This is a genomic window from Lacihabitans lacunae (assembly GCF_042649125.1).
In the GTDB taxonomy this organism is placed as follows: Bacteria; Bacteroidota; Bacteroidia; order Cytophagales; family Spirosomataceae; genus Leadbetterella; species Leadbetterella lacunae.
The window spans coordinates 4,210,017-4,267,687 of sequence record NZ_JBHRYQ010000001.1; the positions used below are offsets into that span (position 1 = coordinate 4,210,017).

At 38.1% G+C, this 57,671-nt stretch carries 58 protein-coding genes and 1 riboswitch (2 of these 59 cut by a window edge); of the genes, 21 read left to right on the plus strand and 37 right to left on the minus strand.

The features are described 5' to 3' along the window. Both ACFOOI_RS18055 and ACFOOI_RS18060 read right to left on the minus strand, forming a co-directional pair. Positions 1-121, minus strand: partial view of a DUF2442 domain-containing protein gene (locus tag ACFOOI_RS18055; RefSeq protein WP_379839452.1) — the start only. The gene continues 128 nt to the left of window position 1, outside the view; 121 of the gene's 249 nt are visible here — the first part of the coding sequence; it begins with the start codon at positions 119-121; the stop codon falls past the left edge of the window. Continuing rightward, on the minus strand, positions 111-344 hold the full coding sequence (locus tag ACFOOI_RS18060) for a DUF4160 domain-containing protein (protein WP_379839453.1): 234 nt from the start codon (positions 342-344) through the stop codon (positions 111-113). Before ACFOOI_RS18060 ends, ACFOOI_RS18055 begins: the two co-directional genes overlap by 11 nt. A gap of 531 nt (positions 345-875) precedes the next feature. Continuing rightward, positions 876-974: riboswitch (TPP riboswitch) on the plus strand. An 80-nt stretch (positions 975-1,054) separates the two neighbouring features. Between ACFOOI_RS18060 and ACFOOI_RS18065 the strand changes: the two genes are divergently transcribed. From ACFOOI_RS18065 to ACFOOI_RS18080, 4 genes are read left to right on the plus strand one after another with little or no spacing between them, the layout of a single operon-like run. Beyond that, positions 1,055-1,777 carry a class I SAM-dependent methyltransferase gene (locus ACFOOI_RS18065; protein WP_379839454.1) on the plus strand — a complete coding sequence of 241 codons (723 nt, stop codon included), beginning with the start codon at positions 1,055-1,057 and terminating at the stop codon, positions 1,775-1,777. Next, positions 1,778-2,833 carry an AIR synthase family protein gene (locus tag ACFOOI_RS18070; protein WP_379839455.1) on the plus strand — a complete coding sequence of 352 codons (1,056 nt, stop codon included), beginning with the start codon at positions 1,778-1,780 and terminating at the stop codon, positions 2,831-2,833. Continuing rightward, entirely contained in the window at positions 2,830-3,468 is a 639-nt protein-coding gene (locus ACFOOI_RS18075) for a thiamine phosphate synthase (protein ID WP_379839456.1), read from the plus strand. Before ACFOOI_RS18070 ends, ACFOOI_RS18075 begins: the two co-directional genes overlap by 4 nt. Beyond that, entirely contained in the window at positions 3,468-3,740 is a 273-nt protein-coding gene (locus ACFOOI_RS18080; RefSeq protein WP_379839457.1) for a Trm112 family protein, read from the plus strand. Before ACFOOI_RS18075 ends, ACFOOI_RS18080 begins: the two co-directional genes overlap by 1 nt. A gap of 278 nt (positions 3,741-4,018) precedes the next feature. Here ACFOOI_RS18080 and ACFOOI_RS18085 read toward each other — a convergent pair whose 3' ends face one another. Beyond that, a complete protein-coding gene (locus tag ACFOOI_RS18085; RefSeq protein ID WP_379839458.1) occupies positions 4,019-5,188 on the minus strand; it encodes a dipeptidase in 1,170 nt (389 codons plus the stop codon). Positions 5,189-5,376: 188 nt separating this feature from the next. Here ACFOOI_RS18085 and ACFOOI_RS18090 point away from each other — a divergent pair, with 188 nt between their 5' ends. The 5 genes from ACFOOI_RS18090 (at position 5,377) to ACFOOI_RS18110 (ending at position 8,612) form a co-directional block, all read left to right on the plus strand. Next, a complete protein-coding gene (locus ACFOOI_RS18090) occupies positions 5,377-5,751 on the plus strand; it encodes a TfoX/Sxy family protein (RefSeq protein WP_379839459.1) in 375 nt (124 codons plus the stop codon). Between the two features lie 2 nt (positions 5,752-5,753). Next, a complete protein-coding gene (locus ACFOOI_RS18095) occupies positions 5,754-6,257 on the plus strand; it encodes a hypothetical protein (RefSeq protein WP_379839460.1) in 504 nt (167 codons plus the stop codon). A gap of 108 nt (positions 6,258-6,365) precedes the next feature. After that, positions 6,366-7,202, plus strand: a complete 837-nt coding sequence (locus ACFOOI_RS18100) for a VOC family protein (RefSeq protein ID WP_379839461.1) — start codon at positions 6,366-6,368, stop codon at positions 7,200-7,202. Between the two features lie 21 nt (positions 7,203-7,223). Beyond that, complete coding sequence (locus ACFOOI_RS18105) at positions 7,224-7,829, plus strand: hypothetical protein (RefSeq protein WP_379839462.1); 606 nt, start codon at positions 7,224-7,226, stop codon at positions 7,827-7,829. Between the two features lie 21 nt (positions 7,830-7,850). Continuing rightward, positions 7,851-8,612: a DUF1835 domain-containing protein gene (locus ACFOOI_RS18110; protein ID WP_379839463.1), complete on the plus strand. Its 762-nt coding sequence runs from the start codon at positions 7,851-7,853 to the stop codon at positions 8,610-8,612. Here ACFOOI_RS18110 and ACFOOI_RS18115 read toward each other — a convergent pair. Continuing rightward, positions 8,609-9,538: an AEC family transporter gene (locus tag ACFOOI_RS18115; RefSeq protein WP_379839464.1), complete on the minus strand. Its 930-nt coding sequence runs from the start codon at positions 9,536-9,538 to the stop codon at positions 8,609-8,611. The two genes, ACFOOI_RS18110 and ACFOOI_RS18115, sit on opposite strands and share 4 nt — an antisense overlap. 143 nt (positions 9,539-9,681) lie before the next feature. On the opposite strand from ACFOOI_RS18115, the gene ACFOOI_RS18120 reads away from it, so the two are divergent. The 4 genes from ACFOOI_RS18120 (at position 9,682) to murI (ending at position 14,137) form a co-directional block, all read left to right on the plus strand. Continuing rightward, complete coding sequence (locus ACFOOI_RS18120) at positions 9,682-10,068, plus strand: VOC family protein (protein WP_379839466.1); 387 nt, start codon at positions 9,682-9,684, stop codon at positions 10,066-10,068. Between the two features lie 173 nt (positions 10,069-10,241). Beyond that, on the plus strand, positions 10,242-10,685 hold the full coding sequence (locus ACFOOI_RS18125) for a single-stranded DNA-binding protein (RefSeq protein ID WP_379839467.1): 444 nt from the start codon (positions 10,242-10,244) through the stop codon (positions 10,683-10,685). 760 nt (positions 10,686-11,445) lie between these two features. Beyond that, a complete protein-coding gene (locus ACFOOI_RS18130; protein ID WP_379839468.1) occupies positions 11,446-13,341 on the plus strand; it encodes a YgiQ family radical SAM protein in 1,896 nt (631 codons plus the stop codon). A gap of 34 nt (positions 13,342-13,375) precedes the next feature. Next, complete coding sequence (gene murI / locus ACFOOI_RS18135) at positions 13,376-14,137, plus strand: glutamate racemase (RefSeq protein WP_379839469.1); 762 nt, start codon at positions 13,376-13,378, stop codon at positions 14,135-14,137. On the opposite strand, the gene pnuC is transcribed toward murI, so the two are convergent. The 12 genes from pnuC to ACFOOI_RS18195 all read right to left on the minus strand — a co-directional run bounded on the left by pnuC (position 14,129) and on the right by ACFOOI_RS18195 (position 25,501). Next, a complete protein-coding gene (gene pnuC / locus ACFOOI_RS18140; protein WP_379839470.1) occupies positions 14,129-14,797 on the minus strand; it encodes a nicotinamide riboside transporter PnuC in 669 nt (222 codons plus the stop codon). The genes murI and pnuC overlap by 9 nt on opposite strands. 1 nt (position 14,798) lies before the next feature. After that, the gene (locus ACFOOI_RS18145) at positions 14,799-15,311 is read right to left on the minus strand and encodes a DUF2480 family protein (protein ID WP_379839471.1); all 513 of its coding nucleotides are present in this window, start codon (positions 15,309-15,311) and stop codon (positions 14,799-14,801) included. Positions 15,312-15,320: 9 nt separating this feature from the next. Then, positions 15,321-16,235, minus strand: a complete 915-nt coding sequence (locus ACFOOI_RS18150) for a hypothetical protein (RefSeq protein WP_379839472.1) — start codon at positions 16,233-16,235, stop codon at positions 15,321-15,323. 33 nt (positions 16,236-16,268) lie between these two features. After that, positions 16,269-16,595 carry a nucleotide pyrophosphohydrolase gene (locus ACFOOI_RS18155; RefSeq protein ID WP_379839473.1) on the minus strand — a complete coding sequence of 109 codons (327 nt, stop codon included), beginning with the start codon at positions 16,593-16,595 and terminating at the stop codon, positions 16,269-16,271. A gap of 6 nt (positions 16,596-16,601) precedes the next feature. Continuing rightward, positions 16,602-17,165: a hypothetical protein gene (locus ACFOOI_RS18160; RefSeq protein ID WP_379839474.1), complete on the minus strand. Its 564-nt coding sequence runs from the start codon at positions 17,163-17,165 to the stop codon at positions 16,602-16,604. Positions 17,166-17,169: 4 nt separating this feature from the next. Next, positions 17,170-18,159 carry a polysaccharide deacetylase family protein gene (locus tag ACFOOI_RS18165; protein WP_379839475.1) on the minus strand — a complete coding sequence of 330 codons (990 nt, stop codon included), beginning with the start codon at positions 18,157-18,159 and terminating at the stop codon, positions 17,170-17,172. Between the two features lie 191 nt (positions 18,160-18,350). Then, complete coding sequence (locus ACFOOI_RS18170) at positions 18,351-18,983, minus strand: NAD(P)H-dependent oxidoreductase (RefSeq protein WP_379839476.1); 633 nt, start codon at positions 18,981-18,983, stop codon at positions 18,351-18,353. Positions 18,984-19,041: 58 nt separating this feature from the next. Then, positions 19,042-19,470 carry a hypothetical protein gene (locus ACFOOI_RS18175; protein ID WP_379839477.1) on the minus strand — a complete coding sequence of 143 codons (429 nt, stop codon included), beginning with the start codon at positions 19,468-19,470 and terminating at the stop codon, positions 19,042-19,044. Positions 19,471-19,565: 95 nt separating this feature from the next. Next, the gene (locus ACFOOI_RS18180) at positions 19,566-20,516 is read right to left on the minus strand and encodes a DUF4412 domain-containing protein (RefSeq protein ID WP_379839478.1); all 951 of its coding nucleotides are present in this window, start codon (positions 20,514-20,516) and stop codon (positions 19,566-19,568) included. A 227-nt stretch (positions 20,517-20,743) separates the two neighbouring features. Next, a complete protein-coding gene (locus ACFOOI_RS18185) occupies positions 20,744-21,499 on the minus strand; it encodes a LytR/AlgR family response regulator transcription factor (RefSeq protein WP_379839479.1) in 756 nt (251 codons plus the stop codon). Between the two features lie 4 nt (positions 21,500-21,503). After that, on the minus strand, positions 21,504-24,608 hold the full coding sequence (locus ACFOOI_RS18190) for a ligand-binding sensor domain-containing protein (RefSeq protein WP_379839480.1): 3,105 nt from the start codon (positions 24,606-24,608) through the stop codon (positions 21,504-21,506). Between the two features lie 149 nt (positions 24,609-24,757). Continuing rightward, a complete protein-coding gene (locus tag ACFOOI_RS18195; RefSeq protein ID WP_379839481.1) occupies positions 24,758-25,501 on the minus strand; it encodes an NIPSNAP family protein in 744 nt (247 codons plus the stop codon). Positions 25,502-25,727: 226 nt separating this feature from the next. Here ACFOOI_RS18195 and ACFOOI_RS18200 point away from each other — a divergent pair, with 226 nt between their 5' ends. From ACFOOI_RS18200 to ACFOOI_RS18215, 4 genes are all read left to right on the plus strand, one after another. Continuing rightward, positions 25,728-26,402, plus strand: a complete 675-nt coding sequence (locus ACFOOI_RS18200) for a response regulator transcription factor (RefSeq protein WP_379839482.1) — start codon at positions 25,728-25,730, stop codon at positions 26,400-26,402. A 33-nt stretch (positions 26,403-26,435) separates the two neighbouring features. Next, a complete protein-coding gene (locus ACFOOI_RS18205) occupies positions 26,436-27,812 on the plus strand; it encodes a HAMP domain-containing sensor histidine kinase (RefSeq protein WP_379839483.1) in 1,377 nt (458 codons plus the stop codon). 94 nt (positions 27,813-27,906) lie between these two features. After that, positions 27,907-28,854: a hypothetical protein gene (locus tag ACFOOI_RS18210; RefSeq protein ID WP_379839484.1), complete on the plus strand. Its 948-nt coding sequence runs from the start codon at positions 27,907-27,909 to the stop codon at positions 28,852-28,854. 207 nt (positions 28,855-29,061) lie between these two features. Then, positions 29,062-29,937, plus strand: a complete 876-nt coding sequence (locus tag ACFOOI_RS18215; protein WP_379839485.1) for an aldo/keto reductase — start codon at positions 29,062-29,064, stop codon at positions 29,935-29,937. Positions 29,938-30,196: 259 nt separating this feature from the next. Here ACFOOI_RS18215 and ACFOOI_RS18220 read toward each other — a convergent pair whose 3' ends face one another. Next, a complete protein-coding gene (locus ACFOOI_RS18220) occupies positions 30,197-31,549 on the minus strand; it encodes a glycoside hydrolase family 88/105 protein (RefSeq protein WP_379839486.1) in 1,353 nt (450 codons plus the stop codon). Positions 31,550-31,564: 15 nt separating this feature from the next. After that, positions 31,565-31,879 (minus strand): L-rhamnose mutarotase, encoded by a 315-nt coding sequence (rhaM, locus tag ACFOOI_RS18225; RefSeq protein ID WP_379839487.1) that lies wholly within the window; start codon positions 31,877-31,879, stop codon positions 31,565-31,567. 245 nt (positions 31,880-32,124) lie between these two features. Between rhaM and ACFOOI_RS18230 the strand changes: the two genes are divergently transcribed. Continuing rightward, positions 32,125-33,198: a GntR family transcriptional regulator gene (locus tag ACFOOI_RS18230; protein WP_379839488.1), complete on the plus strand. Its 1,074-nt coding sequence runs from the start codon at positions 32,125-32,127 to the stop codon at positions 33,196-33,198. Between the two features lie 413 nt (positions 33,199-33,611). Here the strand turns inward: ACFOOI_RS18230 and ACFOOI_RS18235 are convergent, their stop codons facing one another. The 7 genes from ACFOOI_RS18235 to ACFOOI_RS18265 all read right to left on the minus strand — a co-directional run bounded on the left by ACFOOI_RS18235 (position 33,612) and on the right by ACFOOI_RS18265 (position 41,036). Beyond that, a complete protein-coding gene (locus ACFOOI_RS18235) occupies positions 33,612-34,661 on the minus strand; it encodes a pectinesterase family protein (protein WP_379839489.1) in 1,050 nt (349 codons plus the stop codon). A gap of 5 nt (positions 34,662-34,666) precedes the next feature. Beyond that, on the minus strand, positions 34,667-35,752 hold the full coding sequence (locus ACFOOI_RS18240; RefSeq protein ID WP_379839490.1) for a glycoside hydrolase family 88/105 protein: 1,086 nt from the start codon (positions 35,750-35,752) through the stop codon (positions 34,667-34,669). A 42-nt stretch (positions 35,753-35,794) separates the two neighbouring features. Next, complete coding sequence (locus tag ACFOOI_RS18245; RefSeq protein WP_379839491.1) at positions 35,795-37,693, minus strand: glycoside hydrolase family 88 protein; 1,899 nt, start codon at positions 37,691-37,693, stop codon at positions 35,795-35,797. Between the two features lie 19 nt (positions 37,694-37,712). Further along, on the minus strand, positions 37,713-38,045 hold the full coding sequence (locus ACFOOI_RS18250; RefSeq protein ID WP_379839492.1) for a cupin domain-containing protein: 333 nt from the start codon (positions 38,043-38,045) through the stop codon (positions 37,713-37,715). Continuing rightward, the gene (locus tag ACFOOI_RS18255) at positions 38,042-39,199 is read right to left on the minus strand and encodes an alpha/beta hydrolase (protein ID WP_379839493.1); all 1,158 of its coding nucleotides are present in this window, start codon (positions 39,197-39,199) and stop codon (positions 38,042-38,044) included. Before ACFOOI_RS18255 ends, ACFOOI_RS18250 begins: the two co-directional genes overlap by 4 nt. Then, on the minus strand, positions 39,196-40,170 hold the full coding sequence (locus ACFOOI_RS18260; RefSeq protein WP_379839494.1) for an alpha/beta hydrolase fold domain-containing protein: 975 nt from the start codon (positions 40,168-40,170) through the stop codon (positions 39,196-39,198). Before ACFOOI_RS18260 ends, ACFOOI_RS18255 begins: the two co-directional genes overlap by 4 nt. A gap of 278 nt (positions 40,171-40,448) precedes the next feature. Beyond that, positions 40,449-41,036, minus strand: coding sequence for a hypothetical protein (locus ACFOOI_RS18265; RefSeq protein WP_379839496.1), 588 nt, complete (start codon positions 41,034-41,036; stop codon positions 40,449-40,451). A 239-nt stretch (positions 41,037-41,275) separates the two neighbouring features. Between ACFOOI_RS18265 and ACFOOI_RS18270 the strand changes: the two genes are divergently transcribed. Then, positions 41,276-43,306, plus strand: coding sequence for a penicillin acylase family protein (locus ACFOOI_RS18270; RefSeq protein ID WP_379839497.1), 2,031 nt, complete (start codon positions 41,276-41,278; stop codon positions 43,304-43,306). Between the two features lie 3 nt (positions 43,307-43,309). On the opposite strand, the gene ACFOOI_RS18275 is transcribed toward ACFOOI_RS18270, so the two are convergent. The 6 genes from ACFOOI_RS18275 to ACFOOI_RS18300 form a co-directional block, all read right to left on the minus strand. Further along, complete coding sequence (locus tag ACFOOI_RS18275; protein WP_379839498.1) at positions 43,310-43,699, minus strand: VOC family protein; 390 nt, start codon at positions 43,697-43,699, stop codon at positions 43,310-43,312. A gap of 1 nt (position 43,700) precedes the next feature. Beyond that, positions 43,701-44,099, minus strand: coding sequence for a lysozyme inhibitor LprI family protein (locus ACFOOI_RS18280; RefSeq protein WP_379839499.1), 399 nt, complete (start codon positions 44,097-44,099; stop codon positions 43,701-43,703). A gap of 165 nt (positions 44,100-44,264) precedes the next feature. Beyond that, positions 44,265-46,580: a hypothetical protein gene (locus tag ACFOOI_RS18285; protein WP_379839500.1), complete on the minus strand. Its 2,316-nt coding sequence runs from the start codon at positions 46,578-46,580 to the stop codon at positions 44,265-44,267. A 103-nt stretch (positions 46,581-46,683) separates the two neighbouring features. After that, a complete protein-coding gene (locus ACFOOI_RS18290; protein WP_379839501.1) occupies positions 46,684-47,511 on the minus strand; it encodes a mechanosensitive ion channel family protein in 828 nt (275 codons plus the stop codon). Positions 47,512-47,561: 50 nt separating this feature from the next. Continuing rightward, positions 47,562-47,771 (minus strand): hypothetical protein, encoded by a 210-nt coding sequence (locus tag ACFOOI_RS18295; RefSeq protein ID WP_379839502.1) that lies wholly within the window; start codon positions 47,769-47,771, stop codon positions 47,562-47,564. Position 47,772: 1 nt separating this feature from the next. Beyond that, entirely contained in the window at positions 47,773-48,093 is a 321-nt protein-coding gene (locus ACFOOI_RS18300; RefSeq protein ID WP_379840230.1) for an RNA polymerase sigma factor, read from the minus strand. 255 nt (positions 48,094-48,348) lie between these two features. Here ACFOOI_RS18300 and ACFOOI_RS18305 point away from each other — a divergent pair, with 255 nt between their 5' ends. Next, entirely contained in the window at positions 48,349-49,713 is a 1,365-nt protein-coding gene (locus ACFOOI_RS18305; RefSeq protein ID WP_379834224.1) for an IS110 family transposase, read from the plus strand. Here the strand turns inward: ACFOOI_RS18305 and ACFOOI_RS18310 are convergent. The 3 genes from ACFOOI_RS18310 to ACFOOI_RS18320 all read right to left on the minus strand — a co-directional run bounded on the left by ACFOOI_RS18310 (position 49,653) and on the right by ACFOOI_RS18320 (position 52,984). Next, a complete protein-coding gene (locus ACFOOI_RS18310) occupies positions 49,653-49,991 on the minus strand; it encodes an RNA polymerase sigma factor (RefSeq protein ID WP_379839504.1) in 339 nt (112 codons plus the stop codon). The two genes, ACFOOI_RS18305 and ACFOOI_RS18310, sit on opposite strands and share 61 nt — an antisense overlap. Before the next feature lie 217 nt (positions 49,992-50,208). Next, positions 50,209-51,108 (minus strand): mechanosensitive ion channel family protein, encoded by a 900-nt coding sequence (locus ACFOOI_RS18315; protein ID WP_379839505.1) that lies wholly within the window; start codon positions 51,106-51,108, stop codon positions 50,209-50,211. 4 nt (positions 51,109-51,112) lie between these two features. Next, a complete protein-coding gene (locus tag ACFOOI_RS18320) occupies positions 51,113-52,984 on the minus strand; it encodes a mechanosensitive ion channel domain-containing protein (protein ID WP_379839506.1) in 1,872 nt (623 codons plus the stop codon). Between the two features lie 167 nt (positions 52,985-53,151). Here ACFOOI_RS18320 and ACFOOI_RS18325 point away from each other — a divergent pair, with 167 nt between their 5' ends. Beyond that, a complete protein-coding gene (locus ACFOOI_RS18325) occupies positions 53,152-54,045 on the plus strand; it encodes a hypothetical protein (protein WP_379839507.1) in 894 nt (297 codons plus the stop codon). Positions 54,046-54,216: 171 nt separating this feature from the next. Here the strand turns inward: ACFOOI_RS18325 and ACFOOI_RS18330 are convergent, their stop codons facing one another. The 3 genes from ACFOOI_RS18330 to ACFOOI_RS18340 all read right to left on the minus strand — a co-directional run. After that, on the minus strand, positions 54,217-55,974 hold the full coding sequence (locus ACFOOI_RS18330) for a hypothetical protein (RefSeq protein WP_379839508.1): 1,758 nt from the start codon (positions 55,972-55,974) through the stop codon (positions 54,217-54,219). Between the two features lie 99 nt (positions 55,975-56,073). Then, entirely contained in the window at positions 56,074-57,219 is a 1,146-nt protein-coding gene (locus ACFOOI_RS18335) for a hypothetical protein (protein ID WP_379839510.1), read from the minus strand. 50 nt (positions 57,220-57,269) lie between these two features. Next, a protein-coding gene (locus ACFOOI_RS18340; RefSeq protein ID WP_379839512.1) for a RagB/SusD family nutrient uptake outer membrane protein crosses the window boundary here: on the minus strand, positions 57,270-57,671 show its 3' end. The gene runs 1,239 nt beyond the window's last position; only the last 402 of its 1,641 coding nucleotides appear in the window; the start codon falls outside the window, past its right edge; its stop codon occupies positions 57,270-57,272.

Here is a 57,671-nt window from a genome sequence, read left to right on the forward strand (position 1 = left end):
TAGCTTTTAAAAGTCTTGGGAACCAATTAATAGGGTGACTTTTGGTCTCATTTTTATCTGTTTTGATATAAATGAAATCATCGTCAAGCCAAACATTCGTTACATTAATTTCATTCTCCATGATATTCTTTCCATTTAGCTATTATAATTTCTTTGTTTTCTTCTATGATGGCAATTGCTAGGCTAATATCTTTATTTTTCAACCCTTTATTAGATACTAATCTCACCATTTCAACCTCAAACTTAGCTTCTCCATCTGCGTTTCTGACATGAACATGAATTGGTAAATGTTCGTTTGAATAAAAGTAAAATCGTAATCCAAATATTATAAATAAAGTTGGCATTTAAAAAAGACTGTTAGGTTTAACATAAAGCAATTATCATTTTTTTTTCATTTTAAACAAATATTTTACTTATTTTCTAAAGCTTCACATGACTTTATGATAATATCACTAACATATAGATTATATGTGCTTTCCCAGAGTCTCCATTAGGGACTCTACGGAATGATAAGTGGAAAATACCTTAATTATTGTGTCGCTTGCAGTTGACACTGAACATTCGAACATATACTTTCCCCAGCGTTAGGGATTGCAGCGGTATCCTTTTTTGCCTGACGTAGGCGGCAGAAAAGATTTAGCGGAAAGCCTGTTAAAACGCCCTAAAAAATTGATTTCAGTTTGTTTAAATTCTTTGATTTGTACTTTAGCAAATTCTCCCTCAGGTATACTTCTGATTACTTATAAGAATACAGAGAAAAGTAAAGCCCGAAGTCCCTTGTAGGAGCTTCAGTACGGACTAGGAATATGTTTCCATCAAAAAACTTTAATGAAAAATGTGCTTTGTAAAAGGAAATAAGTACATATATTTGCCTCAACAAAAGCACGGGGTGCATGGTTAGAAAACCAAGCTGAGATTACACCCGGGAACCTGATTTGGTTAGTACCAACGTAGGGATGCAGGCTTAATGAGATTATCTTATTGGGCCATCTTCTATCGGATTTTTCCGTATAATTCCTCACCCGGAGTTTTTGTTTTTTAAAACTATTAAAAAATGGAAATTCAAAAATCAAACGCCGAACTTATTCCTCAAAAAGCCCAAAACTGGCAGAATAGGCCTGAATGGTTCTTTAACCGTGAACATACTGACACGTACGAGCTTTGGTACGAAGGTCGCTACAAGCGTGCCGAAGTGTGGCAAAAAAAAGTAATGGAGCAGCTCGTGGGGGCCGACAAACGTGTTAAAACTTTGCTTGAGTTTGGCTGTGGAACCGCTCGTTTTACCCGTTGGTGGCACAAAATCGGTATTAAAGCCACAGGTGGGGATATTTCGCCGCTGATGCTTTCGCAGGCTGTGCAACTGTTTGATGGTGATTTGGTTATGGCTGACTCGCACCACATGCCATTTAAGAATCATACGTTTGACTCTTTGGCTTTTATCACCACATTTGAATATTACAAAGATCCCGTAAAGGTTATCAGAGAAGCTGCTCGCGTGGGTAAATACGGCATTGCGATGGGCATGATGAACCGCAACTCTCCCAAAGTGCTCAGAAGGCGAGTGCAACAAATGTTTGGTAAAAATCCTTTTTATGTAACGGCTACTTTTTATACGCCTGCTATGCTCCAAAAAATCATTCATGAGGCCTTGGCGGGGCGTGACTACACCATAGAATGGACGGCTACGGGTTTGCCAAAATGGTTTCCGGTGCAGCAGTGGAACCTGCCTTATGGCGATTTTTTTGGTCTATATGTTAAGTTTAATGATGTAGATTAAATGGAAAACCAACTTGGAAAAATAGACCATGTGCTGTTTGAACAGTTTATGGGGGCAAAGTTTGGTTTTGAAAATCCCGATGTGTTGGCTGGGCCACAGTTTGGGGTAGACGTTTCGGTGGTTTCGTTGCCGGGAAATATGGCCATGGCACTTACGAGCGACCCACTTTCGTTGATTCCATCTTTGGGCTTGGAGGAGTCCGCTTGGCTGTCGGTGCATCTGATGGCAAATGACATGGCTACTACCGGTTATGGGCCGCAGTTTGGACAGTTTGTTCTTAATTTACCCGACACATTTTCAAGCTCAGACTTTAGTATTTATTGGAACTACATCCATACATTTTGTAAAAATATAGGTGTGGCCATAACGGGCGGGCATACGGGTTTTATTGCCGGACAAAACTCTACGATTGCTGGTGGAGGCACTTTTGTGTCTGTAGGCGAAAAAAACAAAATGCGTTTGTCTAAAAATGCCAAGCCGGGGCAGGTACTCTTGCTCTCAAAATCTTGTGCGATTTCGTCGGCGGCTATATTGGCCATGAGTTTTCCGGAGATCGTGAAAAACAAGGTAGGGGTGGAGGTTCAGCAAGCTGCTTGTGGTAGTCTTTACGAGACGTCTTCGCTGCCTGATGCCCTTGCGGCGGTTGGGGAATGTAACCAATATAAAGAGGTGACGGCCATGCATGACGTAACCGAAGGCGGGGTGTTAGGTGCTGTTTATGAGTTAGCTACGGCGTCTGGCTGTGGGGTAAATATTTTTGAGGAAAAATTGCCCATCGGTGAAATTCAGAAACACGTTTGCGATGTTTTTAGCCTTGACCCCAGGTATTGTATCGGGGCCGGAGCCATGCTTTTTGCTTGTGAGGCAAATCACGCTCAAATAGTGATAGATAGACTTACACAAAAAGGAATTAACTGCACAGAAATTGGAGTTTTGACTGAGACAGGAAAGGGTACCAATATTATAGAAAATAAGGTTTCAAGTCCGATTGTTTATAAACAAGACGACCCTTATTGGGCGGCATTTTTTAAAGCTTTAAATGCCGGATGGAAATGAAAGTCAAAAGAAATATAAACTGGGGCGTGTATTTGGTGATAGACCCACAGATGGAAAGGGAGGCGTTGATGAACAAACTGACACTTTGTTTGCAAGAGCCCTTGGCTGCTATACAGGTTTGGGATAATTTTGAAAACATACTCGATGTAAAAGCTTTGGTGGTCGATATATGCAGCTTGGCTCACTCAAAAAACATTCCGGTATTGATAAACAATCGGTGGGATTTGCTGATAGATAGTAGCATCGATGGGGTGCATTTTGATACTGCTCCATCTGAAATTGACTTTATAGAGAAGGCGGTTAATCGGCCTTTTTTGAAAGGAATTACCTGCAATAATGACCTTTCTGTGGCAGAATGGGCCGAAAAGCAAGAGTTTGATTACGTCTCTTTTTGCTCCATTTTTAACTCTGTGACGAGCAATAGCTGCGAATTGGTAAGCTTTGAAAACATAAAGGCTGCCAAAAGCATATTTTCTAAATTGATATTTTTGGCGGGAGGTATTCGTCCTGAAAACTTGGTGGAATTGAAAGGTTTAAGTTTTGATGGAGTGGCTGTAGTGTCGGGAATTATGAGCTCTGAAATGCCAAATTTGGCGATAAATAGATACAAAGAAAATTTAAAAAATATAGAATAATGAATTTTGAAACGATAGAAAAACTGTGTTGCCCATTTGACAAAAGTGACTTAACGCTAACTGAAATAAAAAGAGACGAAAATCAGAATGTGGAGGAAGGCTTTTTTGTGTGCAAATCATGCAAAAGGCTGTATCCGATCATAAAAGGAATACCGATTATGAGCCCTGATGAATACCGCGAATTTGACCTAGAAAAACCGACATTGGACAGATGGCAAAAGCACCTAAAAGGAGGCGAGTTTGTAAACTTTAGATTAGAAAGTGGCAACTAAGGTTTTTTTGATTAATTTGGATTTTGAGATGGAACTTCATTTGGCTTTAGCAGAATCTCCGTCAGGGACTCTGCGGTTTATCTGGGTGGAAAAGCAGTGTAGTCTAGAGTCCCTTGCAGGAGACTCTGAACAAGCATTATAAATCATTATATTGCGGCTGAACCAACAAAAAAACCTATACGCTCGCGTTAAGGATTGCAGCGGTATCCTTTTTTGCCTGACGAAGGCGGCAGAAAAGATTTAGCGGAAAGCCTGTTAAAACGCCCTAAAAAATACGTTTAGTTTTTAGGTAGATTTAGTAATAAAAACCGTTTTACGTTGTCTCCCATTACTTTTTTGATGTCATCTCTTGACACTCCTAATTTTAATAATTCCTCTACGTATAGCGGTAGGCCGGTCACGTCAGTGTGGATTTCTATGGCTCCGTCGAAGTCCGAACCCAGGGCTACATAATCGGCCCCAACTAAGTCGATGCAATATTTGATGGCTTTGGCAGTGGAAGCGGGTGTTTTGGTGCCTGTGGCGGGTTCAAACATGGCGATGCTGATTAATCCTCCTGTTTTGGCTATTCCTTTTATGTGCTCGTCTGATATGTTTCGTACCGAATTTTGGGTGCCTTTTACGCCTGTGTGCGAACTCACGATTGGCTTTGAGGTTATGGCTAGTATGTCGTCTACCATCTTTGGTGAGCAGTGGGCTACGTCTAAAATCATGTTTTTGGCTTGCATTTTTTTGATTACTTCTTTGCCAAAATCAGTAAGGCCGGCATGCTCCACGCCATGGGCTGAGCTGCCCAATTCGTTGTCGAAAAAGTGGACGGGCGACATCATTCTTACGCCTGCCTTATACAGTACATCTACATTTTCTATTTTGCCTTCGAGGGCGTGCATGCCTTCTATTCCGAGAAAGCCCGCGGTTATGTTTTTGTTTGTTTTTCTGTCAAAAATATAGGTTTCAAGGTCTTTTGCAGATGTAATTACCCTAAATTTCCCTTCAGATTTCTTTTCGAAATCAAACAGAGCTTTACATTGTGTCAAGGCTCGTTCGGTTAAGCTAAACCACGCCGCTATGGGCCTTGCTTGTAGTATAAACGGAAGAGTGATTTGGTCAGTTTCTCCCGTGTTGTGGTCAAAGTTCATGTTTCGGGGAGCCTTCGTTACGATGGTAAAAGCCTGCAAAGCCATGTGGACCTCGAGCATCCGTGGGATGTCTACTGAGCCGAAGTCGTTTTTTTGAAGGAGGTCGCGTTTCCAAAGTAGTGCGTCGCAATGCATGTCAGCCACAAAATCAAGGGAGTCGTAAAGCATTTGAGCGTCTCGATTGACAGCGTAGGGTGGTTTGGCGGAGATTTTATTAAACGTTTTGTCGACTATTTTTGGAACAAATAGAAATGCAAAAAGCACGATGCCTAGAAGTAAACCCAGTATATATTTTTGATATGTTTTCATTTGAGGATTTTTTATGTAAACCTAAGGATAAAATTATAAAGATAGTAGCGTAGTTCATTGTCCTTTCCGGAATCTTCTTTTTGGCAAATAAAAGAGTAGTACTTTGGTTTTGAAACACTTGAATATCAAAATGTTTAATAAAATAGCACAGAAATGAAATTGGTTAAATAATCTCTTATTTTTAGGTATTGAACCAACACTTAACCCCAACAGGTATGGCTTATGACTCGCATTTGGCTGAACGAATAACCCAATTAGTAGAAAGGCATAAAGTTAGTTTTTATGTAAAAGAAATGATGGGTGGCATCACTTGGATGGTGGACGAAAAAATGTGCATCAGTATATTTAAAGGCAACCTTATGGTGCGAGTTGAGCCTGACGAATTGGAGGAGTTTTTGGGCAAGCCTGGAGCCACCCAAATGATACATGGCGGGAAAGCCATGATGGGCTACTTGACGGTTAGTTCGGAAGGGTATGACATGGAAGAAGATTTGGAATATTGGGTAAATAAATGTTTGGAATATAACCCGAAAGCGAAGGCAAGCAAAAAGAAAAAAGCATAGTTATGAATAGTTTTGAAGCATTTGATTATCAAGTAAATAGTTGGCAAATGTCGCTGAAAGAACTCAGCTGGTCGCAGTTGGTTGCTGAGCCCGGAGAAGGTTGGACCTTGGGTCAACTTTATGTGCATTTATTGCATGACACTGCTTGGTATTTCGCCCAAGCAGATTTGTGTTTTGGTGATACTTCAAATGCCTCCGAATCTATGAATAAGGAAGGTAAACTGCTATTTTTAAATAATTCATTTCCAGATATTCGTATAGTAAATAGAGGTAATGAGGTTCCGCTGCCAAGTAACATTTTAGAATTAGAAGAGGGCTTGGAACAATTAAAAGCTAAGGCTGCGACTATATTTTTTGAGCAAAATAAAAAGGATGCAGTTTTTGGCAAATCTGTACATCCTGGCTTTGGGTATTTGGCTCCTTTGGATTGGCTGCAATTTGCAGAAATGCATATGCGGCACCATGTTAAGCAGAAAGAACGCATACTTTTGAACATTAAAAAATGAGCCTTGTATTTTTTGTAATTAACTAAAAACTTTAGAAAAGTTTCCTAATTTTACTCACGTCCTTTTTGAGGACAATAATTTAATTTTAAATAAAAAACCTCACTCATAATGATAAAGCCAATCTATCCCTGTCTTTGGTTTGATAGCAACGCCAAAGATGCCGCAGATTATTATATTTCGATATTTGAAAACGCAAAAATATTAAGCCATAACCCCACTGTGACCAGTTTTGAGATTAGTGGTACCAAGTTTATGGCTTTAAATGGCGGCCCAACATATCAGGTTAATTCGGCGGTTTCGTATTTTGTGTATTGTGAAAAAGAGGAGGAAATAGACCGCCTGTATACCAAGTTATCAGCTGGAGGAAGCGTACTGATGGAACTGGGGAAATACAACTGGGCTGAAAAATACGCATGGGTGATAGACAAGTTTGGTGTGAATTGGCAGTTGGATTTTCATGGGATTAATTCCGCTCAAAAAGTGGTGCCTTGCTTGCTGTTTGTAAACGAAAAGAAATACAAAGTCAAGGCTGCGATAAATAAATACACGGCACTTTTTGAGAATTCGTCGATATTGGTTGAGTCGCCGTATATCCCAAGTCCCGAAATCCCTGACAATGCTGTGCTTTTTGCTCAAATGAAACTTAATGGCTTTATAATGAATGCCATGAGTAGCCCGTTGCCGCAAAAATACGATTTTACACCCGGTAATTCGTTTGTGATTGAATGCGACACCCAAGAGGAAATTGACCTAATGTGGGGCGAGCTTGGCATGGGCGGCAAATATAATATGTGCGGTTGGTTGGACGACAAATATGGGGTTTCGTGGCAAGTAGTGCCATCCATTTTGCCGAAACTGATGTCAGATCCAGAGCGAGGCCCACGGGTAATTCAAGCGTTTTTGAAAATGCAGAAGTTTGACATAGCGGCTTTAGAAAACGCTTAAAACGTACAATTAATGAGAATAATGAATAAATATTTAGGGCGATTTTTAATCGCCTTTGTTTTTTTGAGTCAAGCTGCTTTTGCTCAAAACAAGTACGAGAAAGAGATAAAAACTTCGTTTGAGACATATTTGGCGAGTGTAGAAAAAAGGGATTACGAAGGTTCGGTCGAATATCTGATACCCGAGTTTTTTGATGTAATACCCAAGGAACAGATGATAGACATGATGAAGCAAGTATTTGAGAATCCAACGATGGAGTTTCAAATCAAAGATTCCAAGGTTTTGGATGTGGGTAAGCTTCAGGTTGTTAATAAGAAATATTACAGTATGATGCACTATTCGGCTGTGATGTTTATGAAGTTTTCATTCGATACCGAAGGTCAAGACGAAGCGAGTAAGTTGGAAACTCAAAAACAAATGAAAGCCGCATTTGACGAGGGTTTTGGTGTTGGAAATGTTAAGTATCATGCTGAGACAGACACCTACGAGATTTTTGCCAAAAAGCAAGTATGTGCAAGCTCAGTTAACGGAGTTGATAATTGGAAATTTATAGTTTTCGAAAAAGACCTAATGCCGATTATGGTGAAATTTTTGCCAAAAGAAATCTTGGATCAAGCGGAGTTTTAATATTCGTTAAAACATTTTGAAATGCAACACTATCATATTCTAAATGGCGACTGTTTGGCTGAGCAATTGACTCAAACTATGCTCAATGAAAATCATATTGTTTTTAGAGAATGTTTGATTGAAGGGCCATTTTTAGGTGATACGTTATCAGATTTCTGGGAAAATAGAGCAAAGTTTTTTAGTGAAAGGTATAAAGTTAAGAATTCAGAGTTTTGGGCAAAAACCGTTTCCGAATTTGAGAAGATATCCGAAATTCCAGCCGGTTTGGAAGTTTGTCTTTGGTTTGAAAATGACCTTTTTTGTCAAGCAAATCTTTGGTTTCTAATTTGTGTTTTAGCCGAAAGAAAAGACCTGAAAATCTTCAGGGTGTTTCCTCAGATTAAAATAGCTGCAGACAAATGGAAAGGTTTTGGGATATCCACCCAAGAAGACTTATTGCTGGCATTTGATGCTAAAGTTCCTTTCTCTGATTCGGATATTAGTTTGGGTAAAAACCTTTGGGAGGCCTACAAAAACAAAGATACTGAAAGGTTATTAAGGCTTTCATCATCTGTTTCGCCATGTTTTGAAGATTTAGTTGAAGCTTGCCAAGCACATCTTGACCGCCATTTGAATCAAAATAAAGAAGGAAGACCCGAAAGTAAATTAAGGGAATTGATTGCTATCCATGGAGCGGTTTTCACAAAAGTCTTTATTGAATTTTCGAAAACCGAAGGCATTTATGGCTTTGGCGATTTACAAGTAAAATACATGTTTGATCAAATATTAGAAACCTCCAATTAGCCAATATCGGTGGTTAGGTTTAGTGCCAATACTAACAGCCAAATAATAGCAAAACTACATATCAACGTAAGGTTTACCATAGTTCCTGCCACGCGAGAGTCAAAATTAAACTCATCTGAAAAAGGCAAAATAGTCATGCCGATGGGTAAAATCACCAAAACAATCAGTACACTTCTCATTAGCGAAGGCTCTAGGCCAAAATAGAGGGCAGTCACCAAAAGTAAGCCATAAAAATAGCGGATGGCCAGTACCTTAAATGCTGATTTAAGTTGAGCTTTATTAAGTTCTATGCTGAGATAAATTCCCATTAAAAGCAATACGAGCGACTTATTTGCCTTGGCGAGGGTTTCAAGAAAGTCAAATGCGATGTCTGGAAGTTGTATATGTAAAACATTGATAAGTAGGCCAATAAACATACCAGTAACAGGTGGGAGAGAAAAAATCCGTTTGAGGATTTTCCGAACGCTCACTTTGCCATGACCTTTAGAAGCAAAATAATTTCCGATAGAATACACCACCCCAAATGTCATAAATGTATTTCCGATATCAAACATGACGGCATAAACCAGAGCCTTGGTGCCCCAAATACCTTCAATAAGTGGAAAACCAAAAAGACCCACATTAGATCCGCCGCATGCCATCATTAATATGCCTCTGATTTTGTCGGGTTCTTTTCTGAAAATCCACGTGGCAGTACCCACCGTAAGTGCACCAAAAGTCAGGCATAACAAGGGTATCAGCGACAGGGCAGGCTGCAAGTTTACCCGAGCCGTAGAGATAATCATTAAAGCAGGAAAAGTGGTGTGCATCAAGAACTTCGAGATTATTTTTCCTTCAGCTTCTTTGATGTATCCGTAGTGCTTTATTAAAAACCCCATCAGAATTATTCCAAATGTGATTAGAAAGGTCTGATTTGTCTGTAACATTTATTTTTTTTCTAAAATTTAGACAAATATACTAGCTGTTTTTTTTAGAGAATTAAAAATAAGAGTTATTGCTTTTTTTGACCGAAATAATATTTTAATAGGCAAAAAAATATTATTTTCACTTAAAAATAAAATCGTACTTCGTGAATAATTACATCGCTCAAATTTCGCTTTTGGTCAATGACTACGACGAAGCCATTGCTTTTTATACCCAAAAATTAGGTTTTGTTTTGTTAGAAGACACCAAACTATGTGACACCAAGCGGTGGGTTTTGGTAGCACCGGCTGCTGACAGTCAGTTTAGATTGTTGCTCGCAAAAGCTGTGGATAATCAAATATCAGCCGTGGGCAATCAGTCTGGCGGAAGGGTGTTTTTGTTTCTGTTTACAGATAATTTCGAAGAAATGTATCAGTTGCTATTGGAACAAAAAGTAACGATTGTTAGAAATCCTGAAGAGCAAGCGTATGGTAAAGTATTGGTTTTTGAAGATTTGTATGGAAATCTTTGGGATTTGATTGAAAAAAAATAATAAACATAAGTAACTGACTGTTAGTTATAAAAACGACAACAAACGTTTACAAACGAATACAAACGTTTATTAACCGACTAATGATTTTTAGGTGTTGCATCTTTGCATCATCATTTCGAGAAGAAGTGGTTCACAAGTAAAATATTATTAACAATTTAATTTTTATCACAATCATGGCATCATTAAACAAAGTATTGTTAATCGGAAATTTAGGTTCAGATCCAGAAATCAGAACATTGCCTAGTGGCGACAAAGTTGCACAGTTTAACATCGCAACTACGGAATCCTACAAAAACAAATTAGGCGAACGAGTAGAGGACACCGAGTGGCACCGAATTGAACTTTGGGGAGGCTTAGCGGGTGTGGCCGAACAATATCTAAAAAAAGGCGACAGTGTTTATATAGAAGGCAGAATTCGTACAGACAAATACACGGACTCAAACGGAGTAGAGAAATTTTCGTTTAGAATTCGAGGAAATAGCATGCAAATGTTGGGAAAACGAAGCGATAGCTCAAGTGCTGCTCCTTCCGCAGGTAATGCCCCAGCTGCGAATAAAGGGACGAATAACCCACCTGTGCCCGAGCAAATATCTGATGGCGACGACCTGCCGTTCTAAACAGCATCGAGTTTTCTTATTAAATTCAATAAATATTTAGTTTTTATATAAAAGAAGCACCCCCTAGTTTTTGATTTCAAAAATTAGGGTAAAGTGCTTCTTTTGTTTTTAATGGCTCTTAGGTAGGGATCACATTTTCGGAACCAATATCCAAACTTTAATTCTACTTTTTTTTACTGTCAAACGGCTAATTTTTAATTTTAAAGAAAACATAGATTAAACCTACCATTGAAGCCATTTTTTTAATCATTTTGAAAAACACCCCCCTTTCATTAACTGGGTCGCCTGCCAGCGGGGCCTCCATTTTTTTTCGAAAAAAAACGGAGCAAAAAAAACTGCACCCTGCAAACTCACACAATTAAAATTCTTATTGTCAAGGTTCTAATAAAAATTTACTTCCCAAAAGAATTTTAACAGTGCTCAAACAGTGCAGGGCGATGTAAAGATTTATTTCCTATTTTTTTACCCGTTTGACAGTACTTTTTTTTAAGATTTAAAATCTCCACAGCAGGGATGAATGCAGGTTATCAGTACTTTAAGTGTTAGGTTTCAATTTCGGAAATTTATAAATCAATTTTCTAAATCATTGAAAACACCAGGTAGCAATTGCAAAAAAAGAATGTAAAAAAACTAATGCTTATTTCACTTTGGCACATTGATTTCATATCATTTTAACCACCAAAAGACACTTTTTTTGACCTTTTTATGAGATAATTCATGTTTTGAACATTCTTAGGTCATTTTCTGTTAATTTTGTAATATGATTACAGTAAAAGAGAGGCCGGTTACGCATTGGTTACCCATCACCAAAAAAGAAGTAGAAATGAGAGGTTGGGAGCAACTTGATGTCATCTTGATATCAGGGGATGCCTACGTAGATCACCCTTCATTTGGAACTGCGGTAATCGGGCGTATTATGGAGTCTGAAGGCCTGAGAGTGGCTATTATTCCGCAACCAAACTGGAAAGACGACTTAAGAGATTTCAAAAAACTAGGTGCTCCCAAATATTTCTTTGGAGTAACTGCGGGTTGTATGGATTCCATGGTAAACCACTACACGGCTAACAAACGTCTTCGCTCAAACGATAGCTACACACCAGGTGGTGAAGCAGGTTTTAGACCTGACTATGCTACGGTAGTTTACAGCAAAATCTTAAAGGAAATATACCCAGAGGTACCCGTTTTAATCGGCGGTATAGAGGCCTCACTCCGCAGAGTTACGCATTATGACTATTGGGCAGACAAGCTTTTGCCTTCTATTTTGATTGACTCTGAGGCAGACATGTTAGTTTACGGAATGGGAGAGCAGCCACTCCGCGACCTACTAAGAAGAGTGAAAGCAGGCGAAAAACTGAATGAAATTAAAGATATAAATCAAATAGCTTACGTAGAGCCTACGCTTGAGGATATTCCAAGACAAAACGATTGGGAGACCATTGAGCTTGCTAGTCACGAAGTATGTTTGAAAGATAAAATTAAATACGCCTCTAATTTTAAAATAGTGGAGGTAGAGTCTAATAAGTGGCAGGCGAATAGAATTACTCAGAAAGTTGGAAATAAGACTTTAGTAATAAACCCTCCTTACAAAACTATGGATGAGGAAGAAATGGATAAGTCTTTTGACTTGCCTTATACCCGTATGCCTCACCCGAAATACAAAAAACGTGGGCCAATTCCGGCTTATGAAATGATTAAGTTTTCGATTAATATGCACCGTGGCTGTTTTGGTGGATGCAGTTTCTGTACTATTTCTGCACATCAAGGTAAGTTTATAGCGTCTAGGTCTGAGGAATCTATCATGAAAGAGGTGGAGCAACTTACGCAGCATCCTGAGTTTAAAGGGTATATTTCTGACCTTGGCGGACCTTCTGCCAATATGTACCGAATGAAAGGCAAAGACGAGTCTATCTGCAACAGATGCCAGGCTCCGAGCTGTATTCACCCGGTTATTTGCTCAAACTTAGATACCTCGCACAAGCCACTAACTAATATTTACAAAAAAGTAGACGCTCACCCTGATGTCAAAAAAGCATTTGTGGGTTCGGGTGTTAGGTATGACCTTTTGGTAGATGATTTTAACAAAAACAACCAAGACGGCAATCACGATGAGTACATGGAGCAGTTGGTTACCAGACACGTATCAGGTAGACTAAAAGTTGCCCCAGAGCATACCTCAGATGCTACATTGAGGGTCATGCGTAAGCCGTCGTTTAAGTATTTCAGAAAATTCAAAGATAAGTACGACCAAATACAAGAAAAACACGGGCTGAAGCAGCCGCTCATACCATATTTTATTAGTTCTCACCCCGGTTGTGAAGAAAAAGATATGGCTAACTTAGCCGCTGAAACCAAAGATTTGGGCTTTAAGTTAGAGCAAGTGCAAGACTTTACGCCTACGCCCATGACGGTAGCCGAAGTTATCTATTACACAGGCGTGCATCCATATACGTTACAGCCGATTCATACCGTAAAAACCAAAGAAGAGAAACTTGCTCAAAACAACTATTTCTTCTGGTGGAAAAACGAAATGAAAAGCTGGATAAGAAATAGATTGAAAAAACTAGATCAACCAGAATTAGCCGAACGTTTAGTGGGGTCGGGCCCTTCTCAAAATTATTCAAGAGAAAGTAAGGTGAAATCTAAAAAGAGGTTTTAAATTTAAACTCATTTTATAGACTTAAATTTTCGTTATGATAGGCGTTTTTGATTCGGGTATAGGAGGACTTACATTGTTAAAGGCTTTAATGCAAACTTTACCAAACGAGAGTTTTCTGTATTATGCCGATTCTAAAAATGTGCCTTATTCCTATAAAACAGACGAAGAGATTAAGGGTTTTGTAGAAGAAGCAGTAGTTTTTTTGAGAGAAGAAGGCTGTAAAGCCATTGTGATAGCTTGCAACACCGCCACAAATGTAGCTATAGAATACCTGAGAGCTAAGTATGACTTCCCCATTGTGGCCATTCAGCCTGCTGTTAAACTAGCTTTTGATAACAATGCCGATAATAAACGTATATTGGCCTGTGCCACCCCTGTTACACTTAGGTCAGTAAGATTTAATAAACTCTTAGATACGCTAGATATCAGCCACTTGGTAGACAAGCTGCCGCTGCCGGGTTTAGTAGAGTTTGCCGAAAAAGAGATTTTTGAAGGGGCTGAAGTTTTAAATTATCTCAAAGAAGAATTCTCTAATTTTGATTTAGAAAAATATCACTACATCGTTTTGGGATGTACCCACTTTACATATTTCGAAAAGTTTATCTCTGAAAACTTCCCTACGCTCATTCCTTTGGATGGAAATGAAGGGACTGCCCGACATTTGAAAAATATTTTGATAAAAGAAAACCTCATCGAAAGTGAAGAAAATCCAGACTTAAAGTTTATTGAGTCAGGCAAATACGTGGACCAACCCGAGCGGTTTTTGAGATATATCCGTAAGGTATATTTAGGCTGAAACAGTACGTTCAAGTTTCCACTTGCGGGTCCATTCTAAAGCCCCCACTACCGCAATAATGCAAAAACCTAGATAGAGCAAAGCATACAGTTTAACGTCTTTTACAAAATACATATACGTACTTATTATGTCTATTACGAGCCACATCCACCACGCTTCCACGTTTTTTCGTATCAACATAAAAGTAGCCACAATGCTCATGACTGTAGTGAATGAATCTGTATAAGGAAAAGCACTCGGTAGGCTAAATATCGCAGGAAATAGTTCATGTAGATTTTTAGAAAAAGTGCCGAGTAAAAAAGTAGCTACCAAACCTATACCTATCAAAATGGCAGAGGTTTTAAGTGGTAACATAGATATTTTGAGCTCTTTTTTATGGTTGGCTTCTACTTCTTTCGGGAACTTCCATGACCAAAAACCTATGATGTTTGTGATAAAGAAAAACACCTGTAAAAGCATATCTGGATATAGCTGAATCTGATAAAATAGAATAAATGCCAATGATACACTTGACAAACCCACCACCCAAGACCAAACGTTTTCTTTGTACGATAGCCAAACGGCGTAAGCCCCAGTCAGTGTAGCCCAAAATTCTAGGTGGCTCATGTCGTAGCCAAAAACAGAAAAGAAGATATTTTTTATATCAAAAATTGGTGGCACTTTAGATAGATTTATTTTTAAATAGTGGAACCGTACTACACGGCTCACCAAACATGAGGCTTTTCACTATTGGTTTAAGCAAGCGTGTGATTTCTACATAAACCGAAGTGGGTATTTGTGCATTGCTGCATCCTTTTACCACTACTCTTTGTCCTTTGAATTGCTCTAAGTTTAAGTTTTTTAAAGCTTCCTCGTATAGTTTTTTTTCGAGGTCTTCGAAGTTTCCGAAAACCACCATGTGTGCAAATGGCTCTAAATAAATGGCCAAAAGCATATAGGCCCATGTTGGAATAATGGCATCGGCTGAGCAGATTACGGACACATTTTTATCTTTATAAACGGACCAATCGTGATTTTTCAAAAATTCCCTGAAGTCTTTCTCTTTCAAAATTAACTCCATAAAAAGATTGTCTTTCAGGTCATATTGTACACGTTCTCCCGGATGGAAATAATCTTCCAAGTCTAAACTGATGAGACCGCTTGATGCTACTTTGTTAACTATTTCTGCTTCCATAATTTTCTTTTATAGCTCTTCAACAATATTTTCGTCGTCAAAGTTTTCTGTTGGGGCAATGCGTCGCACAGGGGCAGGATATTTTTCTAAAAATGGAATAGTAATATATTGACTCAAAACTTTTAGAAACGTACGAATAAATGAAAGTATTTGTTGAAAAATGAAAACTATAAAAATACTAAAGCCAGAGGTCATTCCGAAAGCGTTTTCGAGAAGCAAATACAAAAGACTAAAAAGACCGCCAGTAAGTATGATAAAATAAAATAAAACGAGGGTCTTCATGTTTTTGAAAATATAGCCAAAGCTTTTCCAAAATGCCGGCCAAGGCTTAAGGTTATCATCTTCGAAAATCATGCTGCGGGCGTAGTCGCCTAAAACTATTACAAAACTGATAAAAAACAAGAGGATCAAAATAGGAGGGAGCATGGCAAAGAAATAGTCTTTCTCGTTACCGCCTTCGCCAATAGACGCAAAAATAAAGAAGAACATACCCGAAAATGCGATTAAACACAACAGGAATATCAACTGAAAAATCAAGAAAAGTGCGTATTTGAAGAAGTTTTTACTTGAATTTGCCCAAAACCTATTGAGGTCAAACTTTTCAGAATAGGCTTTTGCCTCTCCGATTATTCCACCTGCAAAAAACACCTGGATAGCCATATAAACTACGCCTAAAATCATGATTAAAGGCAAAAATGGCCTAAATGCTTTTCCTGATTGAATCATGAAATCACTAAAAATCATGAAGTCAAACTTAGGGAGTAGCTGCTCTAATGCAATGGAGTTGTTGGCTTCATTGAGGATGGTAACATAAAATGGACGAGCCACCACAAATGCCAATACAAAGCTTACAGCATAGATTAAGACCACCAAAGGCCATTTTTTTTGAAGCGAAGAAAAAGCGTTTTTTAGAATCTGAAACATGGTTTATTTTTATTGCTTTCAAAATTAAGACATTTAAAATAGCTTTTCATTGTTTTTATGTCTTTCAAAATCTCTTTTTGTTTTTTTAGCCAAATTATCAGCAAAGGCTTCGCTCAGGTTTATGCCTGTTTGGTTAGCCAAACATATAAGCACAAACAGTACGTCAGAGAGCTCATCGCCGAGGTCTTTGTTTTTATCAGATTCTTTTTCGGACTGTTCTCCGTACCTTCGTGCCATAATTCGGGCCACTTCGCCCACTTCTTCCATCAGTATGGCGGTGTTGGTGAGTTCATTAAAATATCGAACACCTACGGTGTTTATCCACTCGTCTACGGTGGATTGTGCCTGAGCTAAGGTCATTTGTTATTAATTTGAGTTTGGTGGGCTGATCATTATATGTGCTCTGTGAGTACCTGGGTCCATTATCCACGGGCCACCGCTCACCATTGGCTTAAGTGGGAGTCCGGTGGTTTCGGGAGTAGCCCAAGGGATATAAACCACATATCTGTAGTTTCCTTTTTCGGCATTTTCTCCATAAAAAATATGTAGCGTGGAGGCATTTTTGGGCATTTCAAGTTTACCAGACTTGGCCTCACTTTCTCTTATGTCAAATATCTCTTGGTTGGTTTTCTTTTCTTTTTGAAGTTCTCTTCCGCGGGCCATAAATGGCTCCAGGTCTTTGTGGTAACATGAAACTTGAAAACCTTTTTTGGTAGGGTCGTCTGCTAAGCAAATCTGGTCGTTGGTACCTTTTTTGATAATGCTCAATTCGCCATTTGTTCCATATCCCATTACGGTAGCACCTTCTCTCAGTTCTTCAGGAAGTGCAATGGTGGCTTCTTTTATTTGTTTTTCTATGTTTTGTGCCTGCGAGTTACCAAAACTCAATAGCAATATCCCGGATAATAAGAGTTTAATTATATGTTTCATAGTATTATTTATTTAATTGGTTTCTTCTGTTTTTAGCTTCTCTCCAAGTGGTCAATACGATGTTGTTTTTTTCTAAATATGCTTTAAAAATAGGGTCTGTCATAGCAAGCATGTCGCCTTTTCGGGTAGTGCCAGAGCCAGATATTTCGCCAAATATGTCGCTTGGCCATGTGCAATGCATAATTACCATTGTTAAGCCAGGCTTTAGTTTTTCTATAGTTTCTATATATTTTTTGGTTTTAAAAGCTCGAATCTCTTTGTCTGTGCACGTTTTGCCTTCTGGGCAATCCCAACCGTAGGAGACATTGTGGAGGTCGTCAAGTACTGGCAAACCCGCATTCCAAAGTTGTTTGCCTATTGCTGTGGTTATTTGAGGTGTTAATCCTGTACTTGCTGTGGTCTCGCTTATCATGGTATTGTGCCCACCCGGAAACATCACAGGTATTTTTTCTTCCATGCCTACTTTTAGGTAGCGTTCCAAAAATCCTTGAGTCGCAAACAGTGTACCCATGTGGCTATCGAGGTGGGTAGGTTCCCATCCCATGGCCCGCGAGCGTTCTAGTTGTGCCCGTATTTCTATCTCTATTTCATCTGGGGTAGCATTTTTTACGGTTCCGGCCACATTGTCCCACATGGCTCCTTCAGTGTCTACAAGGCCGGGTACTTTAGGTTTACCACTCAGTGGTCCCCACCTGTAATTGTCCCATTCTGAAGTTAAGGTTAAGTGTAGGCCTGCGTCTATATTTGGGTGTGTTTTTAGGTATTTAAAAAATCCCGGAATCCACGGGCAGGGCATCATCATGCTTAGTGAAGTTGCCACGCCGTTTTCCATGGCCTCTATGGCACCTTTATTTGAGTCGAAAGACATTCCTACATCGTCAATGTGTAAAATAAGCACTTTTGCGTTTTTTGGATACCCCAAAAGTTCCGCATAAGTTTGGGCGAAAAGCAACCCGGGGGAAATTAATGCGAGTATAAGTAAGAGTTTCTTCATGGTTTTGTTGCTTAAATTTTGTTTAAATTTTAAAAAAGATTTTAAAATCGCTTTGTCTAGCTTTAACTCAAATTTAAGAACTTTCTGTTTCAAATACCTTAAAATTAGGGATTAGTTTTTTGGGAAAAATGCATAAAAAATCCCCTTCGATTTTGGTCAAAGGGGATTAAATGAAATCTTTTTGGACTTAATTAGTCAATAAAATTCAGGAATTTATCCTTTGGTGTTCTTACCTTTTTAAGGTTTGCCAACCAGTCGTTTGCTGTGTCTCTATATCCCAAAGGCAATATCGCCGTACTTCTTAATCCTTTTTCAGAAAGATTTAAAAGCTTGTCTAATTCTGCTGCATTAAATCCTTCCATCGGTGTAGCGTCTACTTTTTGTTCAGCTGCTGCTGCCATTGCTAGTCCTAAAGAGATGTACGCTTGTTTTGCTGCATGTGCAAAATTTTGCTCTGCTGACATTGGAGTCAACATGCCAATCAAGTTTTTACGATAATCGTCTGTTGCACTATCAGGAAGGCCTCTTTCGGCGTTCATTCTGCTAAATACCTCGTTTATTCTTTCTTCGGTGTACTTGTCCCAAGCCGCAAATACCAACAGGTGCGAACCGTCTACTATTTGGCTTTGACCAAATGCTATCGGTTGAATTTGTGCTTTTAATTCGGGACTTGTAATAACGAAAATCTCAAATGGCTGTAGGCCAGACGAGGAAGGTGCTAACCAAGCAGCTTCTAAAATGTAATCCACTTTTTCTTGAGATACAGTTTCACCGTTCATTTTTTTGGTGGCGTATCTCCAATTCAAATCTTCTATTAAACTCATGTATGTATAATTAATGTTTATACATCAAACCACTGAGTTAGGTATAGAGTTCAAAAAATCATAAATAATATTTTTCTCTGATTTGAAATAAAAAGAAACCACCTATCAAAAAACCTATGATAAATGAGAGTATATGAAAGCTAACAATACTCGACAAAAGCGATAGTAGGAAACTGTAATACGAAAACTCCCACCCTCGTCTTTTTCGGTCAATAAGGGCTTTGATTGCCAAAATACTTATTAAAATAGAAAGCAATGAAATGGAGATTGCCAAAGCACCCAAAAAATCAAAACTAAACATGGAGATCAAACCCGCAAAAGTACCCAGGCCCATAGCAATAAGGCTCAGCGGCAAGAAAATGACCATCAGCCAAGGGCCATATTTAGCAATTAGTTCTTTCCATTCGGCTGGAATTTGAAAAGGGGCTTTTTCGGTAAAAAGCGGTAAAAGTTCTTTTTCAAGAGGTAAAGTAGGGCTAACTTCCATGGCAAAACATAATTAACTTTGAATAATATAAGATGCAAATAAAAATATGAAAGTAAGCTGAAGTTTAAGTTTCATGGCTTAAAGCTGAGAAAGTATCAAAACATAGATTTGTACCCAGCAGAGCTAAAATTAATATTGTCAGATGGTTTTAGGTCTTCAAACTCCATTTCCATGGTTTCGCCTTTGTCGCCAACAGCGGTGTAACCCAATACCATGCGGCCTTCTTTGGCCATTTTAGCCAGTTCTGGGTGGGCATTGTATGCCATATAGTTTTTTTGTGAAGCTTTCATTCCAAAAGGAGATCCGCCTTGTGACATTTTAGCTGCCATTTGGGCCATTTCGCCCACTTTGTTTTGACTAATCCACATAATCACATTCTCTTTGTCTTTATCGGTTTTTACTTGGTAGCCGTCACATTTGTAACCTGCTATAGTTTTGGTTTGTCCAGTTTTGGTGATGGTCATTTTCTCACTATCTTTTTCTGCCATATCCGCTATTGGGTCATTTTTAAAGCCCATGCCCATCACTGATTTTTGACCGTTTGAGTTTAAAAATGTAAACATCTTTTGCTGCTCAAAATCCATTATCATGGCATCCATACTGCCTGAGGCTTTGGCCATATCTGGGTTGTCAGAGCCCAAAAACTTCACACCTACAGATTGTAAATCTTTTCCAAACATATATTTCATTCGCATGGTAAATTTCTCTTTGGTTTTGGCATTTTCAGTGATGACTTTCATGGTCATTGATGAGCCAAAGGCATAACTTGCTTTGGGAGTGCCACCCATATTTAAGCCTTTCAAAAACCCACTTACATCCGGCTGAGCGTTGGTTTCGGTACTTTCTTCTGATTCAGACTTTGATGTATTTTTGTCTTTTTTCTTTGGACTAAACAGGCCGTCGAGTGCCTTGTCAATACTTTCATCCATTTTCTGATTGACCTTATTTTCTGCTTTTCTTTTTGCCACATCTTTGGGGTTCCAGATTTGGGCTGAAGTGAAATGGAAACTCGCTAATAATAAGATACTTAAAAGTATATTTTTCATGAGGTTTGATATTTAGTAATTAAAATTAGAATATTATTTCCTTTCTTTTAGAGGTTCTTAAAACAAAAGAATTAGAATTTTATTTAATGGAAAATTAGGTGTCCAAATGTGTGATAGTTACTTGATAATAGACGAAGTTATACGAAATAAAGGCAAGAGTTTTTGGTACTGAGTAGATGGTTCAGTTTGCTGTGTGGATTTCTGTTTTTATTGAGAACTTGGTTTCTTTATTTGTTTTTGATATTGAGTTTAGAAAGCGTAAAATCTTTCCGAAGTCGAGAAATGGGTACTTCGTAGCCATCTTTGGTGAGCAATGCTCCACCGCCAGTTTTTAAATATTTTTCTACAAAATCTAAGTTTACCAAATGCGAATTGTGAATTCTCAAAAAGTTGCTTTCTTTGAGCGATTCTTCTATCTCTTTGAGTGTTTTACAGATCACGAGCGACTTTTTGTTATCCATAAAAATCTTAACATAGTTGCTGTCCGATTCAAACCTTATGATGTGGTTCAGCTCCACAAACTCGTAGCCCTCCATGGTAGGCAAAGCTATTTTTTTTGGTTTTTGCTCAGTCGGCTGCATTATCTCCAAAAGGTACTTTAACCTGTCTTCTGACTGTATATCACGTTTTTTTGCTCCCAACCTATTCAAGGATGCCGCAAGTTCCATTTCGTCTAATGGCTTTAGGAAATAGTCAAATGCACTGTACCGGAAAGCCTTCAAGGCAAACTCATTGTAAGCGGTCAGAAATATGACTTCAAAGTCAAATGGTTGCAGGGCTTTCAAGAGTTCGAAACCGTTTAGACGTGGCATTTCTATGTCTAATATCAGCAAGTCAATCGGCGTGGCAATCAGGAATTCTTTGGCGGCCACAGGGTCATTAAAACTCTTGAGGAGCTCTATTTCGGGGCATTTTTTTGACAAAAAGAAACCCAATGTTTCAGTGCTATGAAGTTCGTCGTCGAGTATTACGGTTTTTATCATTTCGTTAGTTGTTTATAGGCAATATTTTAAGGTAAATCACCACTTCGGTACCTGTGGGTTCATTTGTGTTTTCGTCTAGATGATCAATAGTTTTTATCTCAATTTCGGTTTGGTTCATCTCGTTCAAATGTGCTACTCGTGCCAGTGTCATATTCATTCCCATCGACTTGTTTTTATTGAGCGATTTTGACTTCAGTTCAGCTGCTTTTTTTCTACCTACGCCATTGTCTTTAATGCTTATTTTTAGGTGGTCGGGGTCTATTTCTATTATGTCGAGTTTTAAAAGCCCGTCTGATTCGTTTTTTTGCATAATACCGTGCCATATCGCGTTTTCTAAAAAAGGTTGAATAAGCATAGTAGGCACTTTTATAAAGCTGATTTCAATATTTGGATCTACGTTTATTTCAAAACTCATTTTGTCTCCAAATCTCAATTTCTCCATTTCTAAGTATAGCTCTAGGGTGTGTAGCTCTTCTTCTAAACTAATAAACTCAAACTGTGAGTTGGTCAAAAACTTCCGGATGAGTTTCGAAAATTTATTTAAATACGTGGAGGCTTGTTCAGGTTCATTTTTTATGATATAAAACTTAATGGAGTTTATGCAATTATACAGAAAGTGTGGGTTCATTTGGCTCCTGAGGGCTCTTAGTTCGGTGGTCAGCAACTGCTTATTTAAGGTGGCTTGCATCCGTTCTTCTTTTTTTACTTGGTCTATTTTTGATTTATAAAAATAATAGACCATCAAGGCCAAGATGGCAGCCATGAGCAATATAAACCAAATGGTTTTGTAAAACGGAGCTTTGATAAAAAACGTCAAGGATGTAGGCTCAGACCAGTTTTGAGTGCCTATAAACGAAGAGCGAACTTGGAAATTATACAGGCCAGGTTCGAGGTTATTATAAGAAACCGACCTCAGTTTTTTAGGATAAACCCATTTTTCATCTACTCCAGAGAGCTTGTAGCTGTATTTTATGTTTTGGGCATTCCCAAAATCTAAACCAGAAAACGTAATTTCTATAAAGTTTTGATTGGGCTCTAGTCGCAATTCCGTGTTTAAGGGTATATCGTTATTAAATACGCTAAAGTTTACGATTTTGGGTTGGGTAACAAGGTTAGATTTGATGATTTTGTCAGGGTCAAAAATACTAAACCCTTCATCAAAGCCTTGTATCATTTTGCCATCCGAAAGGGAGTTTAAACTTGCCTCAAGGTGGTTTTCGGGCAAACCGTTTTTGTAAGTAAAAATTTGAAAGTCTTGGTCTTTTTTAGAGAATCTGCAGAGCCCTTGCTGTGTGGCTATCCAAAGGTCATCGTTTTTGTCAATCGCCAAGTGTTGAATGGCGTTTGTGGGTAGGCCGTCAGCTTTTGTAATGGTTTTGCCGAGGTCTAGGGTATTGGTGTTTATTGATACCACGCCTTTGTTTTCAGTGCTTGCCCACAGCATGCCAGTTTTGTCCAAAGCCAAGCGGTAAATCACATTTAGGCCATATTCGCTTCCGAAGTTTTTTATGACCTTAAAACTCTTTCGGTCTATCGCACTGATGCCTTTTTCTGTACTAATCCATAGCCTATCTTTGGTGTCTAGCAAAATTTCATGAATAAATCTATTGTGAACCAAACCGCCGTGTTCTTTTAAAAGCGAGTCTGTGGCGTTTGTTTTTAGATTCCATTTGTACAAGCCGCTAATGCGTGTTCCAAGATATAGATTGTCGTCTTTATCGTGGTAAATGCTATGAATCAGTATGTTTTCAAATCCCTTTGGCAGTTTTACAGCTTCTAGTTTTTCTGTTTTAGTGAAATATTTATACAAATAACCCGACGAACTCATCCAAAAATTACCGGCATTGTCTCGTGCAAATCGTAATATATTTGCTGATCGAGGTGTTTTTCTGTCAAACGGAATGGTTTTGTATTTCTGTGTTTTTTTATTGAAAACTAGTAAACCATTTGCCTTTGACAAGCCAATGTAGAGGTTTTGTGCATCGTCAGTAAACGTGAGTGCTTTCTCTATTTCGGTGTTGTTTTCGGGGAGTTTTGTTAAAGGGAAGTTTTGGTTTTCTGGAGAAAAAAGAGACAAACCTTTGTTGGTAACTATCCAAGTGTTCTGCTTTTTGTCTGTAAAAACCTTATATACGCTTCCCGGGGCTATACTCGATTTTGACACAGGGTTGTGTTGGTAAAAATTATATTTTTTGGTCTGTGTGTTAAACACACCCAAACCATGCCCAATGGTACCAATCCATATCTCATGCATGTTTTTTTTGGAAGTAGCTATTACCAAGTTACTATTTTCAGAATTTGTTTGAAAAGGAAAACTTTCTACTATTTCGGTTTTGGGATCAAACGAAATCAAACCATCGCCGCCACGCACGCCAATCCATAGTTTATTTTCCAACCAAACAATTCCTCTCAGTCTATCATTGGTGTTGTAGCCCGACCTGCCGTTTTCAAAATAATAATACCTGATAAGGTTTGTTTTTTCGTCGTAAAGAGCAAGGCCGTCATTTGTGGCCAACCAATATTGGTCTTTGTTATTTGGGCTTCTAAAAATATCATAAATGGTATTGGTGGCAGGCAAAGCCTTCAGGTTATTTGGGTGGCTTTTAGGTGTTTTCTTTATTACTTTTTTAGCTGATTTGTCGTACCAAACAAACATGTTTCTGGAGGTGCAAATCCACAAACGGTTTTTTTCTTTTTCGTGCCATAGGTGGCTGACTCTATCGTTTGGGAGTTGTGATTCGCTGTTTAAACTAAATATCACCTTTCCTGTTTTGGAGTTAAAATAGTCAACGCCTGCTTCATAATGACCTACCCAAAGGTTCCCCGGTGTGTCGGGTTCTATTTGTAGTACGTTGTCGCTTGAAAGGCTTTCTTTGGTATTGGTTAAGCTTTGATAGGTTCTGAATTCGTAACCGTCAAATCTCACGAGACCGTTGTTTGTGCCAAGCCAAATAAACCCTTCGCTGTCTTGGGTAACTCCTTGTATTTTATCGCTCGGAAGGCCTTGCTCGATATAGAAATTCTTAAAAAAACCGTCTTTTTGCCCATAGGTTTTCACCAAGAAGCCACAGAGCAGACAGAGGATTGATATTTTTTTAAGGATATTCATGTGTGTAAAAATACCGAAAAGGATTAATTTATTAAACCTTTTATGCAATCAGCCGTTTTTAGGCCTCAGATGGTAGTATGCAATGAGTATTTGGTATAAAAAAAGGCACGATTAAGTACCTTTTTTTAGAAATCTAATGACAATGTTTTTTATAACTGCGAATACGTCAAAGGCTTTAAAAATGTACGGTATATGTTAGAAACTGTATTTGCATATTCAGGAAGTTTCGAAATTCTTTTCCATTCCGGATGATCCACAAATTTTTTCCAATTGGCGTCACGCTCTTCCATATCTTTGAAACCTAACATGTAGGTCAAACAAGGCATTTGCGGCCCCGCTATTTTTTCTCCAAAAAACACAGAGTGAAGTCCAGTTTCTTTGAAAATATCCAGCTCACCTTGGTTAAACATTTTTACTTTTCTAGTAAACGCATCCTCAGAATAACCCTCGTAAGTTCTTAGTTCAAACACCATGGAGCCAGCTGCTGGTTTTTGAATTTGTGGAATCCCACTAAAAGCCGTGAAAAGAGAAGTTTCGTATCTTACGAAGGGAGCTTTATCTTGCGGTATTTGGTTGTATTCTGCCGAGGCTTCTGCAAATGTTTTATCAGAGCTAAGTCCGCTGTTTATTTTTTCATAAGCGGCCATGCTGCCATACGGTATCAAGACGTAAATTTTGCCCGGTTGGTTTTGGCTCCATTCTTCAAAAGCCCCGATGTTTTTTACGCCCGCACGGTTTAAAGCAGGGAACAGTGCTTTCTCTAAATAGTTATGTAAACCAGCAGCAGGAGTACCAAATTTGAGTTCATACACTCGCATTTCATACAGGTCTTTTTGGGCCGAAACACTAAAGGAGATGAGGAGAAGAATAAAAGCGAATAAGTTTTTTTTCATTTTGATATAGGTTGAATTAAATAATTAAAAAATAAATATAAGTCTTTGATTTTTAAAGTAAGACTATTAGCTAAAAGCATTTCAATCAAAAAAAGTTTTTGTGATTAAGCCTTTTGTTATAAAACATCGTACTTTTATAATTATTAGAGCCATTATAACGTTTGAGTTTTTGGAAAAAAACCAAACCACGAAAGTTTATTACCCCTTTAATTAAAAGCCAAACAGAATGAAAATCCTTCTAGTGGAAGACGAAGTGAAAACCTTAAACCTAATTAAACAAGGTCTCGAAGAGCATGATTTGGAGGTAGATATTGCCTATGACGGCCTTATGGGGCTAACCCTAGCCCAGCGAAATCATTATGATTTGATAATCTCTGACATTATTTTGCCCGAACTAAATGGACTTCAAATGTGCAGAAAAATTAGAGAACAAAATATCAATGCACCCATACTGCTGCTGACGGCTCTGAGCACTTCAGACGATATTGTGACTGGTTTAGATGCCGGTGCCGACGATTACCTTCCAAAGCCCTTTGAGTTTTCGGTTTTGATGGCTCGCGTTAGGGCACTTACCCGCCGTAAGGGAGGAAGTATTTCTACGGCTAATGTGCTAAAAATTGCAGATTTAGAACTAAATATAGATACCAAACAAGTCAAAAGAGGCGAAACCGAAATTACACTGACTGCAAAAGAGTTTAACCTGCTTGAGTTTTTTCTTAGAAACAAAGGTAGGGTGGTTTCAAAGGTAGAATTAGCCGAAAAAATATGGGACGTGACTTTTGATACGGGCACTAACGTGATTGAAGTTTATGTTAATTTTCTCCGAAAAAAAATAGATAAAGACTTCGAGAAAAAACTCTTGCATACGCAGATTGGAATGGGGTATGTATTAAAAGACTAACGCTCGTTTTTTTTAGAATAAGAAATAGATTAAATGTTTAAAAAGTTAAGTATTAGAGGCCGACTTACGCTACAGTTTTTATTGTCAGTGAGTGTTTTGTTTTTGTTTTTTGGTCTGAGTATTTACTTTTTTAGTGATTTATATTTAGAAAAGCGTTTTTTCAAACGCCTTCAAGATCGTGCGGTTACCACTGCCACACTTTTCTTTGATTTTCAAGCCACAGACGACACCATCCTTAAGATAGTGGACAATACAGACAAAGAGTACCTAGTAGGCGAGGTGGTTTCTATTTATGAGACAGATCGGAATCTGTTTTTATTTACAACAGATATTACCAAAGAAGATTTTCATAGAGAATTTCTTAAAAAACTAGATAAGAAAAATAATATCAATTATTTGACTATCAATGGTTATCGCATGGCCGCACTCCGGATTCCTAACCAAAAACAGGAGTATTGGGTGTTTGTGAGTGCTTTAGACAAAACCAGCATTGAGGCACTTCGTGATCTTAAAAATATCCTGCTCGTATTGGCTTTGGTGGCCTTGCTGCTGATTGGCCTGCTGGGTTGGTATTTTGCCCAAAAGGCATTGGGCCCTATTACTTATATTATAGACCAGCTCGATGAGATTTTTCCTAAAAACTTGGGTAAACGTGTAGATCATAGCAATTTCGAAGATGAGATTGGTAAACTGGCAGATACTATTAACAAGCTACTCGACCGTGTGGAGTCTTCTATTCATACCCAAAAAATGTTCGTGGCTAATATATCGCATGAAATCAAGAATCCATTAACTAAGATTTTTACACAAATAGAACTCTTAGAAATGAAATACAAGGACAATCCAGAGTTGCACGAAAAGCTGCTGTCTCTCAGAGCGGATAGTCTGAAGTTAAATCAACTGACGCAAGATATTTTGCAATTGGCACACGTGATATCAAACGATTCAAAGCTGCCCATGGAGGCCACTCGCCTAGACGAGGTACTGTGGGAGGCAATCAGTGATGTGAAAAAATGGAATCCAGATTATAAAATAAAAGCAAAGATGGTGGGCGAAGGCTCCGAGGAGGAGGACTTTATGCTTATGGCCAATGCAGATGCACTTAAGGTTGCTTTCAAAAATTTAATTGACAATGCCTGCAAGTTTTCTTCAGACCAGTCATCAGAGGTGATATTAGATTTTAGCGATCATAAGAAAAGAGTGTATTTCAATAACAATGGTGAGCATATACCAAAAAAGGAAATGGAAAATTTGTTTCAACCATTCTATAGAGTAAATGCTACCGCCAAAGGCAAGTCTGGTCATGGGGTAGGATTGGCGATAGTTAAGCAAATTATTAATATGCACGAAGGGAAAATTAGTGTTTCTTCAACCGAAAGTGGCAATTCATTCGAGCTTCTGTTTCCCTAAAGCAATTTTAAGGGTAATTTAATGTGGGTTTAATTTTGATTTAAGTATGTGCAAATAGTTTTGTAGCATAAATCAAAATAAATCAAATAGAAATATGGAAACAGGTCACTCACCAAATAATCAAAACACACTTAAAATAGGTATTGTAGTACTTTTAGCGGCTATCGCTTTATTGGGATACTTATATTATGGATCTAAAAACGAAAACACAGAACTTCAAAAAATGCTTTCTTCGAAAGTAGATGAGCTGTCTGTAACCAAAACAAAGTTAGATTCCATCTCAGTAGCATTAGATGAGAAAATCGCTGAAGTACAAGCATTAGGTGGAAGCATAGCAGAACTAGAGAAAATCAAGACTCAATTAGAAATAGATAAGAAAAATCTTAGAAACGGGAGTAGTTTTTCTGCAAAAAAATATGAGGCTAAAATAAAAGAATACGAAACTTTCCTAGCTGAAAAAGAAGCGGAATTGGTTAAACTAAGAGAAGAAAACGGTATGTTGACATCTCAGAACTTAACGCTGCAAGAAGAAAAAGCAGAAGTGATTACTAAAAACCAAACGCTTTCGGTTCAAAAAGACTCTTTGAAAACTAAAGTAACGGAGGTTAGTACTCAAAACGAAGACTTAAAGAAAAAAGTAACCGTAGGATCGGCACTTAAAGCGGTAAATGTACAAGTAGTTGGTTTGACTTCAAGAGGAAAAGAGAAAGAAGGTGAGTTGAAAAATAGAAGAGTAGATCAACTGAAAGTGTCTTACATATTGCCTTCAAACCCACTTGCGTCACAAGACAACAAAGAGGTTTATATGAGAATAATGGATCCGGACGGAGCAGTTCTTAACGATATGGCCAAAGGTGGAACACTTAAGTATGCCAATCAAGAGCTTGGGTACAGTGTGAAACAAAAAGTGGCGTATACCAACAATGACCAACAAGTAGACATGTACTACAAAAAAGAGCAATCTTTCAAATCAGGGAAATATGACGTAGAGTTGTTTTCTGAAGGATTCAAAATCGGAAAAGGGAGCTTCGTGGTGAAGTAAAAACTTTTTCCCTCCAAAAATGAAATCATAATGGTTTATAGGGTTAAATTCGGATTCCTGCGTCGAGCTTTCGATGCAGGAATTATCATGTATAGGCCTGGCTTAATTTTATAGAATGAAAATGAATTTATATTTAATCAAATTAAGTGCTGACTTTCTTTTCCAAAGGCAAGAATCTATCTTTGTACTTTAAAACAATGCAAGAATATGAAAAAGGTATTATTAAGTGATAGTGGTCCCAAGGTAAGCGAAGCTATTTATGGCTTTTGGCGTTGGGAAGATTTTGGAACAGAAACGCATTCAAAACTAGAAAAAGTAATCAATCTTTGCCTAGACCTTGGTATAAACACCTTTGACCATGCCGATATTTACGGTGGCGGAACCATAGAAAGCCATTTCGGGAATATTATAGCTAACTCAGCAATAAAGCGTGAGGACTTGGTTCTTTTTAGCAAATGTGGCATCAGAAAATCAGATACAGGAAAAGAGATATTTGATAATTCTCCGAAATATATATTAAGTAGCATTGAGCAGTCGCTTAGAAACCTAAAGACTGATTATTTAGATATATTTTTATTAAACCAAAGCGATTTTTTGGCTGACCCTGAGCAAACTGCCATGGCACTAGCGGAGGCTGTTAATAGCGGGAAAGTGAATCATATAGGTGTGGCTAATTTTACGGTTTTTCAACATCAGTTACTTGCTTCTTATTTGTCTAAACCTATAGTTACCAATCATATAGAGATGAATTTGATGAATATCTCGGCTTTGGTAGATGGCCGTTTGGATTTCATTAAGCAGCAGTTTTCTAAGCCATTGGCTTGGTCTCCCTTGGCAGGCGGCGAAATCTTAGAAGGAAAAGAAGGAAAAGCGAAAGTATTGAACGCCAAATTGGCTAATATATGCAAAAAATACGATGCTAATATCGAGCAAACTGCTGTGGCTTGGTTAATGCAATTGGGTACTTTGCCAATCATCGGGTCACTTTCTGAAGAAAGAATTAAAAACGTAGCAAGTGCATCTACCATAAAACTCAGCAGGGAAGACTGGTACGACATCTACCAAGTTACCCTAAACGGTTAAAAAGTCTCCGAAATTGAGGATAAAAAAAACATGCTTTTCAAAAAGAAGCATGTTTTTTTATGGGGAAAATCAAAAGTACTTTAAGTGGAAAATAAGGTTCAAAATAGTTATAAGCCCCTAATCGCCAAGATTTAAGTGTAAGTATTCCACATTCATCATCAACCATCAACTATTATCAATCCTGCATTCAAAATCCAGCATTTAACATTAACCATTCAGCATTCACCATTCAGCATTCAAAATTCAGTATACAAAAACCTCATTTCTTAAGCTGCACTGAGCTGTCGTTTATTTCGAAGGTATTGTTATTGAGCAAGTTCAATATTTCAGCACCTGCTAATAGGGTAGGTCCGTAGCCATGGGCAGCAAAAGGGCTGATAGGTCTGTGATAATAAAACGCAGGGTCAAAGGCCATGCCGGTTCCTACGCAAGTGCCTTCCACTTGACCTTTTTCGTTTATTTTGGTGGAAACCGCATTCCATCCTAAAATTGCAGTAGGCGAATACGCCATTTTGTCTATCCAGCCTTGGTTAATAGCATGAGCGATACAGTAGGTGTAAATGGCCGTTGCGGAGGTTTCAAGATAAGAGTCCTCTTTGTCGAGCAGTTGGTGCCAAAATCCAGAGCCAGATTGATATTTTATCAGCCCTCTGATGTGCTCTTGCAGCATCTTCATGACTATCGGCCTGCCGGGGTGATTCAGTGGCAACACATCCAATACTTCTACTTTGGTCAGAATAGCCCAGCCGTTTGCTCTTCCCCAGTGAAACTGCGGATGCTCCTTCATGCCTTCTATCCAGCCGTGCATATAAAGGCCTTTTTCTTTGTTAAACATTTTACTGTGAAACAGCTGAATTTGCTTTACGGCTTCGTCGTAATACATTTTATTTCCGGTGTATTTGCCCATATTGGCAATTGCGGGTACACCCATAAACATGTCATCGAGCCACAGGGCGTCTGCTTGTGGTCGCATTCTGGCCAAAGTCCCATCTTTTAGGCGGTGCTCTTTTTTCATGATATAGTCAATGTGCGTATCAATCAGCATTTTGGCTTCTAAGGTTTCACCCGCCATTTTAGTTTTTAGTATGGCCGTACACATGGCTCCGCAGTCGTCGAGAGCTTTGGGATTAAGTAAACCTCTTAACGGTCCTAAGGTAGCCCAGTTTTCGTTTGCCTCCGATGTTTTTTTGAAATATGGAGCCGCATTGGCTATAAACTTGAGTCTATCGGTGGTATATTTTTTGTATTTGTCTTCTCCCGTTGCTTTTTCTAAAGCTAGCATAGCACCGTAAGTCACGCCCCATTCATAGCTAACCAATCGGTAATCGCTTTTTTGGAGGGTAGTTTTACTGTTTATTTTAGATAAATCAGTTAAAGGCTCATTGGTCTCAGCATCCATAAAGCCAGCTGGGGTAACGGCATTTAAATAATTAAAAACTCTATCCATCGAGGCTTTTACGTTTTCGGTTTTCGGTATACCGTAAGGAACCGGATAATCGGGCTTAATAAGGTGAAGCGGGGTGTTGCTGTCGTTAGCATTAGTTACGTTTTTTTGAGCATAGACTATAGTGCTCCCTAGCGTCAGAACTGCGAGTGTTATATTTTTTAACATATTAAATTAGATAGATTAAGGCATGTAAAATACTTCTTTTAACGGAATGCTCACGGGCGAGTTGTCAGGGTTTGATTCCATGATATCTTTCATGTACGCCCACCATTTTTTCATAATTTCTGTATGGGGCAATTTATCCATTTCAGCGGGTGATTCTACGGTCAGCACCCCAAACAGGTCTAGCGTTTTTTCATCGAAAAAAATGGAATAGTCAGATATGCCGTGCGACTTGAGTAAGGCAACCAGTTCGGGCCATATCTCATCGTGTCTTTTTTTGTATTCCTGTTCTTGGCCAGGATTAAGTTTCATTTTAAAAGCGAGTTTGCTCATTATTTATTAAGGTTGAATGTGTAAATATATACATTTTCTAAAAGATGAAAGTCCTGCACAGTTAGGTGTTTTTTTTATGCATTTGTGTAAGATTGACATGTTTATTATTATTCGGTAACGATTGCGTAAATATTTAAGATGCTTACTGCCTTTTTTTAGAATATTAAATTTAAATTTATTGGACAAAATGAATTTTTTATTTTGTTTTTTTGATTTCTTTCAACCAATTCTAACTAAAAAAAAAGATGTATATAAACTCACATAATGAAGAAAAAGGGGGTTTGAAAGACAAAGCTCATAGTCAGCTAAGTTCACTTCAAATTAACCAGAAAGACAAAACGCCTAAATATAAACAGATTGTAAAATCGGTAATTAAGGACATAGAGCGTGGCTATTATACCAAAAATGACCAGTTGATGTCAATCACCGAGTTAAGTATCGAATATTTGCTTTCGCGTGATACCGTAGAAAAGGCATACCGTGAACTCAAAATATTAGGTTACATAGAGTCTGTGCACGGGAAAGGCTTTTTTGTAAAGTCAGTAAAAGAGCAAAAAACGAAGGTTCTTTTTGTGATGAACAAAATGAGCTCTTATAAAAAGATAATCTACTATTCGTTGTTAGAAAAACTCGGCAGTGATGCCAAGGTAGATTTGCATATTCACAATTATGATTTAGAGGCTTTTGATGACATCATCGAAAAAAACATAGGTAACTATAATTACTACATCGTGATGCCACATTTCAGAAATGAATATCAGCCAGAGAGCATTCAGCGAATACTGAATAAAATTCCGAAGAATGAATTGATTCTTTTGGATAAAAAAATAGCAGGTTTTGAAGATGTTCCTACTATTTATCAGGATTTTGAGAAAGACATTTTCAATGTTTTCGAACAAAACTTAGATATCCTAAATAGATACGAAAAGTTGGAGTTTATTTTTCCGGCAAATGAAAATTATCCGAAAGAAATAGCTCAAGGGTTCAGAACATTTTGTGCATTCAATAACATTACATCTGCTGTGTCTACTTCGGCTAATGACGCACTTCGAGGTTTTGAAAATAAGACCTTGTATGTAGTTATAGAAGACAATGACCTTGCCTCTGTCATAAAATTCAGTAAAGAGAAAGGCCTTAAACTAGGTTCAGATATTGGTTTGATTTCATTTAATGACACCACTTTGAAAGAAGTGCTAGGCGTTACAGTTATCACGACTGATTTTGAGGCCATGGGAAAAAGAGCGGGAGAAGTGCTCCTAAACAAACTGAAAATAAGTGAGAAAAATGATTTCTACCTGATTAATCGAGATTCGGCTTAAGAACGTTTTTTAAATATAGATTGAAATTAGAAAAGGAGCCTGTGGTTTTACATGGCTCCTTTCTTTATGTCTAATTTTGAGTAAGTCAAATTGGTTTTTTACTACTGTCAAACGGGCAAATTTTATTTTTAAAGAAAACATAGCTTAAACCTACCATTGAAGCCATTTTTTAAACATTTTGAAAACCACCCCCCCTTTCATTAACTGGGTCGCTTGCCAGCGGGGCCTCCATTTTTTTTCGAAAAAAAACGGAGCAAAAAAAACTGCACCCTGCAAACTCGCACAATTAAAATTCTTATTGTCAAGGTTCTAATAAAAATATACTTCCCAAAAGAATTTTAACAGTGCTCAAACAGTGCAGGGCGATCTAATGATAAATTTTCTATTTTATTTACCCGTTTGACAGTAGTTTTTTACCAAGCTTTACCAAACATTTTTTTGAATGTAAAGTCTGAGCTTTTAGCGGTGGTGTTGTCTTTAAACCAAGCAAAGTCTTGACCTTCTCTTTTGCAGTTTTTATAAAAAACACGGTGTCCCCACTCCAGTTTTCTATCGCCAGACTGATAGATGGGAGCGTCTGCCATTTCTTTTGAGAAATGACAATCAAACAAATACATTTGAGCTTCGCGGTGGTATCTTCCCAGTTTGAATCCTTCTTTTCCTTCAAATGAGCAGTTTTTTAAAACCGTTTTGTCCGACTCTTTCGCTGAACCGTCGTGCCAGATTGCAGCAGAAAGGTTATGACAAATGAATTTTGAATCTTCGATGAGGGCATTGCCACGTGGGCAATACAAATCTACATGACCTTCTATGATACAGTCTTTGAAATAATAAAGTCCGCCATCTACGTCCCAAGGGCTTACGGTATCTCCGCCGCCTGATCTAAAAACACATCCTAAAAACTGAAGTCTCGTGGCTCCCGGCATAGATCTAAAGGCAAATTGGTGGCCGTCTTTTCGTACTATTTTCTCTCCATCTTTTTCGCCTTTTTCTCTCGGAAGTGCATAGTTTTGAATTGTGGAGGTACTGGACTTTCCTGCTTCGTTTGGACAAGAGATTACTTCATCGCCTTTTGCAATAAAACCGTAGTCATTTAGAATCGTTAGGTTTTTAAATATCACATCTGACGCCATCACGTTTACTGTAGCGGCTCCATAATCGTTAGGGTTTTCACATCGCCAAATATCGCGTGCTTGCGTAAAGGTAATCACCACGCCTTGGGCACTTTGTCCTTCTAAAACCAAGTGATGACGAGCTTCATCGATAAAGAGTTTTTCGTTGTAAGTTCCATTTTTGATATAAATAGTCTTGTATTTTTCTTTGGTAGGCACAAAACTCTCTATTGCCTTTTGGATGGAAGTGAAATCTCCACTTCCATCTTTGGCTACTGTAATTTTATTTTTGGCGAATGCCATTGCTGGTAAAAGACAAAGAACAAAACCAAAAGTTTTCAAAAATCGCATTTTTGTTATTTTTTTAATTTTATCACTTCTGAGCCAGCTAACAGGTAAGCTCCGCTACCAAAAACTTCGTAGCTGTCTTTGTCAAAATTCCTTCTTGGATCGGCACCAATTGGCTGTACCCAACCCACTTTTCCGTTTGCTTGCACAAGCGTATTTAAGCCTTTCCAACCTTTTTTGATTACAGGTAGATATTCTTTTTTTGGAAGTAAACCCGTGTTTACGCCCCACGCTAAAGCATAGATATCAAAACCAGAACCTGAAGCCTCTCCGCCTGGATATGCCTGTGGGTCAAGCAAACTTGATCGCCAAAGGCCATCTGCCTGTTGAAGTTTAGCCAAACTAGCAGACATTTCTTTAAAAAGAGTCTCATAAAAACCACGCTGGGGATAATCTTTCGGTAGCTCATTTAGAAGTCTCACTAAGCCGCCCATTACCCAGCCATTTCCTCTGCTCCAAAAAATCTTTTTGCCGTTTGCCTCAAGTTTTTGGTTGCCGTTTTTGTCCATAAGATACGATGCGTCTCTTGCAAACAAGTGCTCGTCTTGGTTATAAAGCAAATCGTAACATTCCTTAAAAAACTTATCATTGGTTGCCAAAAAAGATGCATCACCTGTTTCTTTGGCAATTTTGGCAAAAGTGGGAGGTCCCATAAAAAGGGCGTCGCACCACCACCACGAAATGCCGTGGTTTGCTATCTCTTTTCCTGGCCAAAACTGAATTTTGATTAAGGTATCCCAAGTGGGTTTAATAAAGCTCTCGTCTTTTTTTATTCTGTAAATATCCACATAAGTCTGGCTGATGGCGATGTCGTCCGCATGGTCGTATCTATGGCCAGGTTTCCAATTGGTTCTTTCACCCAAAGCCATCAGTGAATCAAGTATCCACTGCTTTTGGGTGGTTTCGTAAGCGGCCGTTACGCCTGCATAGAATGCCCCGTTTGTCCAGTCAGTAGGATGGTGCAATGGATTTGCAAGTTGCCAAGCGGTAACTTGCTCCATTTTTGATTTAATAAACGCCGGTTTAAACTCTTTTTGAGCCCAAACGCTTTGTGTCAAAAGACACAAGATTAGAATTGAAGTTATACGTTTCATTTTTTTGAAAAGGTTGAATATTAAAAGGTTGAAATTGGTCGCTTATTTTTTTAGTAGCCAGTGTGCTAAATCCTTAGCCGCCTGGAAGTTCTGGTATTCGGTTGGTATTTTTCGAGCATCCACATATTCGTTATATAGCCAAGGGTCGCCTATTACCAAAACCTTTCCTTTGCCGTATGTGGCAGTCGCAATGATTACATCGCCGCCTTCTTCTACTACCGAAGTCGCATTAGGCTTATCTAAGTGTAAGGTTACGAGTTCTTTAACGTATACTTTTTTAGTATTTGGAAAAACAGGATTACCGCTTGCTATCAGGAGTTTACCTTGCTCATATTGGTTTCCTTGTACCATGTTTCGGCTTTTGTTAGTAAAACTAATGCCAAACTTTTTTATGAGTTCGTTTGTATGCGGTATTTCGCAGTTGGCGGTGTCGTTTGCCATTACCAATAGCGTTCCTCCTTTTTTAACCCATTTGGCAATATTTTTAATGTCATTTTTTTCAATAAAATTCGGAAGCTCTGTCTCCTTTTTTGTATCTGGATCTACAATGATATAAACATCTAAATCCTTGAGGTTGGCTTTTGTTGGGTTGCCTTTTATGGCTACTGTTTCCGCTCCCATGTTTTCAAAAATACTACCAAACCACAGGAAACCTGAGTGCTGGGTGTCTTCCCAAGTATAGTGAAATTGCTCTGTTTTGCCATCAAATCCTTTTCTGAATTCTCTGTTAAAGTGATAGTCTAAACCTACTTTTTGGCCTTTTGCAGGAAAACCTTCGGCTGCTAATTCCATTTCTACCGAGGCAAAAATAAATGGACCAACACCTTTTAAGTCATTTTTACGAATAGGTTCACTTAAGTAATATTCGTATGAGCCGTCGCGGTATGGGCTTCCACCGAGGCCGCCTACGCTCACGGTTTTGTTTAAACTAATAGTGCCATTCGGCTCTTTTTCAATAAATTCTTTTAAAATGCCTTCATATCCTTTTTTTGCAGCACCAAAATACGAAGCAGGCAAATAGCCTTTTCTAACGCCTTTGGCTAATGCAAACACAAACATACACGACTCCGAAGCCTCTAGGTAGTTACCTTCTTTATTGCCCAGTGCTGTCATTTGATACCAAACCCCCGAGTTAGCATCTTGATATTTTACCAAAGCAGGAGCAAGTCTGTTTAGATAGTTAATGAGGTTTTGTCTTTCCGGGTGGTTTTCAGGGAAATAGTCTAGCACTTCTACCAAAGCCATGGCGTACCAACCAATAGCTCTACCCCAGAAATGAGGCGAAAGTCCGGTTTCTTTATTGGCCCATTTTTGTTCCTTTTTTTCGTCGTAGCCATGGTATATCAAACCCGTAACTGGGTCCACCGCATATTTTTCTATTAGGGCAAACTGTTTTGCTATATGGTCAAAATGTTCAGGGTAATTAAACATTTTTGCGTATTCTGCCGAAAAAGGTTCCGCCATAAAAAGGCCATCTAACCACATTTGGTATGGATATCTTTTTTTGTGCCAATATCCACCTTCATCTGTTTTAGGTTGATTTTCTAGCTGCTTCCAAAGTTCATCTGCAGCCAATTTAAACTTTTCTTTACCAGGTAAACTTTGCTGATATAGGGTCAAAAGTGCCCTTCCTGTAGAAATATTGTCAAGATTAAAATCGTCGTATTTGTAGGTGTGTTTATCGCCATTGGCTTCCACAAACCTGTTGAGGTCTTTGTGTATGTAATTAAAATACTTTGGATCTGCCGTGCGTCTCCATACTTTGTCTATTGCTTTTAGCATAAGGCCTTGTTCGTAGTCCCAAGTAGAGGTAGTTCGGGGTTTCACTACTATTGAGTCTGGGTACCAACTCATAAACGAGTCCGTCATCTGAATAGAATATGGCGTTTGAGCAAATAAATGGGTGCTACATAAAAGTATAGCCACTAAAACATTTTTCATTTTCATCGTAATTAAATCTTTATTTTGGCAAAAAATCTTCTCTTAAAGGATTGAATACATCAACTAAAACGCCGTCTTCTAAACACACGGCTCCATGCAATATATCTGAGGGGATAAAATATACATCTCCGCCTTTTAAAACCTTCATTTCATCACCGATTGTGATTTCGAAAGTGCCGCTGTGTACAAAACTTGCCTGCGTGTGTGGGTGCTTGTGAACTGCCCCAACGCCGCCTTTTTCAAAAGCAACTTTTACAATCATCATGTTTGGGTCATGAGCCATTATTTTTCGCTTTATTCCGCCCCCAAGGTCTTCCCAATCAAGATCACTGTCTTTTACTAATGTGTTCATTTTATGTTATTTAAAATAGTTAATATTTGTTCGTTTCCTTGTACCGCATTGGCGGGCAAAGGATATTCAGAAGTGTATACTTCTAATTTTTCTTTTTCTAAAATTGTGTTTTTGGTTTCATTACTTAATATAAGGTCTAAATCAAATTCTTTTGCTAAAAATGCATACATGGCTTTTCTCTTCGAAATTCCATAATCGTGTTTCTCTTGTGCAAGATGTACATTTTTTACCTTGTTTTTGGCATTGTAAAAACCATAAATACGCTGAATATGCGGAAATTCAAGTTCGGGTGTATGTTTGGTCCAGTCGTCTCCATCCGAAATTAACAATTGCGATTTCGGAGCAAAACACGCAGCAATTTCTACATTGGTAGTTGCGTGGCTGCCTCTTTTATGAATTGGCATGCCGCTTTCGCAAACACAACCTCCAAAGAAGTAGCCCGAGACCATCACCACCGGAATTGACACTTTTACGCGAGTATCTATGGCTGCTAACAAAAAGGTTTGGGTGCCACCCCCAGACTCGCCTGTTACGGCTATTTTTGTAGTGTCTACTTCAGGAAGCCCGCACAAAAAGTCCAATGCCCGTATGCTATTGATGGTTTGTAATTTCAGTGCTTTTGATATTTTATGTTCGCACTGATGCATATCGCCCACGCCCACCATGTCATATATAAATACCACTGTACCCATACGGGCCAATGAGGCACATCTGTGTTGTGCTGAGGCTCCAAATCGAGGGTCAGTACCATGGCCGTGCGGACTCAAAACGGCGGGTAATTTACCCTTAATCTCAGCAGGTTTATATAGATTTCCAGAGACATATATGCCTGGGAGACTTTCAAAAAAAACATTTTCTACGGTGTAGCCTTCAAAAGTCTTTTTGCTATGAAAAGTGGCATTTATAAGCGATCCTGAGGTGATGGAGGTTATTTCTGCCCCTTCTCTAATTCCTTTTTTGATTAATTCAGCTCTTTGTTCCCATTGGCTTATGTTGGCATATTTTGAGGCCAAAATTGCATGCTCTGTAACGGCTTGGTTTTCAGTAAAAAACGCCCGGGACCTTAGATTTGGTTGCTCCGAATTAAATTGGCCTTTCGCCTGGTAAAAAGTGATAATGATAAGGGGCAATATGTAAAGTAAGAATTTCTTCATTTTTCTAAATTTTCGTCTAAAAATGCGTCTATTCTATTTACCGTAGGCAAAAACCACTTGTCTAACATACAAAACGAATGCGGGGCTCCATTAAAAGTATAAACTTCTGAGTGTATGCCCAATGCGTTCATTTTTAAAATCATATCTTCTCTGCCAGCGTGCATTCTGCTTTGGCTACTATTTAAAAATAAAATGGGGGGATCGCCCGCTGACACATGATTAAGGGCACTTGCTTGTTGCCAAAGAGTGGGGTTTTCTGTTTTTAAATAACCGAACCAATGGGTTGCCGCTGAGGTATTTTTAGTATCATCGCCTTCTCCAGACTCGGGGTGGATGAAAGCTAAAATTCCGTCAATGTCTACTACAGCGTTTATTTTAGCAGAAATGGCGGGGTATTCAGTTTCTGATTCAAAGAATTTTTCGTTTGAGGTGCTGCCCATTAGTGCGGCAAGTTGCCCACCTGCCGAAAAACCTACTGCGGCTATTTTGTTTGGGTCAATGTTAAAGGCTTTCGCATTTGCCCGCATGTATTTAATGCTTGTTTTTAAGTCAGTTACGGCAGCTGGATACAGGGCGTGCGTTGATAGTCTATATGCGGGAGTTAGGACCACATAACCTCTTGAAGCTAAAATTGCCGCCATTTCATGGTGGTTTGACCTATCGCCCGAACGCCAGCCGCCTCCGTGAATCAGTAAAATGCCAATTTGAGGTTTTGTACTTGATTTTGGAGAAAAAATATCGAGGGCTAAATTATTATTTTTCGAATAAATGATATCCTTCTCAATATTGATTTGAAGGTCATTGAAATTTACTTGGGCAAGTTTTACATGGGGAAATTTCCCAATGGCTGACTTTAAGGCTTGAGTTTTGGTAAAAGAAGTATCTTGTTTCTGTGTAATACCAGAAGTATTTTGACCAAAAGAAAAGGTCAGGTTAAATACAATACTGCCCATTACCAGTAAAAATCGCATAAACGGATTGATTCTATTTTGGTTGAATTTACCTCAAATAAATGGAATTTATTGGATTTAGAATAGAAGAATTCTAAGAATATTTATGGGAACGATTGCAGTGGATTTGGCTTAGGCATAATAATATTAGAAAATAGCTTAAAGTGCCTAACGGAGTGATTTGTTACAGTAAAATAATAAGTTGGTGGTAAAATTATAATCATGAAAATTGGGATAAGACACAAAAAAAGAGCCAAGCTTTCACTTGACTCAATTTGTAGATTTACAGATTCTAAATCTTATAGAGCTCCAGAAACTAAGCTCACTAATTTACCTAATTTTTTCTCAGTGGCTCCGGCCGCTAATTTTCCGAAAAGACCTTTTTTGTCTAATTTACCCACACTTTTTGTAGTTGAGCCTAACATTTTAGAAAACTGAGACTGTACACCTGACCCTAAAACTGATGACCCGCTTGACAATAAGTTTAAGTTGCTCGTTATAGCCGATCCTTTGCCTAATAAACTAGATTTTCCGCCTCCCAACATAGACTTTAGTCTGTTTGCTGCGATTAGCATTTTAATGGTGTTAAATATTTTGCTTAGGCTTCCTACATTTAGTTTGCCTTGAGATGCCAATGGAATCAAGGCTTTAAGACCACCTGCTTGGCTCAATATTTTTGACTTTAAATCGGGGCTACCGGTGTTAGCTTCTTTTTCTAAAAGTGAAACTCCGGTACCTAATAATGTGGCGATTTCTGAGTTGTTGCTGTAATTCCCAGCCAATGATGTTACTTTGTCTAATACTCCTTCTACAGACATTTGTCCGAAAGATTGAACGGATATGAATAACATTAGAGATGCGAAAATTGCTGATATCGATTTTTTCATTGATTGTATATGTTTAAATGTTTATGCTTTGTATACTATTGATACGTAGCTTTTACCAAAAAGACACAGATAATTTAGTTATTTAATGGCCTTTTAATAGAATTTTTAAAAAATATTTATACATTTTCATTTTGTAAAGTATTGATTATTAATTAATTGAATTGTGTAGTTGCGACTTTTTTGATTTCGTGTTTTTTTGTCAACAAAATCGCGTATATTCACCTAACTTAATCATCCTTATGAAGAAAATACTCCTACTGCTCGTATGTTCTATCGGTGCTTTTGCACAAATCAACACCTCCGAAATTCAGATTGCCCGTGACAAATGGGGAGTTCCCCATATTTTTGCTAAAACCGACGCCCAGGTTGCGTATGGCTTGGCTTGGGCTCACGCCGAAGACGATTTTGAGACCATTCAACTAACAGTTTTGGCAGGAAAAGGAATGTTGGGGCAATATAAAGGTAAAGCAGGGGCACCCATAGACTATGTGGTTGGCTTGCTCCGTACCAAAGAAACTGCAAAGCAACATTTAAATGACCTCTCGCCAGATTTCAGGAAAGTGGTAGAAGGCTATGTGGCTGGTCTGAATGCTTATGCTTTGGCTCATCCAAAGGAGGTTTTTATTAAAAAAGCTTTCCCTGCAAATGTAGAAGATTACCTTTCGTCTGTGGTGCTTTCGCTTGCGGTTATATCGGGTGCTGATGCAGAAATTCAAAAGATTTTTAATGGAAAAATAGGGGAGCCCCAGCTACCTAAAGGTTCTAATGCTTTTGCTTTTTCTTCTTCAAAAACCACCGACGGTGCTACGTATTTAAACATAAACTCTCATCAACCGCTGGAAGGCCCCGTGGCTTGGTATGAGGCTCATTTAATAAGCGAAGAGGGCTGGAATATGCTCGGAGGGCTGTTTCCGGGTGGGTGTACGGTTTTTCATGGTACCAATGAAAACTTAGGCTGGGCACACACGGTTAATCACCAAGACAAAATTGATGTGTATAAATTAACTATGAAAGACGCGACTTCAAATGAATACAAATTTGATGGCAAATGGGAAACCTTAGAAGTGAGAAAAGTACCTTTAAAAGTTAAAATGGGCTTTTTGAAAATACCTATAAAAAAGAAGGCGTATTGGAGTAAATATGGTGCTACTATAAAAACCGATAAAGGGATATACGCCATCAGAATGGGAGCAAACCAAGACGTGAGGGGCATAGAGCAATGGTATAGAATGAATAAAGCTCGCAATTTTTCGGAGTTTTATAAAGCAATGGAAATGGTGGCCATACCTGGTTTTAATACCATTTATGCAGACAATACAGATACTATATTTTATGTAAGCAATGGTAAAATTCCGCTAAGAAATCCCAATTACGAATGGCTGGGGGTATTGCCAGGTGATACAAGTGCTACACTATGGACTGGTTTTCATTCGTTTAAAGATTTACCTCAATATGTAAATCCAAGTTCGGGATATTTGTACAATACCAACAATACGGTTTATAAAGCGTCTGGAGAAAAAGACAATCTCGATCCAAAAGATTTTGATCCAACTATGGGATATGAAATGACAGACAATAACCGAAGCATGCGGTTTAAGGAGTTGGTAGATGGTTATGAAAAAGTAGGTTTTGATGATTTTAAAAAGATAAAATATGACGGGCAGTATCCGGCTAAATTTTATTTTCCAGTTGATTTTAATGTTTTAACCCGTATAAATGCCCAAAACTACCCCGCTGTAAAAGCCGAAATAGAGAAACTACAAAACTGGGATAGGAAATCAGATATAGCCAACAAAGGAGCGGCGATGTTTTCTGCATTTGCGTATAAGTTAAATGACAAATATGGTAATACACCGCAGGTTTTAACTGAAAGTCAGGTAGTTGAACTCGTGGCTGAAGCCAAGGCCGAATTGCTAAAGAATTTTAAAACTACGGACCTGACCTTGGGCGAGGTTCAGAATTTGGTGCGAGGAGATAAAGCTTTGGCTTTGCCTGGCTTACCAGATGTATTAGCTGCTATGTATACGGTGCCTTATAAAAATGGCGTACGGAAAGGTGCAGCAGGGGAGTCTTATATTCAGTTGGTAAAATTCAAGAAAGGGAAAATGCCTGAGATTGAGTCAGTGATAAACTATGGAGCATCAAACCGAAAAGGGAGTCCGCATTATGACGATCAAATGGAGCTTTTTTTAAATCAAAAAACTAAAAAAATGACATTAGACAAAGGCGAAATAATAAAAAACGCAGAACGTGTTTACAGTCCAAAATAAGTCTTAAACCGTAATCTCAATCATATTACCTTCGGGGTCAAGAACTACGCTTTCGTAGTATCCGTCGCCAGTGGTGCGGGGTTGACCTATGACTTCAAAACCGTCGTTTTGTAGGGTTTGGGTTAGTAGGTCTACTCCGGTTTTGGAGCCTACCGACACCGCAAAATGTATGATGCCTAAGTGTTGGTGGTTTTCGTCTTTTGTGGCTGATGGAATATTGGGCTTTTGCATAAGCTCAAGCCTACAGCCTGATTCGAAACTCAAAAAATACGAACTGAAGTTTTTATTCGGATTGTGGTACTTTTCGCCTGCGGTGGCATTGAAATATTTCTCATAAAAAGCCTTAGTAAGCTCTAAATCGCTCACCCAAATGGCCAAATGCTCTATTTTCATATTAGTCTTTTATTCTGATTGAACCCGAACAAACATCGCCTTCTTCTACTCCTTTTATCCAAATTTGCAAGGTTTTGACTCTGTCAAGGGTAAGTTTTTCTAAATAATCGGATTGGCACATGGGCAATACTGAGCCATAGAAACCCGGTTCAGTTTCGGGATATTTCATTTTAAGTTCGGCATCTCTAAACTTTACCCATATCCGCTGAGATTCCTTAAAACTTTGAATAAAAACACTGTCGGTTTTGTAAAGATTTAATATGGTTTTGTATGCCACGTTTAGCTCTTTGTCTGCTTTTTTATATGCATTTGCCGCAGTTTGGTTCATCTGCATTTGGGTTTGACCAAAAGACAGTGTTTTTAATAGTATCAATACTAAAAACAGGAATAGTTTTTTCATGAGCTTAGGTAAAATAGGTGTAATCGAGGTGGTAATTTAAGTAATTATTATTGCCTTTGGATTTTAATATTGCATCTATCTATGAAATGGTTTTTCTAAATCAAAAAAGCCACCCACGAAATACATCGTGAATGGCCTTGTGTTATAGGTAGGGTTAGTTTTTTTTTAGAATGGTAAACGGTATCCGGCTACAAACTGATTGTGTTTAAACAATCCACGCCCCGAAATGTCGACGTAGAATTTTCCGCCTGCTACTTTAAATAAGTTAGCACCAATCATAATATTTGAGGTTAATTTTATAACATCTTCACCTTTCTCTCCGATTTTCAAAAAACCACCACCTAAACCGATATATGGCGTAAATGAGTTAGCCTTTTTGATATTAAATTCTTTTACACCGTTTAAAAACAAACCAAACGAAGCAGGGTTTCCGAATCCAAAAAATGTTTCAGGAACTACGTAGAAACTACTTTTTAGGTATTGGTAGTGCCATCTCATACCTAAGTTTGCGGTTGGGTTGCCGCCCAAGTTAAATCCACCAAAAGCTGAAGCACCCGAATAGTTTAACTTGCTAAAGAAGCCCGTATTTTGGTTTCTTTCTGCTACTGCATTTAGTTGATCATCAGTCAGGTAGGCCGTATTAGCCGCTGGAGATTGGTTTATTACTGTAGGAGCCTGAGCCACTGCTTGTAGCGTACCATCTTCAGTTTTGATAATCGTGGTAGTTGAGCTAGTTTTTTGATCTATCAGGTTCAATTTGTTTTTGATATCTAATAAATCTCTATTTAGCTGCGACTTTATTTCGAAAACGTCATCTTTTTGATTTGACTCAATACTTCTAAGAGCAATGTTAATACTTTCTATTTTGAAGTTCAATTCCTGAATTTCCATTGAGGTTTTCATTTGATTGTTCTCAATTGTATTTTTCAAGCTTTGCATTTCGCTTTCCATTGTCATTTTGATATTGCTAATTGAGCTTCTAAACTCGGTAGGCGTTAAGCCCCAGCTTGCTACTTGTCCGTTTTGCGGGTAATTGTTGGCTTTGTTTTCTTTAACCAATACATCGTCAAGTTTTTCAACTGCCTTTTCAACTGCTTTTTTCTCGGTAGATTTTTCAATAAATTCGTCTTTGTCTCCTTTATCAATTGCGGCCTTCATTTCTTCTTCTAAGTTTGCAATTTTCAGTTCATACTCTGACTTTAGCACTTCTGTTTTTTTCTTTTCTACATTAAGTGCTTCCTCTATTCTTTCATCATAAGAAGAGTTAAGGGTCTTGTCTAGGTTTCTTGATTTTTTACCAATAACCAAGTTTGCCGTCAGTCCATACGCCCATGAAGTACTTAAATCTTCTGGTTTCTGTGAGTTTTCTAACAAGTTATTAGATGTAAGCATGGCCTTAGCAAAAGCAGAAAGCTTAAAATATTTAGAAAACGGAAGGTCAAGTCCAATACCACCACTCACAAAAGGAGAGTCTTTAAATGTACTTGCAGTAGGGGCTTGGAAACCAGTTAAGGCGTCAATTTTACCACCACCTACGTTTAAGTATGGGCTAAGTCCATTATTACTAGCTAATTTAAACTTACCTTCAATACCATAAATGGCAAGTCTTTGAACAGGCGAGAAATACTTATCTTCGTTTGCTCTCCAGTAAAATCCTCTAATGCCCACATATTGACCAAAGTTAAATCCAGACGAAACTCCAATAAACTTTGTGTTTTCAAGGCCTAAATCTTTTGCGAAGTTTATTTGACCTGTAGATATTTCTAAAGGTAAACTGATGCCATTAAATCCATTCGAAAATGTTTCCAAATACGCTTTGTCTACATCTGTAAATTCAGAAGTTCTTTTTCCTCCTAAATATAAAATCAAGGAAGCATTGTAAGACAAGTTAGTAAGTCTCGAAGGCGGGAAATCTGCGGCGGCTAAGCCATTGTTTCTTCTTTCTGAGGTATTTAATAAATTGGCTACAGGCGAGGTGTTTATGTAATTATTGTTGACACCTAAGGCTATTGTATAACGGTCTCCAGCACTAAACTGAATACCACCGCCGCCAGTAAAGTAGATGTTTTTGAAAGAGTTTGAACTATCTGTAGAGGTGGTTTGCACACCCGTTCCCACAGACAAATAAGGCACCAAAGCCTTGTTGCTTAGGTTTATTTTAAGTTCTCCTCCCCATCTTGTTATATCCACAGACTGGTCTTTGAGGTTAGCCGCATCAAATCCTAGATTTTCTAGTTTAGAGAAGTCTCTTTTGAGATTAAGCGACTGCATATAGTTGGCTTTTAATTCTACAAACTGCCCGAAGCCGAAACCTACTTTTCCACCTACAAAATATCCGTCAGAGATACCCTGCTTGTCGCTAAGTTTTTGAAACTCTGCAGTAGGAGCAAATGTGTAGCTTATGCCGTTTACTTGGGCATTAGTTTTGTATTTGGTTGATAACAAGACTGCTATCGTTAGTAAAAATGTAATTTTTTTCATTTTTTGTTGTTTAGAATTGGACAATAAATTTCCTGAGCACAATAAGAATATTGAGCGAAAACTATTGTATTAATGTGAAAATGATAGAAAAGCAGAAAGCAGTTTAAGCCTTAATGATTGTTTCTGAATTAATTAGTTTTTGGCTAGGTATTACTACAATATTTCCTCCGTCTTTTATAAATACTGAGATGTTTGTGATCTGTACAATCTCACCTTTTAGGTTACCTATTTCAATGTGTTGTCCTACTTGAAAAGTCCTTTTGTTGAAATACGAAGCTAAAATATTAGAAAGGATGTCTCTAGATGCAAATCCATATGAAATAGAGGCTGTCACTAAAATAGCACCTAAAATAAGGAGCATATTAGAAGTAATTATGCTTGTATCTATGCCTGCTTGGGCTAATGCTGTTAATACAACGACTATAAATAAAAGGTAAAACACGAATTCGCTAATAAATTTACCAGTAGCTATTCCCATGGAACTTGTAGCACCTCTGATTACGTCTCTGATAATAGAAACAATGGTGCTGCCTACAATAAAAATAACGATTGCAACAAACAATTTAGGTAAGTAAGCCATCAGTTTAGATATTTCAGTTGAAACGATAGTCCAACCTAAAGAATCAGCCGCTGAGGTGATAACCAGCAGCATAACTATCCAATATACAAACTTGCTTACTATGCCAGATGGCGTAAGTTTAATGTTTGCTTTATCTAATATTTCTTGTGCTTTGGCTTTTTGAGCCAACTTGTCAAATTGCGATATTTCTAAAAGTTTTTTTATACCTGCTGCTACAGATTTAGCAATTAACCAGCCTATTGCCAAAATTAAAATAGCACCTAAGATATAAGGTACAGATCCCATCATTTTTTGACCAAAAGCTTGTATCGAATTATAGAATAAGTTTCCCCAATTTGTAACTTCTTGCATTATGGTAATTGTTTAGTTTATATTTAAAAGAGACTTCGTTTTCAGAAAAGTCACGTTTTATCGTCTTTTTTTTCTAAAGACCCAATAAAGTCTAACTGAGTATTGGTAAATTTCATGGTAAAGAGGTCGAACATGTTGGTTATCAACTCGAACGAATCTAAATGACTAAACACCGCTTTTTTTATTTCATCAGGGGCTTGGTTAGATTCTCCCAATTCCTTGAAGAATTTTATTAAATACTCGTCTTCTTCGTTATTCATTTTAATTGCTTGTTAATATTTTTTGAATAAAGAGTTTACTTCGTTTTATTCGCATTTTTACGGCACTTTCGCCTATTTCCAGCATTTCGGTTATTTCTAATATAGATTTGCCTTCTTTATATTTCAATAGCATTACGGCTCTGTTTATTTCAGTGAGTTTTTCAAAAGCTTGGTTCAGCTTAGTATATCTTTCCTCATTAGAAATCTCAGGTTTTTCGGGTTCAGGCAAATTTTCAAACTGATCAAAATCCTCATCTGACCTGATTAGTTTTTTGTTTTTATTTAAATACTTGAGGCTTTCGTTATAGGCAATCCAGCATATAAGCCTCGCCCATTAACTTAGTATGCTAACGTGGAAGCACTTATGAAACAATTCCTTAAATTTGAAAACTCATTGCAAGGCCGATTTTTAAACTGTTGCGTAATAGCACGAGGGCAATCCTGGTTGGAGTGTGTGTCATAACTTAAGTGGCGGTTCTGTTCCGGTTACTATCAGAATACGAAACCCCGTTCAGAATATTTATTATTCCAAAAGAGCACTCCCTTTGAGTATTTTTTAAATTAAAACTCAAATTTTATGGATCAAAAAACTGAATCATTATCCATGGAAATTGTCAATCCTAATGCCGCAGGAATTGACATAGGTAGCCGCTCTCATTGGGTCTCAGTAGGTCAAAAAGAAAAAGACATCAAAGAGTTTGGTGTTTTTAATGAAGACCTTCAGTCCATTGCCGATTGGCTTGACGAAAACAAAGTAACCACTGTAGCCATGGAAAGCACGGGTACTTATTGGCAGGCACTTTATGCAGTTTTGATAAATCGCGGTTTTCAGGTGATTTTGTGTAATGGTAAATTTACCAAAAACATTAAAGGCCGTAAAACGGACATTCAAGACTGTGCTTGGATTCAAAAACTCCACAGTATTGGTCTTTTATCAGGTAGTTTTCTGCCCGATGAAGCCACCGAGCAACTACGGACTTATTGCAGACACAGAGCCAACTTACTTGACATGGCTGCAAGCACTCAAAAGAAGATGCAAAAATACCTGCGACTTCTTAATTTGAGACTGGACGTGGTAGTAAATGACATATGTGGACTTACAGGAATGGCAATAATAGAAGCAATTTGCAAAGGCGAAACAAAACCTGAAAAACTAGCAGAGCTTAGACATGGGAACTGTAGAAAATCAGAAGCTGAAATAGCTAAAGCTCTTGAAACTAATGGTAGAATGGACTATTTATTTGCTCTTCAGCAAGAACTTGATATGTATAAAATCATTCAAACAAAAATCACAGCTTGTGATACAGAAATAGAGAAAATGCTGAATAAGATTATTGATCAAGACGATAATAAAAGGCAACATTATATTGACAAAAAATCACATAAAAGGATCAATAAAAATACTCCCAAAAACATAGATTTAAACATAGTAGGCTACCAATATTTTGAAGGCGTTGACCTCATGGAAATTGAAGGTTTTTCGCATGGAACAATCCTGCATTTAATAAGTGAAGTTGGCTTAGAAGGTATAAAGAAATTCCAAACAGCCAAACAGTTTGCAAGTTGGTTAAGGTTAGCTCCCAATAATAAGAAAACTGGTGGTAAAATAATATCAAGTAAGGTTCCAAAAGGAAGTAATCGACTAAAAATAGCCTTAAGGAACGCTGCGAATGCAATTGGGAATTTAAAAGACTCAACTCCTTTAAGAGATTTTTTTCAGAGAATAAACTTTAAAAAAGGAAGAGTATCAGCAATTAGTGCTACTGCACGAAAATTGGCGGTAATAGTATGGAATATGGTAACAAAAGGTACAAGATACATAAACCCCGAAGGCTATTTGTTTTTAGATCAAAAAAGAAAGCTAGGCTTGGTCAAAAGAATTCAAAAACAAATTGATAAATTTGGATTGACAAGCGAAGACCTCGAAGTGATAATCAATTGATATTCAACGCATAAAAAAACGTTAGTCAGAATTTTATATATCCACCCAAAGAATGGAGAATCGGCTCTAAAGGTATTTAACTTAGTAAAAACTATGATAAATACATCTTGGGTTACGTCTTTAGCAGCTTCTGGATCTTTGCAAAGCAATAGGCATTTACCATATATTTTATTAATATATCTGTCATACAACTCCTCCTGACAAAGTCTTCTGTCAGTTGATTTTGTATCTAAAATTTGAGAAATAAGCTCTTCGTCCGTTTTTTCTTTAAGATCCATTTTTATGTTAAAAAACCTTCCTTATTTTGTCCGATTATTGCATATTTTAAGAAGGCTTATATTTAGAAGAGTAAGAACTTTATCAAAAGTCACTTTTTTGAATTTAAAAAAGAAAATTAAGTAGATAAAATAACCTAAAGTATTGGTACAAAAAAAGCTATTTGCTTGAAAGTATGGCAAATAGCTTAATTTATTTGGGAAGATGAGTTATTCTAAATTACTTCGAAATATTTACTTTAAATTCAGGAGCTTCTACCAAATGGAAAGTTGCCGATGCAAATTTAACTTGGTTATTTGAGCCTTCAACTTGTTCTAGTATTTTGGTAAAAAGAATGGTTTTAGTGGCCCTTCTTTTTTTATAGTTTACCACGTATCTGAGTGTAAATTCTACCCAATTGTCGTTTGCTATCAGCGATACCATAGGTTCGGTCATGGCGTCTTCGAGCATATATTTGTTTTGGAGCGACTTCCATTTATCGTGTGAAAGTTCGGTGAGGTCTCCGGCCACATCTTTGCCTATTTTTTCAAACATTTCTTTTGCCAAACTGTAGTTGCTTCCAAACTGAATCGGAATTTTTATTTCGTCCCATAGAAAAGGGAAGTCGCCCGAATAGTTAAAAACCGGTTCTTTTAAAACAAAGCTGTTGGCTACAAGCACTATTCGGCCATTATACAGGTCTCCGTCTACCCATTGGCCGGTTTCCATCACGGTGGTTCTTAGCACGCCTATGTCCATTACGTCGCCTTTTATTCCGCCTAGCTGCACACGGTCGCCAGTTTTATAAAATCCACCAAACATAATGGCCATCCACCCCGCAAACGAGGCAATAACTTCTTGCAATGCAAACGCGATGCCTGCTCCTGCCACACCCAAAGCCACTGTAAATCCGCCAAGTTTATCGCTAAATACGATGGAAATCAAAACTAGAATAAATGCATAACCTACAAAATTGCTTATTTTTTTTGCTTTATATCGGTTATCATTATCTCGTATTCGGGTAAAAATATTTTTTTGAAGGGTTTTTATTAATACTAAAATAATGGCCGCACCTATGAGGATAGTGACAATTTTGCCTACTTCGGGGTTGTATAATATCTCTTGAAATTGTTGTTCCATAGTGTTAGTCTTTTTTGATGTTTAGGTTAAATGAAGGTGCTTCGTAGTCTTTGGGTAAATATTGTGCCGGAATGGTACTCATGTTGCCATCTCTGCTTGCCCTATAATGCGGCGACAGAATCTCTATGTCGTTTTCGTTGCAGCAATCCTGAATATTTGCATGTAAATCTGAATATATTTTGGCCTGTTTGTTAGCCTCTTTAGTATACGCATTTATTTGATATGACACGTAAAAATCGTCTAATGAAGTTTGGAGTACAAACGGCGTAGGGGTTTTAAGCAAAAACTCGGTACGTCCAGCTGCATCTATAAGCGTTTGGTGTACTTTTTTCCAAGGAACATCATAACCAAGGGTAATTGTGGTGTGCAAAATAAGACCATTGTCTACGGTGTCGCTGCTATAATTAATGGTATGGCTGCTCATAACGGTAGAGTTTGGAATAGAAATTATTTCGTTTTTGGTGGTTCTAATCCGAGTTACTAAGAGCGATTTTTCTATTATATCGCCTGTCACGTCGCCAATTTTCACGCGGTCGCCAATTTTGAACAAACGCATATAAGTTAACACTAAACCTGTAATAATATTAGAGAGTGAACCCGAAGAACCAAATGTAAACAATACTCCTAAAAACACTGAAACTCCTTGAAAAATAGGGGAGTCACTACCTGGGAGATAAGGGAAAATTAACACAAACATAAACGCATAAAGCAAAACTTTCAGAATTTGGTACGTAGGGTTAGCCCAGTCTGGATAAAACCCGCTGATCTTAAGATTTCCACGCTGGATCTCAGTTTTTAAATAAAAAACGCCTTTTAAAATATATCTAAAAACAAACACTACCGTGAGTACAGTAAAAAGGTTCGGCAAATAATCCCAAACGCCTCTTCCCATCTTCTTTAATGGGTTAATGATGTATCCAATTAAGGTTTCGGCGAAGTTTTTTGTCCAAGGGAAAAAACCGAAAAGTATAGGCAAAGCTAGATAAATAAATAGCAAAATGATGATCCATTTTAAAAATGAATTGATGGAGACAAAAAAGTTTATCTGTTTTTGGGTGTCTAAAAGTGTATAGTTCTTTATGTTAAATCCTTTAAGCTTGTCTCCCTTATTTTGTCTTATGAGGGCTTCTGACCAGTTAAAGAGCTTAGAAATATAAAATATCAAAACTCCCATAAAAACCAAAACTAACAGAGCGAGCCCTATTTTTTTGGCGAGGGTTTCTAGGCTGGTTTCGTTTTGGAAATTAATTATGGCGTCTCCAATTATCTTTTTATAGGTTTTGGCAAGTTCGGTTTTGGTGGTGTTATTCCAAATTGCATCATTTTCGGAGATACTCATCAATATGTTGTCTCCCATAACGAGGTCAGTGGTAGTTTCGTTTTCAATCACCTTGATTGAGTCAGCCTTGAAACCAAACTGATCCGATATTTTAGCGATACGATTTGTGATTACACTTGCTCTTTCGCGGGCCGAAAAACTACCGTGGTTGCTATAAATGGCAAAAAGCGTATCACTAAACATCCCCATCACGGGGAATGATTTGGCCGTAGAGCGTAATGCGTCTATGCGAAGCTTTTTCTCTGCTAATCTAAATTTTTCTTTGTCATTTAGCGACTCAAGTTTACTCTGTAATTCTTCCTTTTTTAAGTTATCTGTAGTTTTTAATCGCATCAGTTGAGCTTCTAGATTGGCTCTCCTTAGGGAATCAGACTGCCGTTGCTTTTCTATTTCAGATATTTTTTTGTTGTATTCACTTAATAGAATGGTGTTTAGAGAGTCGGTGTGTTTTTTGGTAGTATCTGATTGGGCTACAAGCAATTGTGGTAAAAATAGGAAGCTTAAAAACAGCGTGAATAGTAAGCCAGTTTTTCTCATATTTTGAATAGGTTAAGTATAATCCGTTCAATTTAGTTATTTAATAAAATAAAGAATAATCTTTCTAATATTTAATTTAGTGTTAGATTTATTATGCTTTTGGAGGTGTTGTATTTTTTTTGAAAAATAAATAAGTGACTTTTTAAAAGCATAAGGCTCTTTATATTATGAAAAAGTTAGTCCTTGTTTTGATTTTTATATGTGGAGCGGTTTCTTCCTATTTTGCATTTTTATATTTTCCTAAGCTTTCAGAAACAATTACAAATAAAGCAGACCGCAATAAATACGATTCTGTACGTGTGTTTAGGCCAATTGCCCAAAATCAAGAAAAAAAGTATGTCTTTCCAGCAAGGTTCAATACCCCCGAAATCGCTGTTTTTATTCCACGGTCTTTTATAGAGGAGATCGCCATAGGCAACGGCGATTTTGTTAAAAAAGGGGAAACTATCTTAAGTATATTGGTGCCCTCAGACTCTAGTCAATCAGACTTTACGAAACGCAGGGTGATAAAAGCACCGGCAGACGGATATGTAAAAATTGGCGACTTAAGAGTTGGAGCGATGGTCGGCAATACCAAAATAAGTGTGAAGTCAATCAATAAACTTTCGGTTTCTACTCAAATACCATTTGCTGTATTTTCCACAATAAAAGATGGAATTTCAGAAGTGAAATTTGAGTGTCCGCTATTGCCGGATTTAAACTTGCAAGGCAAAATGGAAAGCTCACGAACAGTGAAACAAAACGGTCTGCCATTTATGGAAGTTACTTACGGTGTTAATTCTCCTTCAGAAATGCCTTATGACGAAATCAGTTTATTTTTCAGTAAGACCTTAATTACCAGTACCAAATATACTTTGGAGCACTCTGCTGTTATAAAAGATGGCAATCGAACGTATATCAAAAAATTGGTAAATGGCACCGTCATGATGGTTGATGTTCGATTATTAAAAGACAATCAAACCAATTATTTGGTAGAGGGTGATTTGTCAGGAACAGATATGATTTTGAAATACCCAAATGCCGATGCAAACACGGGGAAATTTAAGATTCCGAGGTTTTAAACCGATTTATGCAATAGAAAACCTAATACGTCCTTAAATTGCTGCAAATCAGTACTTATACCCCCTTAAATTTAATTACCATAGCGGTGCTATGCTAATTAAATTTAAGTGTCTGATTTATTGCAATTTAAGCTCTCATAACGAAGTCCTAATGCATAAACCGGGTTTAAGTTACTTTTTCTCAACCACCAAATACACGCTTCCCCAAGCTGGTACGGTTACTTTTATGCCGTTTTTAGATACGGCAGATTTCGCTTTAAGTGTTGCGTAGTCGCTTGGGCCACCCACCAAATTCCCTTTCGGTCCTGATCCATTCACGATAACTTTTCGTGAGAAATCTCCGTTGTCTGTATCGCCTTTTAGCGAATACCAATAAAATCGCTCGCCGGCATTAAAGTTTGTAGTTTTTATCTCCACGTTTTGTGCTTGGCCCGAAGGGTTAATTAAAGTAACATTAAGCTCACCCGAACTGTAAGAAGAAGAATAGGCCACAAGCGTAGAAGCCAAGTTATTGGCGGTTGAAACTACGGTATTGGGAATCATTCGGTCTCCAATATTTTTCTGAAAATAATACATGTGATAAAACGAAGGCCTTGGATTCATTTTTGGATCATCGGGGCTACCACCGTCGCTAAAAAGTCCGTGGTCGTTTCCATTGTCCCAACCGTTATATAAGTCCCAGCGGGCAGACATTCCGTATTTATTTTTGATAGATTCGGCCTGCATAATCACCGCAAAAAGCCCGCTGACGTTAGAGACCTGCTGCTTTTGGTCTTTGGCCCACATGTTCCATTCGCTAAAAGCAAAGGGCTTTGGTTCGCCTCCATTATTCATAACTTCGTTGCTTACAAAGTCTATCATTTTTTTAGGAAGCTCTTTGGCGGCATTGATTATAACCGGGGCACTCGAGTTTTCGTTATATGGCGTTACATAGTTATGCACAATATAAAAGTCAGCTTTATTTGCTAGTTCTGGTATTAAGGTGGCATTCCAGGTTTGGGTGGTCATCACCTGCCACGACTGCGTCGGAGACTCTTGCAACACGGCTCCTATTTTTATTTTTACACCTAGTTCTGCAGCGGCTTTACGCATAGAATCTGCGAAAACCTTAAAATGTTTCGCATATATTTTTCCGGTGAGATATTCGGCTTGGCCATCTTGATTTTTGGTAGTGTCTATTCGGTATCCAGTTTCCCAGTCGGCGTAGTTTTCATTTCCTATTTCCCAATATTCGGTTCGACCTTTGTCGTGGCGTACCCAGTCTGCAGCGAGTTTGGCGGCTGTAGCTACGGGATCTTTACTGGTGCCGTAGCGAGCAAAGCCGTAATTTATACAAATGCTGCCTTTGCTATTGGTTAGCTTTAATAAGTCGTAGTAGTTTTCAAGTGATGCACGCCAATTGTCATTGGTTTTTCCGAAGAAAAACTTAGTGTCTACTTTCACGCCCGATTTGTCCATGAACTGGTCGGGTATTCCCCAAGTTTTCAAATAATCCGGCGATGGCGTTTGTCTGTTGCCATTTTGAAAGGGGGCGGCGTTCCAAAAATACACATTGCTGCCACTGCCTGCAGGCCAGCGTATTATGTTTGGCGTCAGATTTTTCACATCCGTAATTAAGCTCGGGCTATCAACAAAAGTACCCATCCAAGTATTGGCGTTATGGCCAAACATGGGCGAAGGTATCTTGGTGATAATTTCAGAAGCATCTACAGTAACCGTATTTGTGGTTACCGTAGGTGCTATTTCCTCTATAAAACTCGGGGCTATAAAATTCTTCGGTTGCCAATTATCTAAATAAAAGCCTTGGGTCAATGCTACTTTGGGGTCATTTACGGGCTTTACCTCTACAAGTGTATCACTTTTTATGGGGTCTGCTAAGCCAATGGCGGCTTTGGAGCAAGACGAAAAAGTAATTATTGAAGAAAACAAAAAAAGGTGCTTAAAGGAAGAGTTCATAAATTTCAAGTAACTGATATAAAGTTTTTTTTATGTCAAAGGGCGGCAGTTTATCGACGCCCTTTTTTTATGTTATTTAATAAACATGACATCGTCAAAGTATAACGTCTCGGTCTTATCAGGTCCTTTTACTCTCCATCCCAATTGTTTCAATACTGTGCCAGGGTACCAAAAATCTAAGTCTTTTACGGGTATTTTATAATAATTCCAAACATTAGCGGCTACGTCTATTTTGTTTTTATCGTCAAAGTTTCCAAATCCAATTTTAGAGGCATCTGACTGAATCCAAAGCGAAAGCGGCACACTTCCACCTTTTATGGCAAAGGTGATGTATTTGTAATTTGCGTTATATTCTACCGATGGCCACCAGTTTGAGAAGGCTGCCAAATGCCAGTTTCCGCCAGCGAATGTTTTAGCCAAAGAGGTTTCACCTGCGTATTTTTGGTCTTTTGAAATAATCAATGGATCTCCCCACGAGTTATTTGCGAAGTCTTTTGCAAAATCTTCATCAAAGATTACGAAGGCATTGTCGGCATTTACGAACTCATATGAGTTGGTTGTAAAAGTACCACTTGAGTTAATAATGTCAATTGTAGACTGATTAAGCGTGGTGGCAGGAAACTTCAGGGTCATGGTCTCATTTCCAACTTTGTCTTTGGTTTTGGCCACAATGCTAATTTCAGTGGTGGTGCCGGTAAATACAACTTTGCTCACGTCAGCAAAATTCTTTCCTTTTAAAGTGATGTTTCCTCTGTTTTTACCAAAAGTGATTTTATCTGTTTCATATACAGCGGCTTTGGCTATGATTTTGAAATCAAAAGTTGCTTCACCGTGTGAAGTGATAATCCGCAGTTTATTTTCTGCGGTATTATCAGTCGGTGCCTCACTGGGTACTCTAATTATCAGTGAGTTGTCGGTATTGTAGGTTGGGTTAAATGCGGTATTGTAGCCATTAAAATGGACTTCTAAAGCCCCACCAATGTTTTGCCCTTCTATGGCAATTAGCTTGTAAGGTTCTGCACCCACTATGCTGCTATCTCTGTGGTTTTTGATTGTGTCGAGTATATAGACTTTGCTAATGATAGGTGTGCCCGTGCTAAACGCGGGAGTGCCTGAGTAGTCTTTTTCACAAGAGGAGAATACCGCACTGAGCAGTATGATAGCCAAGGCCGAGATTCCTACAAGCTTTTTATTAAATAGATATGTTATATTTTTCATTAGTACGTTTTTTTAGCTTAAATGCAATCAGTTTTTTTTTGGGGGAATAATCAATTGAATTTATAAGGCAAAGGCTCTTTCAAGAGGTTAGGGGCTTGAGCAGTTTCGGTGTCAGGAATCGGCAAATAAAATGCTGTAGATACCAATTTAAATTTATCTGGATTTCTATTAATAAATATAAATTCACGTTTTTTAGCCGGAGTGCCCGTTCCTGGCTTAATTCTAATCGTATAGTTTCCTCTTATTTGGTTTTCTATAATGCTTACCACTTTTGCTGGCTTGTAATAATAAAGTCTTACCAGATCATACCACGCATCTCCTTCTACAGCAAACTCGTAGCGTCTTTCTCTTAACATGTCGTCAATAGTAAAACTGGTTACAGGTGATAGGGTAGCCCTAGTTCTAATGGCGTTGAAATACTTAAGTGCTTCGGGGTCTGAGGTGCTCGCACT

Coding starts and splice junctions, on each gene's coding strand:
- ACFOOI_RS18175 (WP_379839477.1), bottom strand. CDS start 19,470: ATGGAAGTTAGCCCTACTTTACCTCTTGAAAAAGAACTTTTACCGCTT.
- ACFOOI_RS18290 (WP_379839501.1), bottom strand. CDS start 47,511: ATGCAAGAAGTTACAAATTGGGGAAACTTATTCTATAATTCGATACAA.
- ACFOOI_RS18335 (WP_379839510.1), bottom strand. CDS start 57,219: ATGAAAAATATAACATATCTATTTAATAAAAAGCTTGTAGGAATCTCG.
- ACFOOI_RS18305 (WP_379834224.1), top strand. CDS start 48,349: ATGGATCAAAAAACTGAATCATTATCCATGGAAATTGTCAATCCTAAT.
- ACFOOI_RS18320 (WP_379839506.1), bottom strand. CDS start 52,984: ATGAGAAAAACTGGCTTACTATTCACGCTGTTTTTAAGCTTCCTATTT.
- ACFOOI_RS18255 (WP_379839493.1), bottom strand. CDS start 39,199: ATGAAGAAATTCTTACTTTACATATTGCCCCTTATCATTATCACTTTT.
- ACFOOI_RS18220 (WP_379839486.1), bottom strand. CDS start 31,549: ATGTTAAAAAATATAACACTCGCAGTTCTGACGCTAGGGAGCACTATA.
- ACFOOI_RS18185 (WP_379839479.1), bottom strand. CDS start 21,499: ATGATAAAAACCGTAATACTCGACGACGAACTTCATAGCACTGAAACA.
- ACFOOI_RS18145 (WP_379839471.1), bottom strand. CDS start 15,311: ATGGAAGCAGAAATAGTTAACAAAGTAGCATCAAGCGGTCTCATCAGT.
- ACFOOI_RS18070 (WP_379839455.1), top strand. CDS start 1,778: ATGGAAAACCAACTTGGAAAAATAGACCATGTGCTGTTTGAACAGTTT.
- ACFOOI_RS18295 (WP_379839502.1), bottom strand. CDS start 47,771: ATGAATAACGAAGAAGACGAGTATTTAATAAAATTCTTCAAGGAATTG.
- ACFOOI_RS18170 (WP_379839476.1), bottom strand. CDS start 18,983: ATGAGTTTAATAGAAGATTTGAATTGGAGATACGCCACCAAAAAAATG.
- ACFOOI_RS18245 (WP_379839491.1), bottom strand. CDS start 37,693: ATGAAAAATGTTTTAGTGGCTATACTTTTATGTAGCACCCATTTATTT.
- ACFOOI_RS18230 (WP_379839488.1), top strand. CDS start 32,125: ATGTATATAAACTCACATAATGAAGAAAAAGGGGGTTTGAAAGACAAA.
- ACFOOI_RS18195 (WP_379839481.1), bottom strand. CDS start 25,501: ATGAAAAAAAACTTATTCGCTTTTATTCTTCTCCTCATCTCCTTTAGT.
- ACFOOI_RS18115 (WP_379839464.1), bottom strand. CDS start 9,538: ATGTTACAGACAAATCAGACCTTTCTAATCACATTTGGAATAATTCTG.
- ACFOOI_RS18200 (WP_379839482.1), top strand. CDS start 25,728: ATGAAAATCCTTCTAGTGGAAGACGAAGTGAAAACCTTAAACCTAATT.
- ACFOOI_RS18075 (WP_379839456.1), top strand. CDS start 2,830: ATGAAAGTCAAAAGAAATATAAACTGGGGCGTGTATTTGGTGATAGAC.
- ACFOOI_RS18190 (WP_379839480.1), bottom strand. CDS start 24,608: ATGAATATCCTTAAAAAAATATCAATCCTCTGTCTGCTCTGTGGCTTC.
- rhaM (WP_379839487.1), bottom strand. CDS start 31,879: ATGAGCAAACTCGCTTTTAAAATGAAACTTAATCCTGGCCAAGAACAG.
- ACFOOI_RS18130 (WP_379839468.1), top strand. CDS start 11,446: ATGATTACAGTAAAAGAGAGGCCGGTTACGCATTGGTTACCCATCACC.
- ACFOOI_RS18125 (WP_379839467.1), top strand. CDS start 10,242: ATGGCATCATTAAACAAAGTATTGTTAATCGGAAATTTAGGTTCAGAT.
- ACFOOI_RS18110 (WP_379839463.1), top strand. CDS start 7,851: ATGCAACACTATCATATTCTAAATGGCGACTGTTTGGCTGAGCAATTG.
- murI (WP_379839469.1), top strand. CDS start 13,376: ATGATAGGCGTTTTTGATTCGGGTATAGGAGGACTTACATTGTTAAAG.
- ACFOOI_RS18180 (WP_379839478.1), bottom strand. CDS start 20,516: ATGAAAAATATACTTTTAAGTATCTTATTATTAGCGAGTTTCCATTTC.
- ACFOOI_RS18265 (WP_379839496.1), bottom strand. CDS start 41,036: ATGAAAAAATCGATATCAGCAATTTTCGCATCTCTAATGTTATTCATA.
- ACFOOI_RS18150 (WP_379839472.1), bottom strand. CDS start 16,235: ATGTTTCAGATTCTAAAAAACGCTTTTTCTTCGCTTCAAAAAAAATGG.
- ACFOOI_RS18105 (WP_379839462.1), top strand. CDS start 7,224: ATGAATAAATATTTAGGGCGATTTTTAATCGCCTTTGTTTTTTTGAGT.
- ACFOOI_RS18210 (WP_379839484.1), top strand. CDS start 27,907: ATGGAAACAGGTCACTCACCAAATAATCAAAACACACTTAAAATAGGT.
- ACFOOI_RS18260 (WP_379839494.1), bottom strand. CDS start 40,170: ATGCGATTTTTACTGGTAATGGGCAGTATTGTATTTAACCTGACCTTT.
- ACFOOI_RS18270 (WP_379839497.1), top strand. CDS start 41,276: ATGAAGAAAATACTCCTACTGCTCGTATGTTCTATCGGTGCTTTTGCA.
- ACFOOI_RS18275 (WP_379839498.1), bottom strand. CDS start 43,699: ATGAAAATAGAGCATTTGGCCATTTGGGTGAGCGATTTAGAGCTTACT.
- ACFOOI_RS18080 (WP_379839457.1), top strand. CDS start 3,468: ATGAATTTTGAAACGATAGAAAAACTGTGTTGCCCATTTGACAAAAGT.
- ACFOOI_RS18100 (WP_379839461.1), top strand. CDS start 6,366: ATGATAAAGCCAATCTATCCCTGTCTTTGGTTTGATAGCAACGCCAAA.
- ACFOOI_RS18325 (WP_379839507.1), top strand. CDS start 53,152: ATGAAAAAGTTAGTCCTTGTTTTGATTTTTATATGTGGAGCGGTTTCT.
- ACFOOI_RS18280 (WP_379839499.1), bottom strand. CDS start 44,099: ATGAAAAAACTATTCCTGTTTTTAGTATTGATACTATTAAAAACACTG.
- ACFOOI_RS18205 (WP_379839483.1), top strand. CDS start 26,436: ATGTTTAAAAAGTTAAGTATTAGAGGCCGACTTACGCTACAGTTTTTA.
- ACFOOI_RS18155 (WP_379839473.1), bottom strand. CDS start 16,595: ATGACCTTAGCTCAGGCACAATCCACCGTAGACGAGTGGATAAACACC.
- ACFOOI_RS18310 (WP_379839504.1), bottom strand. CDS start 49,991: ATGGATCTTAAAGAAAAAACGGACGAAGAGCTTATTTCTCAAATTTTA.
- ACFOOI_RS18095 (WP_379839460.1), top strand. CDS start 5,754: ATGAATAGTTTTGAAGCATTTGATTATCAAGTAAATAGTTGGCAAATG.
- ACFOOI_RS18065 (WP_379839454.1), top strand. CDS start 1,055: ATGGAAATTCAAAAATCAAACGCCGAACTTATTCCTCAAAAAGCCCAA.
- ACFOOI_RS18085 (WP_379839458.1), bottom strand. CDS start 5,188: ATGAAAACATATCAAAAATATATACTGGGTTTACTTCTAGGCATCGTG.
- ACFOOI_RS18165 (WP_379839475.1), bottom strand. CDS start 18,159: ATGAAGAAACTCTTACTTATACTCGCATTAATTTCCCCCGGGTTGCTT.
- ACFOOI_RS18285 (WP_379839500.1), bottom strand. CDS start 46,580: ATGAAAAAAATTACATTTTTACTAACGATAGCAGTCTTGTTATCAACC.
- ACFOOI_RS18240 (WP_379839490.1), bottom strand. CDS start 35,752: ATGAAACGTATAACTTCAATTCTAATCTTGTGTCTTTTGACACAAAGC.
- ACFOOI_RS18215 (WP_379839485.1), top strand. CDS start 29,062: ATGAAAAAGGTATTATTAAGTGATAGTGGTCCCAAGGTAAGCGAAGCT.
- ACFOOI_RS18235 (WP_379839489.1), bottom strand. CDS start 34,661: ATGCGATTTTTGAAAACTTTTGGTTTTGTTCTTTGTCTTTTACCAGCA.
- ACFOOI_RS18315 (WP_379839505.1), bottom strand. CDS start 51,108: ATGGAACAACAATTTCAAGAGATATTATACAACCCCGAAGTAGGCAAA.
- ACFOOI_RS18060 (WP_379839453.1), bottom strand. CDS start 344: ATGCCAACTTTATTTATAATATTTGGATTACGATTTTACTTTTATTCA.
- ACFOOI_RS18160 (WP_379839474.1), bottom strand. CDS start 17,165: ATGAAACATATAATTAAACTCTTATTATCCGGGATATTGCTATTGAGT.
- ACFOOI_RS18250 (WP_379839492.1), bottom strand. CDS start 38,045: ATGAACACATTAGTAAAAGACAGTGATCTTGATTGGGAAGACCTTGGG.